Genomic DNA, 56694 nt, shown 5'->3' with positions numbered 1-56694 from the left:
GGGCTGCTCGGCGCCGGCTGCGAACGCGCTCTGCTGCGCCGCGTGCAGGCGCGCGGCCATACGAGCGAGCTGCTGCTGACCTTCGGCCTGGCCTACCTGATCGGCGAAGGCGCGAAACTGCTGTGGGGCCTTGCACCGCTGCCGGCGCCCGTGCCGGCGCTGTTCGACGGCGCGCCCGTGACCGTATTCGGCCTCGCGCTGCCGCGCTACCGGCTGTTCATGATGGGGATGTCCGCGGCGATGCTGGTCGCGCTCGGCGCGCTGCTGCGCGCGTCGCGCATCGGGCTCGTCGTGCGCGCCGCGCTCACGCACCGCGCGGCCGTCGAGGCGCTCGGCTACGACGTGCCGCGCGTGATGACGGGGCTGTTCGGCGCGGGCACCGCGCTCGCGGCGCTGGCCGGCGTGATCGGCGCGCCGCTCGCGGTGATCGAGCCCGCGCTGGCGGAAACCGTGGGATCGGTCGTGTTCGCGGTCGTCGTGATCGGCGGGCTCGGCTCGCTCGGCGGTGCGTTTGCCGCGTCGCTGGCGGTCGGTTTCGCGCAGACCTTCGCGGCCGCGAGCGACACATCGCTGCGCGACCTCGCGCAATCGGCGGGCGTCGCGCTGCCCGACAGCGTGGCCGCGGTGTCGATCGCGCAGCTTGCGCCGCTGGTGCCGTACCTGCTGCTCGTCGCCGTGCTGGTCGCGCGGCCTCGCGGGCTGTTCGGCGAGCGTGCCGATGCGTAGCCGCGCGCTCGCCGGCTTCGCGCGCTGGGCGCTGTTCGCCGCGTGCGTCGCGCTGCCCGCGTGGCTGTGGCCGCATGGCGCGGTGCTCGGCTATCTCGCGCAGACGGCCGCGCTCGTCGTGCTTGCGCTGTCGTACAACCTGCAGCTCGGCACGACCGGGCTGCTGTCGTTCGGGCACGCGGCGTTCGCGGGCCTCGGCGCGTTCGCGGCCGCGCACTGGTTCAACCGCTTCGGCGGCCCGTTGCCGCTGTTGCCGCTCGTCGGCGGCGTGGCCGGCGCGGGCTTCGGTTTCGCCGCCGGGCTGCTCGCGACGCGCCGCTCGGGCACCGCGTTCGCGATGATCACGCTCGGGCTCGGCGAATGCGTCGCGGCCGCCGCGTGGAGCGTGCCCGCGTGGTTCGGCGGCATCGGCGGCGTGCCGATCGATCGCGCGGGCGGCACGCCGTGGGGCAACTGGCATTTTGGCGCGCCGGCGCACGCGTATGCGGTGATCGCCGCGTGGTGCGTCGCGTCGGCGTGGGCGATGCACGCGCTGACGCGCACGCCGCTCGCGCGGCTCGCGAACGCGGTGCGCGACAACCCGGCGCGGGTCGCCGCGCTCGGCACCGATCCGCGCCGCGTGCGGCTCGCGATGGTCACCTGCGCGTCGTTCTTCGCGGGCATCGCCGGCACGCTGACCCTGATCGACGTCGAGATCGCGACGCCCGACAGCGTATCGATGGCGCGTTCGGCAACCGTGCTGATCGCCGCGGTGATCGGCGGCACCGGTGCATTCATCGGGCCGGCGGCCGGTGCCGCCGTGCTGACCGCGTTGAGCGTCGTCGTCGCGGGCGTGTCGCGCGCGTGGGCGCTGTATCTCGGCGTGCTGTTCGTCGTGATCGTCGTGGCCGCGCCGCGCGGGATCGCGGGCATCGCGCAAGCGCTCGCGCATGCGATGCGGCGCGGCGCGCCGGCGGCCGAGCGGTGGCGCATGCTGTGCGGCGTCGGCGCGTGCGCGTTCTGGGGCGTCGCGATCGTCTGCGCGGCCGAGCTGGGTTATGCGTGGCGCTTCGCGCAGGACGACGGCGCGGGTTTCGCGTTCGGCGCATGGGGCATCGACGCCGATACGCCGGCCGGCTGGGCCGTCGCGTGCTCGGCGGCCGGCATCGGCACGCTGCTGTGGGGCTGGCGCGCACGGCTCGTGCCGGGCCGGCAAGCCGGCAAGCGGGAGGACGGGCGATGAACGGCAACGCGATCGCGCTCCACGGCGTCGTGCAGCGCTTCGGTGCGCAGACCGTGCTCGACGGCGTCGAGCTGAGCATCGCGGCCGGCGAGCGCCATGCGCTGATCGGGCCGAACGGCGCGGGCAAGTCGACGCTGTTCGGCGTGATCGCGGGCGCGACGCGGCCGACCCGCGGGCGCGTCGTGCTGCACGGCGTCGAGCTGCACGGGCGCGGGCCGGTCGTCGCGAGCCGCCTCGGCATCGGCCGCAGTTTCCAGCAGACGAGCGCGTTCGCGCGGCTGACCGTCTTCGACAACCTGCGTTGCGCGGCGCTGCATGCGCCGGCCGAACGGCGGCGCTGGTGGAACCGGCTGCGCGAATCGGCATCGGTCGATCTCGCGGCCGCGCGCGTGCTGCACGACATCGGCCTCGATGCGCGGCGCGACACGCCGGCCGCCGAACTGAGCTATGCGGAACAGCGCGCGCTCGATCTCGGGATCGCGCTTGCGAGCGGTGCGCGCACGCTGCTGCTCGACGAGCCGACGGCCGGCATGAGCCGCGCGCAGGCGGCGCGGATGATCGCGCTGATTCGTGCGACGACGCAGGGCCGCACGGTGCTGATGATCGAGCACGACATGGATGCGGTGTTCGGCTTTGCCGAACGCATCACGGTGCTCGTGCGCGGCGCGGTGGTCGCGACCGGCGCGCCCGAGGCGATCCGCGCCGATCCGGCCGTGCGTGCCGCGTATCTCGGTGAGGGCGACGCATGACCGCGCTGCTCGATATTCGCGGCCTGCGCGCGTGGTACGGGATGCAGCCCGTGCTCGACGGCGTCGATCTCGCGCTCGCGCCGGGCGAAACGCTTGCGCTGCTCGGCCGCAACGGGTCGGGGCGCTCGACGCTCGCGAAGGCCGTGATGGGGCTCGTGCGCACGGCCGGCTCGGTGCGTATCGGCGGCACCGAATGCGTGGGCGCACGGACGTTCGAGATCGCGCGGCACGGCGTCGCTTACGTGGCCGAAAGCCGCGATGTATTTCCGCTGCTGACCGTGCGCGACAACCTGCGGCTCGGGCTGCGCGGCGCAAGCGGCGCGGCCGAACGCGCGGCGCTCGAACGGCTGTTCGAGCGCTTTCCGTTGCTGGCGGCGCGCGCGGACGTGAAAGCCGGGCGGCTGTCGGGCGGCGAGCAGCAGGTGCTCGCGCTGGTGCGTGCGCTCGCCGGCCGCCCGCGCGTGCTGATCGTCGACGAACCGGCCGAAGGGCTCGCGCCGCTCGCGGTCGAAGAAGTCGGTGCGTGCCTCGCCACGCTGCAGGCCGACGGCGTCGCGATCGTGCTGATCGAGCAGCGGCTGCGGTTCGCGCCGCGGCTCGCGCGGCGCGTCGCGGTAATGGGGCGCGGACAGATCGTCTACGACGGCGCGCTCGACGGCCTGGGCGGCGATGTCGCCAATGCGTGGCTGAGCGCCGGCTGACGGCGCCGGACCGATTGTTCGGTTATCCCCGCCAGTCAATTCGTGTCGAGCCGCTTTATCGCCGCGATGCAGCACCCTACATTGCCAGTCATGCCGGTGCGCCGCATCAGCGCGGCAACCGGCGCCCCCCATCGAAAGTCTTGGACCGAGGAATGAAATCATGAGCAAGCTGACAGGCAAGGTAGCGATCGTCACGGGCGGATCGAAGGGCATCGGCGCCGCGATCGCCAGGGCGCTGGCCGCGGAAGGCGCGTCGGTCGTCGTCAACTACGCGAGCAGCAAGGCGGGTGCCGACGCGGTCGTGAGCGCGATCGTCGAAGCCGGCGGCCGTGCGGTCGCGGTCGGCGGCGACGTGTCGAAGGCAGCCGACGCGCAGCGCATCGTCGATACGGCGATCGACACGTATGGCCGTCTCGACGTGCTCGTCAACAATTCCGGCGTGTACGAATTCGCGCCGATCGAAGCGATCACCGAAGAGCACTACCGCCGGCAGTTCGACACGAACGTATTCGGCGTGCTGCTCACGACGCAGGCGGCCGTCAAGCATCTCGGCGAAGGCGCGAGCATCATCAACATCAGCTCGGTGGTGACCAGCATCACGCCGCCCGCCAGCGCCGTCTATAGCGGCACGAAGGGCGCGGTCGACGCGATCACCGGCGTGCTCGCGCTCGAACTCGGCCCGCGCAAGATTCGCGTGAACGCGATCAACCCGGGCATGATCGTGACCGAGGGCGCGCACAGCGCGGGCATCATCGGTTCCGATCTCGAGAAGCAGGTGCGCAGCGAGACGCCGCTCGGCCGCCTCGGCGAGCCGGACGACATCGCGTCGGTCGCCGTGTTCCTCGCGTCGGACGATGCGCGCTGGATGACCGGCGAGCATCTCGTCGTGAGCGGCGGGTTGAACTGATCCTGCGGGACGGCGGATCGGCGCGGCTGCGCCGGTCGCGCCGCGGGCACGGTTACGCGGGCATCGCCAGCGCGTACCTGCCGACGTGCCACTGCAGGCTCTCGACGACGAGCGCGTGATTGTGTTCCGGGTCGAGCCCCGCGATCGTCATCGCGCCGACGATGCCGGCCCCGGCGATCCGCAAAGGCACGCCGCCGCCGTCGAGCGCATAGTCGTCGTCCGACAGACCCTGCGATTGCAGCGACCAGCCGGCGCGGCGAAAGCGCACGCCGACCGCGAGCGAACTCAGGCCGAAGTGCCGCACCGTGTTCTGCCGGCGACGGATCGCGTCGCTGTCGTCCGCGTGGCTGCCGTCGAGCGCGCAGTAGAACAGCGGCGCCTGCTCGCCGACGATGCTCACCGCGATCGGCAGCCCGCGCCGCGACGCGAGGTTGACCGCGATTTCTCCCATCCGCCGTGCGACGGCCGCATTGAAGTGCGGCAGCGCGGGATTCGACGTGTCATCGTCGAAGGCATGGGGTTCGAGGCGAAAGAGGGGCGTCACCATGGCGGCTCCGTGTCATCGCCGGCTTCGTGCGCGCGTGCCGGGCATCGCATCGTCACGGGCCGCGCGCGGGCCCGTCGTCCGTTCAGCGCTTCGGTGCCGCGTCGAGCATCCACTCGTGCGCGGGGTCGTTCCTGAACGCCCACGCGCGGCTCGGTCCGGCCATCACGTTCAGGTAGTACAGGTTGTAGCCGTGCGGCGCGACGACCGGGTGGTAGCCGCGCGGCACCATCACGACGTCGTGGTTCTCGACCGCGCACGCTTCGTCGAGGCTGCGGTCGTCCGTGTACACGCGCTGGAACGCGAAACCCTGCGGCGGATCGATCCGGTGGTAGTAGGTTTCCTCGAGCGAGGTTTCGTCGGGCGCCGCGTCGCGGTCGTGCTTGTGCGGCGGATAGCTGCTCGAATGGCTGGCCGGCGTGACGACCTCGACGACGAGCAGCCGGTCGGCCGCCGGGTTGTCGCCCATCAGGATGTCGCATACGTAGCGCGTGTTGGTGCCTTGCCCGCGTACCGAACGGCGCATCCGTTCGCCGTCGAGGCGTCGCACCGGCTTGTCGCCGCTCGCGTACGGCGCGGTGCACAGCGCGATTTCCGCATCGCGCGTCGCGACCAGCGTGACGGTCTTGCCGCCCGGCAAGTACAGCGCGTCCGGCGACACGTCCTCGAAGACGCTGTCGCGCTTGCCGAGCGCATCGTAGGTTTCGCCGTCGACGTTCGCGCGCACCGTGCCCGTGAGCACGACGACGCACAGCTCGCGCGCGCCGGTGTCGAGCGTTTCGGTGTCGCCCGCCTTCAGGCGCAGCGCGCGAAAACCGACGTGCTTCCAGCCGGCCGACTCGGGCGTGACGTTGCAGATTTCGCGGTCGGCAGAGGCCTTGACCAGCAGGGGAGAAATCGTCATGGGGTGGGGCTCCGCAATAGGGTAGGGCTCAGGCGTTCAAGCGCCTGCATGCTCACGCGCTCAACCGGTCGACGATCGCGCGCAGCGATTCGTAACCCTTCTTCGCATACGCATAGCTCGGCGCGACGGCCGGATCCTGCTCGGCCTCGACGACGAGCCAGCCTTCGTAGCCGGCGTCCTTCAGCGTGCGCAGCGTCGCGTCGTAGTCGAGCGCGCCGTCGCCCGGTACCGTGAACGTGCCGTTGATCACGCCGTTCAGGAAGCTCCAGCCGTCGTTGCGCGCCTGCGTCACGACCTGCGGCCGCACGTCCTTGCAATGCACGTGAGCCACGCGCGACACGTGCTTCCTCAGCAGCGTCACCGGGTCGGCCGCGCCGCCGAAATACGCGTGGCCCGTGTCGAACAGCAGGAACACCTTCGCCGGATCGGTCAGCGCCATCAGCCGGTCGACGTCGTCGGGCGACTCGACGTACGCGCCCATGTGGTGATGGTAGGCGAGCTTGATCCCGTATGTGTCGATGAGGTGCGCGCCGAACGCGTCGAGGCGTGCCGCGTAGCGCCGCCATGCCTCGTCGTCGACGAAGCGCGGCCGCTTCGCGACCGGCGTGTCGATGCTGCCCTGGATCGTGCCCGCGCATTCGCCGTAGACGACGACCTTCACGTCGTTGAATTGCAGCTTCGTCATGTGCGCGCGGCAGCGCTCGATTTCCGCGGCGACCGCATCCGCATCGGTCATGCCCGGCGCGACTTCCGCGAGGAAGCCCGAATACCAGCCCGACACGCACACGAGCCCGAACTCGGCGAGCTTCGCCTTCAGCTCGGGGCCCGTCTTCGGAAACTTGTTGCCGAGCTCGAAGCCCGCATAGCCGATTTCGGCGCCTTCCTTCAGCGCCGTCTCGAGCGGCGTCTCGCCGCCGAGCGACGGCAGGTCGTCGTTCATCCACGACAGGGGATTGATACCGATGCGGACGTTCCAGCTCATGAGGTGCTTCCTTGGTTCGGATGGTGTTGTGTGCGGGGCGCTTTCGCGGGCAGCGTGCGCAATCAGCGCCGCTGCCGGGTCTTCGCGTCGAGATACGCGCGGTGCGCCTCTTCGACGCCGGCGCGTTCGGACACCTGCGGTACCGCGACTTCCCACCACGCGCCGCCGTCGTCGGTCGTGCGCCGATGCGTGGTGTCGATCACGAGCACCTGGCTCTTCCTTGCCGCGCGCGCACGCTTCATTTCGCTGCGCAGCTCGCCGATGTCGCGCACGTGCACGGCTTCGGCGCCCATCGCGCGCGCATGCATCGCGAAGTCGATCGTCGAGCGCTCGCCGCCTTCCGGCACGCAGTCGTCGAGCATGTTGTTGAAGCTCGCGCCGCCGCAATTCAGTTGCAGCCGCTCGATGCAGCCGTAGCCGCGGTTGTCGAGGATCACGACGATCAGCTTGCGGCCGAGCATCACGGAAGTGGCGAGTTCGGCGTTGAGCATCATGTACGAACCGTCGCCGACGATCACGATCACTTCGCGCTCGGGACGCGCGAGCTTCGCGCCGAGGCCGCCCGCGATTTCGTAGCCCATGCACGAATACGCATAGTCCATGTGGTAGTTGCCCGGCACGCCGCTGCGCCACAGCTTGTGCAGCTCGGCCGGCAGCGTGCCGGCCGCGCACACGACGAGATCGTCGCGCGCACTGTCGCGCCCCGCGTCGGCCGCGGAATCGCGCACCGCGCCGATCACTTCCGCGTCGTACGGCAGCGTGTCTTTCGGCATGCGCGTCGTCAGCTCGGTCACGCGTGCGTTCCACGCGGCGGCCTGGTCGCGGTTCGCGGCGGTCCAGGCCGGATCGGCTTGCCAGCCGGCCAGCGCGGCCGACAACTGGCCGAGGCCCGTGCGCGCATCGGCAACCAGTTGCCGGCCGCGTTTCTTGCCCGCGTCGAACGGCTGCACGTTCAGGCTCAGCAGCGTCGCGTCGCCATAGAGCGCGTGCGAGCCGGTCGTGAAGTCCTGCAGCCGCGTGCCGACCGCGAACACCACGTCGGCCTGCGCGGCCGCGCGGTTCGCGGCGGGCGAGCCCGTCACGCCGATCGACCCGAGGTTCAGCGGATGGTCCCACGCGAGGCTGCCCTTGCCGGCCTGCGATTCGGCGACCGGCACGCCGTGCGTGTCGGCGAACGCGCGCAGCGCGTCCCACGCCTGGCTGTACAGCACGCCACCGCCGGCGACGATCAGCGGCTTTTTCGCGGCCTTCAGCACGTCGAGCGCATCGGCGAGTTCGAGCACGTCGGCCGGCGGCCGGCGCATCCGGATCACCGGCGGCGCGAAGAAATCCTCGGGCCAGTCGTACGCGAAGGTCTGCACGTCCTGCGGCAGCGCGAGACACACGGGGCCGCACTGCGCGGGATCGGTCATCACCTGGATCGCGCGCGGCAGCGCGACGAGCAGCTGCTCGGGCGACGTGATCCGGTCGAAGTAGCGCGTCACCGGCCGGAAGCAGTCGTTCGCGCTGACGTCGCCCTGTTCGAAATCCTCGACCTGCTGCAGCACGGGGTCGGGCAGCCGGGACACGAACACGTCGCCGGGCAGCAGCAGCAGCGGCAGCCGGCCGACGTGCGCGAGCGCGGCCGACGTCAGCATGTTGGTCGCGCCGGGGCCGATGCTCGATGTCGCGGCCATCATCCGCTGGCGGAAATTCGCTTTCGCGAACGCGACGGCCGCGTTGGCCATCCCTTGTTCGTTGTGCGCGCGGAACGTCGGCAGCCGGTCCTTTTCGGCGTGCAACGCTTCGCCGAGCCCGGCCACGTTGCCGTGGCCGAAGATCGCGAACACGCCGCCGCAGTACGGCAGGATTCTGGTGCGGCCGTCGGGTTGGACGACTTCGGCGCGCAGGGCGGCCAGGTAGCGCACGAGCGCCTGGCTGACGGTCAGTCTCACGGTGGGGGTCATCGTCGGTCGGTGGTGAGGAGTCGGGTCGGGCATGGCGGGCACGCGCATCAGGCCGCGGCGGCGGCGCGCGCGGCGCCCCGGCGGCCGAGCCACGCGTCCACGAGCTGTGCGAAGTTGCCGGCGACTTCGTCGATCAGCGCCTGGTCGTCGATCCGGCCGGCGAGCCAGTTCAGCGATGCATCGGCCCACAGCGTGCGCCCGACCATGAAGCCCTTGACGATCGGGTTGGTCGCCGAGCGGAAGCTGTCGACGAGGTATTGCAGCGGCTGGTTCAGCCCGAGGATCACCGCGCCGCGGCAATGACGGTCGCGCTCGGCCACCAGCGCTTCGAGCCGCGACCAGCCGTCGGCGCTCAGCGGCGCGAGCTTCCACCATTCGGGCTTTATGCCGAGGTTGTAGAAGCGCGCGATCGTGCGCAGCACCGCGTCGTCCTCGGTGCCGGCCGGCGTGACCGCGCGCGGCGGAATCATTTCCAGCAGCAGCTCGTTGCCGCTGGCCCGCGTGGCTTCCCACAATTCCAGCACGCGCTGCTCCTGCTCGACGCGCAGGTCGACGTTGTCGTCGGGATGGTAGTGGACGAGGCACTTCACGACCTGTTCGGTCGGCCAGTGCGTGAGCGACGAGCCGACCGAGCGCGTCTCGTCGAAACGCAGCGGCCGCGAGCCCGGCAGCTCGACCGGGCGGCCGACCCACCAGCCGCGCCCGGTGGCCGACGCGAGCGCGTCGCTGCCGTATGCGCCGCCGTCGATCAGCACGCCGACGTGGCCCTCGATATGACGAGTGCGCTCGACCTGTTCGACCGCGCGCACGAGCAGGCGCTTCAGCGTCTTGATCCGCGCTTCGTCCGCGCCGGCCTGCACCGCGAGTTCGTAGAACTGGCTGCGATGGTCGAACGCCATCACGCACAGGTCGTCCCATTCGCGGCGCGGTACCGTCACGCGATGCAGGTGCGCGAGCGTGCGGTCGGCGTCGACCACCGGATTGCGGCTGCCGTCGAACCAGTGCGCGAGTTCGGCCGGCGTCGGCATCGCGGCCGAGCACGCGTGGCGCGATACGACGATCGCGCCGCACGCGTTCGCGATGCGCGTCGACTCGGCCCAGTCGCGGCCGCGCAGCAGCCCCGACAGCAGGCCCGACAGGAACGCGTCGCCCGCGCCCAGCACGTTGAGCACCTCGACGCGTTCGCCGATGAAGGTCGGCGCATCGTCGATGCGCGCGGGGATCTCGCCTTCGATCACGCAGCAGCCGAGCGCGCCGCGCTTGACGACCAGCGTTGCGTTCGTGATCCCGCGCACCGCCTGCAATGAACCGGTCAGGTCGTGCGGCACGCCGCCCGCGATCAGGAATTCCTCCTCGGTGCCGACCAGCAGGTCGAATTCGCCGAGCACCTGCTGCAGCTGCCGCGTCACCTGCGCGTCCGGCACGTAGCGGTTCTCGCCCGCGCCGCGCGCGGTCAGCCCCCACAGCACGGGCCGGTAGTCGATATCGAGGATCCGCACGACGCCATGGCGGCGCGCGTAGCCGAGCGCGGTCAGCGACGCTTCGCGCGTGGCCGGCGTCGAAAGATGCGTGCCGGTGATCGCGAGCGCACGGCAGCCGGCGATGAAGTCCTCGCGGATCTCGTCGGCGCGCACGGCCATGTCCGCGCAGTTCTCGCGCACGAACAGCAGCGGGAACGTGTCGCGATCCTTCAGCCCGAGCAGCACCAGCGCGGTGAGGCGCTCGCGGTCGGTCTGCAACTGGCTCGTGTCGCAGCCTTCGCGCTCGAGCGTCTCGCGCAGGAAGCGACCCATCTGCTCGTCGCCGACGCGCGAGATCATCGCGGTCTTCAGCCCGAGCCGCGCGACGCCGAACGCGACGTTGCCCGACGAGCCGCCGAGATACATCTGGAAGCTGCGCGCGTCTTCCAGGCGGCTGCCGTACTGCTGCGCATAGAGATCCACGGCGACGCGGCCGAGGCAGGCGAGATCGATGGGGCGGTCACTCGGAAAGTTCAGCAGGCTCATATCACGTGTCACGCTCGCAGCCGGCGTTCGGCGATGCCGGCAGATTAGGGGACCGATTCCCTGGTGACGGTTCGCGACGTGCGCTGCACGACGCGAGACTGCCTGCCGCAAGGAATCGGGCTACGGACGCAGTCTAGACTTTTTGGAAATCCAGTTCCCTAGGTGAAATCACGTAGAAATAAATTTCCAAATTTTCGAGGAAGTGATCTACAGTTTCATCCGGATGCTTCAGTCCCGATCGGACCAGATCGGACTTGGCCCGGCGGCGCGCAACGTGCCGTCTTCCGCCCCCCGGAGATGAGGAGACAGAGTGATCATGAAGACCAAGCTGATGGCCGTCGCAGCCGCCGCGATCCTGGCTGCGCCGCTCGCGCACGCCGAGAAGATCGGCGTGACGATGGCGTCGTTCGACGACACGTTCCTGACCATCCTGCGCAACAGCATCGCCGATTCGGCGAAGAAGGACGGCGCGACGGTGCAGGTCGAGGACGGCGGCAACGACGTCGGCAAGCAGTTGAGCCAGGTCCAGAACATGATCGCGCAGAAGGTCGACGCGATCATCGTGAATCCGGTCGATACCGACGCGACGCCGAAGATCACGAAGATGGTGACCGCGGCGAAGATTCCGCTCATCTACGTGAACCGCAGGCCGGTCGATTTCGACAAGCTGCCGGCCGGCGTCGCGGTCGTCGCGTCCGACGAGAAGCAGTCGGGCACGCTGCAGGCGCGCCAGGTGTGCAAGCTGCTCGGCGGCAAGGGCGACATCCTCGTGCTGATGGGCGAGCTGTCCAACGAATCGGCGCGCGCCCGCACCAAGGACATCGAGGACGTGATCGCGACGAAGGATTGCTCCGGCATGAAGATCGTCGACAAGCGCGAAGGCAAGTGGAGCCGCACGCAGGGCCAGGACATCACGATGAACTGGCTGAGCTCCGGGACGAAGTACGACGCGATCATCTCCAACAACGACGAGATGGCGATCGGCGCGATCAACGCGCTGAAGGCCGCGCGCAAGTGGACGCCGAAGACGGTCGTCGCGGGCATCGACGCGACGCCGGACGGCCTCGCGTCGATGAAGAGCGGCGATCTGAAGGTGTCCGTGTACCAGAACGCGTCCGGGCAGGGCGCGCAGGCGGTTGCCGCGGCGCTCAAGCTGGCGAAGAAGCAGCCCGTCGACCGCTACGTGAACGTGCCGTTCGAGCTCGTGACGCCCGAGAACATGAATCAGTACGCCAAGCACTGACCGGTGATCCGTTGAACTGCGCGGGCCCGGCATGACCGGGTTCGCGCGCGACTTGTCGAGGAACGTCCATGTTTACAGCCAGGATCGCGCACCCGATGGCCGGCGGCGACGCGCCGGCCGCTTCGTCGGGATCGGCCGGCTCGTCCGGTCCCGCCGGGGCACCGGCTTCTTCCGCGGCCGATTGCGTGCTCGAGGTGCGCGGCGTCGGCAAGTCGTTTCCGGGCGTCGTCGCGCTCGACGGCGTGCAGTTCCGCGTGCGTCGCGGCACGGTCCATGCGCTGATGGGCGAGAACGGTGCGGGCAAGTCGACGCTGATGAAGATCATCGCGGGCGTCTACACGCCCGACCAGGGCGAGATCCTGATCAACGGCGAACCCGTCGTGCTGAACGGCCCGCTCGATGCGCTCGACCGCGGGATCGCGATGATCCACCAGGAACTCAACCTGATGCCGTACATGACGGTCGCGGAGAACATCTGGATCCGCCGCGAACCGAAGAACCGCTTCGGCCTGATCGATCATGCGGAGCTGCGCCGCCGCACGGCCGCGCTGTTCGAGCGGCTGTCGATCGACATCGATCCGGAAACCGACGTGCGCATGCTGACGGTCGCGAGCCGCCAGATGGTCGAGATCGCGAAGGCCGTGTCGTTCGACTCGGACGTGCTGATCATGGACGAGCCGACGTCGGCGCTGACCGACAAGGAAGTCACGCACCTGTTCCGGATCATTCGCCAGCTGCGCGAGCAGGGCAAGGGCATCGTCTACATCACGCACAAGATGAACGAGCTGTTCGAGATCGCCGACGAGTTCTCGGTGTTCCGCGACGGCAAGTACATCGGCACGCATGCGTCGAGCGACGTCACGCGCGACGACATCATCCGCATGATGGTCGGGCGCGAGATCACGCAGATGTTCCCGAAGGAGGAGGTGCCGATCGGCGACGTCGTGCTGTCGGTGAAGAACCTCGGCGTCGACGGCGTGTTCCGCGACGTGAGCTTCGAGCTGCGCGCGGGCGAGATCCTCGGCGTCGCGGGCCTCGTCGGCTCGGGGCGTTCGAACGTCGCGGAGGCGCTGTTCGGCGTCGTGCCGGCCACGTCCGGCGAGATCCGGATCGACGGCAAGCCGGTGCGGATCGCCACGCCCGCGCAGGCGATGAAGCGCGGGATGGCGTTCCTCACCGAGGACCGCAAGGACACCGGCTGCTTCCTGAATCTCGACCTGCTCGCGAACATGGAAGCCGCGGTGCTCAGCAACCGCTACGTGAAGTTCAACTTCGTGCAGCAGGCGCAGTTGAAGCGCGACTGCGAGGCAATGAGCCGGATGCTGCGCGTGAAGTCGCCCGGGCTGCACGAGGAGATCCAGAACCTGTCGGGCGGCAACCAGCAGAAGGTGCTGATCGGCCGCTGGCTGCTCACGCAGCCGCGCATCCTGATCCTCGACGAACCGACGCGCGGCATCGACGTCGGCGCGAAGGCCGAGATTCACCGGCTCGTCAGCGCGCTCGCCGGCAAGGGCGTCGCGGTGCTGATGATCTCGTCGGAGATGCCGGAAGTGCTGGGAATGAGCGATCGCGTGATGGTGATGCACGAAGGGCGCATGACCGGCATCCTCGATCGCAAGGACGCCGACCAGGTCCGCATCATGGAGCTCGCGTCGCGCTGAGCCGAAACAAGATTGGAGACAAAGAAATGGGCAACCTGAACCCGGTCGCGGACGCGCAGACCATGACACTCAAGTCGCGGCACACGAAGTGGCCGCCCGAACTGAGCATCTTCCTCGTGCTGGTCGGCATCAGCCTGTTCTTCGAGATCGTCGGCTGGATCGTCGTCGGCCAGAGCTTCCTGTTCAACGCCGAGCGGCTCGAGATCATCGTGCTGCAGATGGCCGTGATCGGCATCATCGCGGTCGGCGTGAACCTCGTGATCATCACCAGCGGGATCGACCTGTCGTCGGGGTCGGTCGTCGCGGCGGCCGCCGTCGTATCGGCCAGTCTTGCGCAGGTGTCCGACTTCCCGCGCGCGGTGTTTCCGCACCTGACCGACCTGCCGATCATCTGGCCCGTGCTGGCCGGCGTGTGCGTCGGGCTGCTGGTCGGCCTGCTGAACGGCACGCTGATCGCGATGACGGGCATTCCGCCGTTCATCGCGACGCTCGGCACGATGGTGGCCGCGCGCGGGTTCGCGAAGTGGTTCACCAACGGGATGCCGGTGTCGATGCTGACCGATCCGTTCGCGGCCATCGGCGCGGGCGCCAACCCGGTGATCATCTTTCTCGTGATCGCCGCGATCTTCCACATCGTGCTGCGCTATACGCGCTTCGGCAAGTACACCTACGCGATCGGCGCGAACCGTCATGCGGCGGTCGTGTCGGGCATCAACGTCACGCGTCACCTGATCTTCGTCTATGCGATCGCGGGCCTCCTGAGCGGGATCGCCGGCACCGTGACGGCCGCGCGCGCGATCTCGGGGCAGTCGGGCATGGGCGTGATGTACGAGCTCGACGCGATCGCGGCCGTCGTGATCGGCGGCACGTCGCTGTCGGGCGGCCTCGGCCGCGTGACCGGCACCGTGATCGGCGTGCTGATCCTCGGCGTGATGACGTCGGGCTTCACGTTCATCCGCATCGACGCGTATTACCAGGAGATGGTGAAGGGCGCGATCATCGTCGCGGCCGTGATCGCCGACCAGTACCGCAACAAGAAGACGCGTCGCTGACCGCACGCGCCCCACCGGATGCCGCATTCACGAAGGAAGACTGATGAAGATCGCGCTGGATCCCTACATGATTCGCCACCTGCCGCTCGACCGGCTGCCGCACGCGGTGGCCGAGCTCGGCTACGACCAGATCGAGCTGTCGCCGCGCAGCGACTTTCTCGACTGGTGGGTGATGCCGCGCGCGACGCGCGAGCGCATGGCCGCGTTCCGCCAGGCGCTGCGCGCGAGCGGTGTCGGCCTCGCGTCGCTGCAGCCGATGTACCGGTGGGCGAGCCCGTTCGAGGACGAGCGGCAATGGGCCGTGCGCTGCTGGAAGAAGGCGATCGAGGTCGCACTCGAGATGGAGTGCGCACTGATGGTGTCGGAGTTCGGGCGCGGCGCGTCGCCCGAGCGCTCGGTCGGCGAGCGGCCGGGCGCGAACCCGAAGGAGCTGTGCGAGGCCGCGTGGTTCCGGTCGATGGACGAGCTGCTGCCGATCCTCGAGCGCGAACGCATCGTGCTGTCGGTCGAGCCGCATCCGGAGGACTGGATCGAGCAGTTGCAGCCGGCGATCGATATCGTGACGAACCTCGGCTCGCCGTCGCTGAAGCTGTCGTACATCGCGCCGCACACGTTCTACTACGGCGACGACATGGCCGCGATGATCGCGCAGGCCGCGCCGCTGCTCGCGCACGTGCGCGTGGCCGACACCTTCGACCACCGCAAGAGCAGCCAGCTGCGCTACATCGTGAACCCGCCCGGCTCGAACCAGATTCGTGTGCACCAGCATCTCGACATCGGGCAGGGCGAGATCGACTGGGATCTGTTCTTCGGCGCGCTCGGCGCCGCGGGCTTCGACGGCGTGATGTCGTCGTGCGTGTTCGCGTGGGAGGACCGCGCGGAAGCCTCGTCGCGCTACATGCGCGACACGATCCGGCGCTACGTCGATCGCCATTGCGATCGCACCGCGCGCTGACCGATTGCTGACCGGCGCGGCACGGGCCGCGCCGCTGAGAAACGAACGACTGGAGATACCGGATGACCTTGCAAATCGGCGTGATCGGCTGCGGCGCGATCGGCCAGGACCATATTCGCAGGCTGACTCGCACGCTGTCCGGCGCGCGCGTCGTGGCCGTCAACGACATCGATCCGCAGCAGGCGCGCGACGCGGTGTCGAAGTATGGGCTCGATGCCGAGATCTACGGCGACGGCCACGAAGTGGTCGCGGCCGCCGACGTGCAGGCCGTGCTCGTCACGTCGTGGGGGCCGACGCACGAAGCGTTCGTGCTCGACGCGATCGCGCACGGCAAGCCCGTGTTCTGCGAGAAGCCGCTCGCCGTCACGGCCGACGGCTGCATGCGGATCGTCGAAGCCGAGGTCGCGCACGGCAAGCGGCTTGTGCAGGTCGGCTTCATGCGGCCGTACGACGAAGGCTATCGCGCACTGAAGCGCGTGATCGACAGCGGCGAGATCGGCGCGCCGCTGATGCTGCATTGCGCGCACCGCAACCAGTCGGTCGGCGAGCGCTACACGACCGACATGGCGATCACCGACACGCTGATCCACGAGCTCGACGTGCTGCGCTGGCTGCTCGGCGAGGACTACGCGAGCGCGCAGGTCGTCTATCCGAAGAAGACGCGCCATGCGAGCGCGCATCTCGCCGATCCGCAGATCGTGCTGCTGGAAACCGCGAGCGGCGTGCGCATCGACGTCGAGATCTTCGTGAACTGCCAGTACGGCTACGACATCCAGTGCGAGGTGGTCGGCGAGCAGGGCATCGCGAAGCTGCCCGATCCGCCGGCGGTGGGGCTCAAGCATGCGGCGCGGCAGGCGGTCGAGATCATGACCGACTGGAAGGAGCGTTTCATCGCGTCGTACGACGTCGAGCTGCAGGCGTTCATCGACGGCGTGCGGCAGGGGGCGCTCACCGGGCCGTCCGCATGGGACGGCTACGCGGCGGCGGTCGCGGCCGACGCGTGCGTGCGGGCGCAACAGAGCGGTGCGGTCGAACCGATCGCGATGGCCGACCGTCCCGCGTTCTATCGCGACTGACCCGCGGCGCGCGCCGCTTACCTGCCGGACTGACCGACATGACGATGAAGATTGGATGCGCACCGTGTTGCTGGGGCGTCGACGACGTGAAGAACCCGCACCTGCCGCCGTGGCGGCAGGTGCTCGCCGAGGCCGCGCAGGCCGGCTATTCCGGCATCGAGCTCGGGCCGTACGGCTACATCCCGCTCGAACTCGACGTGGTGAGTGCCGAGCTCGAGCGGCAGCGCCTGAGCATTACCGCGGGCACGATCTTCGACGATCTCGTGTCGCCGGAGAACCTGCCGAACCTGCTGCGCCAGACGCGCGAAATCTGCGCGCTGATCACGCGGCTGCCCAAGCTGCCGACGCAGGACGGCCAGCGCTACGCGGCGCCGTACCTGGTCGTGATGGACTGGGGGCACGAAGAGCGCGACTACGCGGCCGGCCATGCCGATCGCGCGCCGCGGCTGTCCGGCGAACGCTGGGCACGCATGGTCGACCATATCCGGCAGATCGCGACGATCGCGCGCGACGAGTTCGGCGTGCGTGCGGTGATCCATCCGCATGCGGGCGGCTATATCGAGTTCGCGGACGAGATCGACCGGATCGTCGCCGACATTGCGGCCGACACGGCCGGCCTGTGTCTCGACACGGGCCACCTGCATTACTCGGGCATGGACCCGGAGGCCTGGCTGCGCCGCCATGCGGCGCGTCTCGACTACGTGCACTTCAAGGATATCGATGCGGCCGTATACGACGCGGTGATGGGCGAGCACATCGCGTTCTTCGCCGCGTGCGCGCGCGGCGTGATGTGCCCGATCGGCACCGGCGTGCTCGACTACCGGTCGATCCGGCACGCGCTCGACGATATCGGCTACGCGGGCTATATCACGATCGAGCAGGAGCGCGACCCGCGCAATGCCGGCACGAGCCTGCGCGACGTCGCCGCGAGCCGCGCGTTTCTCGCGTCGGCCGGCTTTGCATGAACCCCTGAACACGGACCAGGAACACCACCATCATGATTGACGGACAGATTCTGCTTGGACATTCGATTCGCTGGGGCATGGTCGGCGGCGGGCTCGGCAGCCAGATCGGCTACAGCCACCGGTCGGCCGCATTGCGCGACGGCAGCTTCCAGCTGGTCGCCGGCGCGTTCGACCTCGATCCCGAACGCGGCCGCCAGTTCGGCGTGAAGCTTGGCGTCGCGGCGCAGCGCTGCTATCCCGACTACGCGACGATGTTCGACGCCGAGGCACGCCGCCCGGACGGCATTCGCGCGGTGTCGATCGCGACGCCGAACAACACGCACTTCGAGATCTGCCGCGCCGCGCTGAACGCGGGGCTGCACGTGATCTGCGAGAAGCCGCTGTGCTTCACGACCGAGGAGGCCGAGGCGCTGCAGCGCCTGTCGGTCGAGAAGAACCGGATCGTCGGCGTCGCGTACGGCTATTCGGGACACCAGATGATCGAGCAGGCGCGCGAGATGATCGCGCGCGGCGACCTCGGCGAGGTCCGCATCGTGCAGATGCAGTTCGCGCATGGCTTCCATAGCGAAGGCGTCGAGGCCGCGAGCGCGGCCGCGCGCTGGCGCGTCGACCCGAAATTCGCAGGCCCGAGCTATGTGCTCGGCGATATCGGCACGCATCCGCTGTACCTCTCCGAGGTGATGGCGCCCGAGCTGAAGATCCGGCGGCTGATGTGTTCGCGGCAGAGCTTCGTGAAGAGCCGCGCACCGCTCGAGGACAACGCGTTCACGATCATGGAATACGACACGGGCGCGATCGGCTACGTGTGGTCGAGCGCGGTGAACGCGGGCTCGATGCACAGCCAGAAGGTGCGCGTGATCGGATCGAAGGCGAGCGTCGAATGGTGGGACGAGCATCCGAACCAGTTGCGCTACGAAGTGCAGGGGCAACCCGCGCAAGTGCTCGATCGCGGGATGGGCTATCTGCATCCGCACGCATTGCGCGAAGATCGCATCGGCGCCGGGCATCCGGAAGGGCTGTTCGAGGCCTGGTCGAATCTCTATGCGCGCTTCGCGCTCGCGATGGATGCGGCCGATCGCGGCGACGCCGCGGCGCTGAAGGACATCCGCTTTCCGGATGTCCACGCGGGCGTCGAGGGTGTCCGCTGGGTCGAGAACTGCGTGCGTTCCGCCGATGCGGGCGGCGTATGGGTCGACTACCGCTGAGCCGCGCATGGCGGGCCGGCCGTGCCCGCCGCGTGCCCGCCGTGTGCCGTTGCGCAGCGGCAGCGGCCTCGGTAGACACCCTGATCTTTACGACGCCGCGAGAGCGTTGGACAATCGCTTCCAGTGTTGCCGTGGAGCGTGTGCAAGTGATGATCGAGCGCGTGGGAGCGAAACGTGCGGCGCGGGTCGTGCCGCAAACGTGATTAAATTCGCCCTTCATGCATGTATCCAGGTGAGTCCCGGGCCGCGTCCGTCAGCATCGCGCGCGCATCGGGGCCGTCAACTTCGCGCTATCCGATGAGTTCATCCGAGAAACCTCCCGCCACCGTCGAGCAGTTCCTGCAGCATCTGACGCAGGAGTACGACGGCCTCAGCAATCGCCTGAAGGTGATTGCGCGCCACGTGGAAACGCATCGGGACCAGCTTGGCCTGGAAGGCATCCAGTCGCTCGCGGAGGCGTGCGGCGTCCAGCCTTCCGCCGTCGTGCGCTTCGCGAAGCATTTCGGCTTCTCCGGCTTCTCCGAGATGCAGCGGCTGTTTCGCGAAGGGCTCGCGCAGCAGATCGCGCCGGGGCGCGCGTACAACCTGCGGCTGCGCGACGTGATCGAATCGGGTTCGTCGAGCCTGCAGCCCGAGCAGATTGCCGACGAATTCATCAAGGGCAGCATTGCCGGGATGCAGCAGTTGCGGCAGACGCTCGACCCGCAGGCGCTCGCGCAGGCCGTCGACCTGCTCGCCGATACGCAGGCGATCTGGATCGCGGGCTCGCGGCGCGCGTTTCCGATCGCCGTATACCTCGACTATGCGCTGCAGCATACCGACAAGCGCATCGGGCTGTTCAGCGCGCTCGGCAGCATGCATCTCGGGCAGATCCGGTCGGTGCGCCAGGGCGACGTGATGATCGTGATCTCGTTCATGCCGTATGCGGACGAGACCGTGCAGGTCGCGCAGCAGGCCGTGCAGCGCGGCGCGCGCCTGATCGCGATCACCGACAGCCGGATGAGCCCGCTTGCGCGCGAGGCCGAGGTTACGCTGATGGTGCAGGACAGCGCGACGTTCGGCTTTCGCGCGCTGACGGCCACGATGGGCCTCGCGCAGAGCCTGTTCGTCGCGCTCGCGTACCGGCTCGAGCTGTCGTACCTGCCGACCGCCGACGGCGCGCACGGCACGAAAGCCGGCTGACGCGTTCTGCCGGTGTACCGCCGGCGACATCGATCGGCGGGCGGCACACCGGCCGGCTTACTTCGAGGTCGGCATCGCGAATTCGGCGCCCTTGCCGATGCTCGACGACCAGCGCTGCATCACCGACTTCTGGCGCGTGTAGAAGCGCACGCCTTCCTCGCCGTACGCGTGCATGTCGCCGAACAGGCTCTTCTTCCAGCCGCCGAAGCCATGCCACGCCATCGGCACCGGAATCGGCACGTTGATGCCGACCATCCCGACCTGGATGCGTTGCGCGAATTCGCGCGCGATGCCGCCGTCGCTCGTGAAGCACGCGACGCCGTTGCCGAACTCGTGCGCGTTGATCAGGTCGACCGCTGCGCCGAAATCCTTCACGCGCACGCAGCCGAGCACCGGCCCGAAGATTTCTTCCTTGTAGATGCGCATCTCGGGCGTCACATGGTCGAACAGCGTGCCGCCGGTGAAGAAGCCTGCCTCGCGGCCCGGCACGCGCAGCCCGCGGCCGTCGACCACCAGTTGCGCGCCTTCGCTCACGCCTTGCTCGATATAGCCTTCGATGCGCTTCAGCGCTTCGCCGGTGACGATCGGGCCCATCTCGACTTCCGGCGACATGCCGTCGCCGATCACCAGCTTGCGCGCGCGCTCGGCGACCGCCGGCACGATCCGGTCGGCCACGTCGCCGACCAGCACCGCGATGCTGATCGCCATGCAGCGTTCGCCCGCCGAGCCATACGCGGCGCCGATCAGCGCATCGACAGCCTGCTCGATGTTCGCATCGGGCATCACGACCAGATGGTTCTTCGCGCCGCCGAGCGCCTGCACGCGCTTGCCCGACTGCACCGCGCGCTGCTGCACGTAGGCCGCGATCGGCGTCGAGCCGACGAAGCTGACGGCCTGCACGTCGGGATGGTCGAGCAGCGCGTCGACCGCGCCCTTGTCGCCCTGCACGACGTTGAACACGCCGGCCGGCAGCCCGGCCTGCGTGAGCAGGTCGGCGATGAACAGCGCGGCCGACGGGTCGCGCTCGCTCGGCTTCAGCACGAACGTGTTGCCCGTCGCGATCGCGACCGGGAACATCCAGCACGGCACCATGCACGGGAAGTTGAACGGCGTGATGCCCGCGACGACGCCGAGCGGCTGGCGCATCGTCCAGTTGTCGATGCCGGTGCTGACCTGGTCGGTGAAGTCGCCCTTCAGGAGCTGCGGTACGCCGCACGCGAATTCGATGATGTCGATGCCGCGCGCGACTTCGCCCTGCGCGTCGGAGAACACCTTGCCGTGCTCGGCCGTGATGATCGCCGCGAGCGTGTCGCGATGCTCGTTCATCAGTTGCAGGAAGCGGTGCAGCACGCGTGCGCGGCGGATCGGCGGCGTCGCGGCCCAGGCCGGGAACGCGGCGTGGGCCGATGCGACGGCATGCTGCACCTCGCTGGCGTCGGCGAGTGCCACGCGGCGCGCGGCGCGGCCGAGCGCGGGATTCAGGACGTCCTGGAAGCGGCCGCTGCGGCCGGCAACGGGCGCGCCGTCGACATAGTGGCCGATGTCGGCATCGGAGGTATATGCGGGAACCGGATTCATCGTGTCTCCTGGGGGATCGGGTACGGGTGGACGGAACCTAGTCTAGGCAAACCCGCAGGGCGGGAGAAGGCCGCGCAGCTTGATTCACTGTTCAGAATTCTGAATAATCGATGAATGAATCAGCAAAATGTCCAGGCGCTCTGGCCGCATATCCATTCGCTGACGGTACTGGCCGCGGCCGGCAGTTTCACGGCCGCCGCGCAGCGGCTCGGCATCAGCAAGGCCGCGATGAGCCAGCGCATCGCCGATCTCGAAAAGGCGGCCGGCGTGCCGCTCGTGCGCCGCACGACGCGCAGTGTGCGGCTCACCGACGCGGGCCAGACGCTCGTCGACAGCACGCGCGACGCGTTCGAGTCGATCGGGCAGCACTTCGCGCGCGTGAAGGATCTGGCCGGGGAGCCGCGCGGCCTGCTGCGCGTGACGGTGCCGGTCGCGCTCGGGCGCCAGCAGGTCGTGCCGCACCTGCCCGATTTCCTGCGGCAGCATCCGGGCGTGCAGATCGAGCTCGACCTGTCGGACCGGCTGCATTCTCTGACGCAGGAAGGCTTCGACCTCGCGATCCGTCATACGACTACCGCGCCGCAGACCCACGTCGCGTGGAAGTTGTGCGACACGCGCTCGCTGCTCGTCGCGAGCCGCGACTACCTCGATGCGCGCGGCGCGCCGCGGCACCCGAGCGAACTCGTCGACCACAGCTGCCTGTGCTACCTGCGCGACAACGAATCGGCCGCGTGGAGCTTCGAGCCGGACGGCCGGCGGCGCCAGCGCGTGAGCGTGCCGGTGCGCGGCAGTTTCGCGGCGAACAACAGCGAGGCGATGCGCGAGGCCGCGCTCGGCGGGCTCGGCATCGCGCTGCTGCCGGATTTCAGCGCGCGGCGCGATCTCGATGCCGGCCGGCTCGTCGCGCTGCTCGACGGCTGGCGGCCGTCGGGCGCGTTCGGCGAGCACATCTTCGCGATCCGCCCGTACAGCCCGGTCGTGCCGAGCGCGGTGCGCGCGCTCGTGCGGCACCTGCGCGAACGGCTCGCGGGCGGCTTCTCCGGCGCATGACGCCGGTGCCGGCTGGCGCCGGGCCGTGGGCCGCCCGGGCGGGCGCGGCGGCACTGCGGTAAAATCGCAGCTTCCTCCCGCGCCTCGTGTGGCGCGTCATTCGAAGGTCGACCGCCGATGCAGATTCACAAGGAAGTGGACGCGCGCGGGCTCAATTGCCCGTTGCCGATCCTGCGTGCCAAGAAAGCGCTTGCCGATATGGAAAGCGGGCAGATCCTCAAGGTGCTCGCGACCGATCCGGGCTCGCAGCGCGATTTCGCCGCGTTCGCGAAGCAGACGGGCAACGAGATCGTCGAATCGACGACGCAGGACAAGACCTTCGTGTTCCTGATGCGCCGCCGCTAACGGCCCGCATCGCGGGTCCCGCCGTGTCCGGCTCCGGCCGGCCGCGCCTGTCTGACAATTCTTAAACCTCGATTCGTGAGCGGCTGCGTATACTGACCCGGCCGGTCGTCCGCTCCCAGCGGAGGTGCCGGCCACGGTACGTCGTACGGCGGCGGGGGCCATGCCTGACGCTACCGTCGTACAACGGGGAGAGGACATGTCCTTCAGACCAGGGACCATTCGAAGTCCGGCCGGAGCGGAATGCATCGCGTCCGTGCACGCATCGGGATTGAGCCGTATCGAGCTCGACCCGCAACAGGATCGCCACGCACGTGCCGCGCTCGAGGCCTATGCGGATTCGGCCGCGGCCGAGATGCCGTGGCTGGCCGAGTGGCTCGACGAACGGCTGCGCGATGCCGCGCAGCACGACGGCTCGGGCCTGACCTACTGCGGTGCGACGATCGAGCGCGTGTTCGATCTGGCGCAGGCGTGGGCGGCGGCCCAGCCCGACTATGCGGCCAGCGCGTGGGACCGCGTGCGCGGCCAGCTGCAGCGGATGCTTGCGCAACCGGCGCTGTCGGAGCCGCGGTCGCCGCACATGGCCGCTGACGATTTCACCGAGCCGGTGGCCGGTATCGCGGGCGCCGATTAGGCGTCCGATTGCGCAACAGAAAGGATTATTCGAAGAAAGGACGATAGTCCGCGCAATTTCTTGGCGAATTTCATACTACTATGATGAAATCGCCGGTTCGTCCGTGCCCCGTTTTTGAGATATTTAACCGGGGTCGCCGGTTTGCGCAGGTGGCGCGAGCGGCGAACGACGGCTCGCCGGCCGATATCCGGGCGCCGCGCGCAGTCTGCGCGGCCGGGGGCAGGCGCGGGAGCTGAATGGACGAATCGCTTTCGATTTGCGGGGTGCTATGAGAATTGCTGTACTGGATGACGATCCGGCCCAGACGGATTTCGTCAGTCAAACGCTGACGGCCGTCGGCCATACGTGCTATGCGTTCAAGGAAGGCAAGGCTCTGAAGAAGCGTCTGCAGCGCGAGACGTTCGATCTGCTGGTGCTCGACTGGAACGTGCCCGACATGTCCGGCGAGGAAGTGCTCAAGTGGGTGCGTGCCAACCAGACCGAGCACAGCCTGCCGATCATCTTCATGACGAGCCGCGACGACGAGGCGGGGATCACGCAGATCCTCAACGCCGGCGCCGACGACTACGTGGTCAAGCCCGTGTCGGGCCCGATCCTGCGCGCGCGCATCGGCTCGCTGCTGCGCCGCGCGTATCCGGTCAACGCCGAGGCGACCGTACGCGAATTCGATCAATTCCGTTTCGACGTGAACCTGAAGCAGGCGTACGTCGGCGACAAGGCCGTGAGCCTCACGCAAAAGGAATTCGAGCTCGCGCTGCTGCTGTTCCAGCATCTCGACCGGCCGCTGTCGCGCGCGCACATTCTCGATCTCGTGTGGAAGCAGGCGACCGACATCCCGTCGCGCACGATGGATACGCACATCTCGATGCTGCGTACCAAGCTCGGCCTGCGGCCTGAAAACGGTTATCGCCTCGCGCCGATCTACGGTTACGGCTACCGGCTCGAACGGGTCGGCCAGGGGGAACCGGAGTGACCGCGCGCATCAAGCAGCGTACGGCGAGCCTGCGCACGGCCGCGCTGCGCGCGGCCTGCGCGGTTGCATTTGCGCTTGCCGCGCAGCATGCGGCTGCGCAGCCGCCCGTTGCCGCGGGCAAGATGGTCGTCTACCGCACGCAGGCGGGCGACACGCTGTCCGACGTCGCCGCGCGCTACCTGCAGGGCGCGGACGACTGGCAACTGCTCCAGCAGATCAACGGCGTGCCCGCGCCGAAGCACCTGCAGCCCGGCGTCGCGCTGAAGCTGCCGGTCGCGCGCCTGCGCAAGGAAAAGCTGACCGCGCGCGTCATCGCGGTGCAGGGCACGGCCGAACGCGCGTCCGGCGGCACTTACGCGCCGCTTGCGAACGATGCGACGCTCGCCGAGGGCGACCGCTTGCGCACGGGCCCGAACGGCTTCGTGACGCTCGAACTCGCCGACGGCACGCACATGAGCCTGCCGCCCGACAGCCAGCTCGACCTGAAGTCGCTGCGCCGCACCGTGCTGACCGGCACGCTCGATCGCGAGTTCGAACTCACGCGCGGCTCGGTCGACAGCGAAGTCACCCATCTGAAGAAACGCGAGGACCGCTTCCAGATCCGCTCGCCGTCGGTTGTGGCCGGCGTGCGCGGCACGCGCTTTCGCGTGAACTACGACGCGGCCGGCAATGCGTCGACGCGCGTCGAAGTGCTCGACGGCACTGTCGGCGTCGCGGGCGACCGGCAGCCGGCCGACCCGACGCTCGTGCATGCGAACTTCGGCAGCGTCGCGACGTCGTCCGGCGCGGTCGGTGCGCCCGTCGAACTGCTGCCCGCACCGGCGCTCGCGCATGCCGACAAGGTGCAGGACGAGCCCGACGTCGCGTTCGACGTCGCGCCGCTCGCACAGGCGCATGCATACCGCCTGCAGCTCGCGCACGACGCGGGGCTGTTCGACCTGTTCCGCGAAACGCGCACCGATTCGCCGCGCGCGGTCTTCCACGACGTGCCGAACGGAAACTACTTCGTGCGAATCGCCGCGATCGATGCCAACGGCCTCGAGGGGCTGCCGCGCACCTATGCGTTCGAGCGCCGCGTGATGGGGCTCGACGCGAGCGCGTCGCCCGGCGCGGGCGGCTACGAGTTCCGGTGGTCGCCGAACGGTTCGGGCCAGGATGCGCGCTACCGGTTCGTGCTGTCGCGCTCGAAGGACCTGAGCGCGCCGGTCGTCGACCAGGTCGGCCTGCAAGCGCGCCAGATCACCGTCGCGCACCTGCCGCCGGGCGACTATTTCTGGGCCGTGACCGTCGAGGAATTCGAAGGCGGCAAGTTCTACGAGAAGACCAGTCCGGTCAGCGCGTTCACGCTGTCGCGCTGACCCGCGGCGCATGAAACCCGACTCCGTTTCCCCGCGGCGGCACCTCGGCCGCCGCTTCCTGATCGAGTGGCTCGCGATCGGCTGCCTCGGGATCGCGGTGATCCTCGTGTGCGCGCTCGGCCGCCTGTCATCGAGCGTCGACGGGCTGATCTACGACCGCCTGCTGATGCTGCGCAGCCTGCCGCTGTCGCCCGACGTGGTCGTCGTCGACATCGACAACCAGAGCGTGTCGGCGCTCGGCCGCTGGCCGTGGCCGCGCGACGTGCATGCACGGCTGCTCGACACGCTGGCGCGCGCGCAGCCGGCCGCCGTCGTCTACGACGTGCTGTTCACCGAACCGTCGCCGGAGGATCGCGCGTTCGCGGACGCGATGAGCCACGTGCCGACCTTCCTGCCCGTGCTGCTGAGCCCCGAGCAGGCGGACGGCACGCGTGCCGTCGATCCGCCGGTGGCCGCGCTCGCCGCGCGTGCGATGGGGCTCGGCCACATCAACCTCGAAGTCGATCGCGACGGCATCGTGCGCAGCGTCGCGCTGTTCGAAAGCGACGGCCGCGTGCGCTGGCCGCAACTGATGGTGCCCGTGTACCGCGCGATCCAGGGCGGCCAATTGCATCCGGTCGGCGGCGTGCCCGGCGCGAACGCGCACGACCTGTCGCGCGATGCGGCCGACGAGGGCCGCTACCTGATCCCGTTCAGCCGCAACACGCCTGCCTATCCGACGCTGTCGTTCGACGACGTGCTCGAAGGGCGCGTGAAGCCCGACGCGCTGCGCGGCAAGATCGTCGTCGTCGGCGTGACGGCGTCGGGGCTCTACGACCGCTTCGCGACGCCCGTGTCCGGCGAGTTCGGCCCGCTCGCCGGCGTGTATATCCATGCCAACGTGCTCGACATGCTGGCAACCGGCAGCGCGATCTCGCCCGCGTCGCGCGCGGGGTTGTTCGCCGCGTCGCTGCTGCCGCTCGCCGTGCTGCTGGGCGGCTTCCTGATGCTGTCGCCGTGGCGCGCGCTGCTGCTGACGCTGAGCCTTGCCGCGCTTGCCGTCGTCGCAAGCCTGGCGTTGCTGTTCGAGGCGCGCGTCTGGCTGTCGCCGGCGCCGGCGATCTTCGGGCTGGTCGCCGTCTACCCGATCTGGAACTGGCGGCGCCTGGAAATGACGATGTCGTACCTGCGCCGCGAGCTGCAGCGGCTCGCCGACGAGCCGCACCTGCTGCCCGAGGCGCCGCGCACGCGCAGCGTCGGCGGCGACGTGCTCGAGCGGCAGATGGCGTTGATGGCGCAAGCCGCGCAGCGCGTACAGGACATGAAGCGCTTCGTATGGGACAGCCTCGACAGCATGCCCGAACCGATCTTCGTGACCGACCTGGCCGGCACCGTGCTGATCGCGAACCATGCGGCGAAGCGCTACGGGTCGCGGCTCGCGCTGCCGCTGCCGGAAGGGCGGCCGCTGCGCACCGCGCTCGGCGAACTGACGTTCATGAAGACCGTCGACGGCAACCCCGAACACGATGCGGCGATCCGCGAGCACTGGCCGGCCGCGCTCGACCCGACGCTCGAGGCCGAGCACGACGCGATGGCGCGCGGCATCGAGGTGCGCGATCGCGACGGGCTCGACCATCTGTTACGCTACGCGGCCTGTACGAACGCGCAGGGCCGCGTGACGGGCTGGATTGCCGGCCTCGTCGACGTGACCGAGCTGCACGCGGCCGAGCGGCACCGCGAGGAAGCGCTGCACCTGCTGTCGCACGACATGCGCTCGCCGCAGTCGTCGATCCTCGCGCTCGTCGAGATCGAGCGCGACCGCGTCGAGACCGACGCGATGCGCGGGCTGCTCGCGCGGATCGAGCGCTATGCGCACCGCGCGCTGTCGCTCGCCGACGAATTCGTGCAGTTGGCGCGCGCGGAGTCGCAGGTGTACCAGTTCGAGGTGACGAGCCTCGTCGACGTGCTGATCGATGCGAGCGACGAGGTGTGGCCGCAGGCTCAGGCGAAGCACATCCGCGTCGACACCGGCGTCGGCACCGACATATGCTGGGTGCGCGCGGACCGCTCGCTGATCACGCGTGCATTCGTGAACCTGTTGAACAATGCGGTCAAATACAGTCCGTCCAACACGGTGATCACGTGTACGCTGACGGTCGAGCACGCGTCGAAACGGATGTTCTGTACGATTCGCGATCAGGGGTACGGCATCGCGCCGGAAGATCAGCGGCATCTGTTCGAGCGTTTCAAGCGATTCCATGTCGGCGAGCGGCCCGAGATTTCGGGTTCCGGGCTCGGCATGGCATTCGTGAAGACGGTCGTCACGCGCCATGGGGGCAGCGTGTCGGTCGACAGCGAAGTCGGTGTCGGCACCGCGGTGACGGTTTCGCTGCCCGCGATCGACGAGCCGTCCGCCTGACAGGGCCGGGCGCGACGGCAGGTATTGGGGGAAAGCCATGAGAAAGGAATGGGCGGCGGCCGCGCTGGCGGCATCGCTGTTGACGGGTTGCGCCGGCGTGACGAGCGGCGTGAGTGCGGTCGGGCAGCCGAACGCGTTTGCATCCGATGCGCACGGCTACGATTTCGTGCGGACGGCCGCACAGGCCGACGACGCCGAATACGGGCAGATCGAGACGCTCGTGCGCGACGAACTCGCGCACCGCGGCTTCGACGCGCAGCCGCTTGCGGCCGCGCGCTACCGGCTGTCGATCGCGTATGCGACGCAGCCGGCGTCGGTCGCGGCGAGCGCCGACCACTGCGGCGCCGCGAGCAGCGCATGCGTGACGGTCGACGGCCCGGCGCCGTTCGCGCTGCCGTTCATGGGCAGCGTGTATCGCCACGTGCTGACGCTGCGTTTCGTCGATGCGAAATCGGGTGCCGACGTCTATCGCGTATCGGCCGCGCTGCGCGATCGCGACCCCGGCACGCAGCAGGCCGCGCCGGCGCTCGTGAAGAGCGCGCTCGCGAAGCTGCCGTTCGGTGACGGCGGCGGCTGGCTCGTCAAGACGAAAAAAGACGACGCGGGCGGAATGCCGGGCGTCGTCTCGATAAAGCCGGCCGAAGCGCGCTGAGCGGCGGCCGGTGAGGTGAGGGCGGGCCCGCCGGGGCGAGCCCTTGCCGCGTTCAGGCGGCCGGTTGTGCGCCGTCGCGCGTGCGCAGGTACGCTTCGAAGTCCGCGCCGACTTCCGGGTGGCGCAGCGCGAATTCGACCGTCGCCTTCAGGTAGCCGAGCTTGCTGCCGCAGTCGTAGCGCGTGCCCTGGTACTTGTAGGCCAGCACCTGTTCATCGGCGAGCAGTGCTTGGATCGCGTCGGTGAGCTGCAGTTCGCCGCCCGCGCCGGGCTTCAGCGCACGCAGGTGTTCGAAGATCCGCGGCTTCAGGATATAGCGGCCCACGACGCCGAGGTTCGACGGCGCGACTTCCGGCGCCGGCTTCTCGATGATCGCCGACATCTTGACGATCGACTCTTCCCACTCCTTGCCGTCGACGATCCCGTACGATTTCGTCTCCGACGGCGGGATCTCTTCGACGCCGATCACCGAGCTGTGATAGTGGTCGAACACGTCGACCATCTGCTTCATCACGGGCGGATTGCCGTCGAGCAGGTCGTCGGCGAGGATCACCGCGAACGGATTGTCGGCCACGAGCTTTTCCGCGCACAGCACCGCATGGCCGAGGCCGAGCGCTTCCGGCTGGCGCACGTAGAAGCAGTCGACATGGCTCGGCTTGATGCTGCGCACGAGTTCGAGCAGCTTTTCCTTGCCGCGCGCCTCGAGTTCGGCCTCGACTTCGTACGACTTGTCGAAGTGATCCTCGATCGCGCGCTTGCTGCGCCCGGTGACGAAGATCATCTCGGTAATGCCGGCGGCGATCGCTTCCTCGACTGCGTACTGGATCAGCGGCTTGTCGACGACCGGCAGCATTTCCTTCGGGCTCGCCTTCGTTGCCGGGAGGAACCGCGTGCCGAGGCCGGCAACGGGGAATACCGCCTTGGTGACTTTCAACATGATCGAACCTTTATTCCTGTAATCGACTTGTCAGACGAGGTATGTTCACGTCCCCATTATAGTGAACGCAAACGGCCTTACCGATTGTTACGCAGGCAACCGGTCGAGCTGCGCACGCAGTTTCTCGAGCGTGCTCTGGAATTCGGCGACGCGCTTTTGCTCCTGTTCGACCACGGCCGGCGGCGCTTTCGCGACGAAGGCCTCGTTGCCGAGCTTCGCGTTGCACTTCACGATCTCGCCCGACAGGCGCGCGATTTCCTTCGACAGGCGCTCGCGCTCGGCCGCGACGTCGATTTCCACCTTCAGCACCAGCTTGTTCGGGCCGACGATCGCGATCGGCGCACCGTGCGCTTCCTTGTCGAGCGCCGCTTCGTCCGCGAGGATCTGCACTTCCGACAGGCGCGCGAGGGCCTGGACGTACGGCGCGAACGAGCGCAGGCGCTCGGCATCGCCGGCCGCGAGCAGCGGCACCTTCGTCGCCGGCGACAGGTTCATCTCGCCGCGCAGGTTGCGGCACGCGTCGACGATCGCCTTCAGGTCGGCCGCCCACTGTTCGGACGCCTCGTCGATCTTCTTCAACTCGGCGAGCGGATACGCCTGCGTCATCAGCGACGCTTCGCCCTCGGCCTTGCCCTGCGGATAACGGCCCGCGAGCGGCGCGACCTTCTGCCAGAGCGCTTCGGTGATGAACGGGATGACCGGGTGCGCGAGCCGCAGCACTGTTTCCAGCACGCGCAGCAGCGTGCGGCGGGTCGCGCGTTGCTGTTCCGGCGTGCCGTTCTGGATCTGCACCTTCGCGAGTTCGAGATACCAGTCGCAGTATTCGTCCCACACGAACTTGTAGATGCTGGTCGCGACGTTGTCGAAGCGGTAATCGGCGAAACCCTTCGCGATGTCGGCTTCGACGCGCTGCAGCAGCGACACGATCCAGCGGTCGGCCGCCGAGAAGTCGAGGTAGCCGCCGGGGCCGCAATCGCCCGCGCCGCACACTTCCGGCTTGTCGAGCCCGCAGTCGTGGCCTTCGCAGTTCATCAGCACGAAGCGCGTCGCGTTCCACAGCTTGTTGCAGAAGTTGCGGTAGCCTTCGCAGCGCGCGAGGTCGAAGTTCACGTTGCGGCCGAGCGTCGCCATTGACGCCATCGTGAAACGCAGCGCGTCGGTGCCGAACGCGGGGATGCCGTCCGGGAATTCCTTGCGCGTCTTCTTCTCGATCGTCGCGGCCTGCTTCGGATTCATCAGGCCCGTCGTGCGTTTCGCGACCAGCGCTTCGAGGTCGATGCCGTCGACGATGTCGATCGGGTCGAGCGTGTTGCCCTTGCTCTTCGACATCTTCTGGCCTTCCGCGTCGCGCACGAGGCCATGCATGTAGACGGTGTGGAACGGCACCTTGCCGGTGAAGTGCGTGGTCATCATCACCATCCGGGCGACCCAGAAGAAGATGATGTCGAAGCCCGTGACGAGCACCGACGACGGCAGGAAATGCTTCAGTTCGGGCGTTTCGTTCGGCCAGCCGAGCGACGAGAACGGCACGAGCGCCGACGAGAACCACGTGTCTAGCACGTCCTCGTCGCGCTTCAGCGCACCCGTGTAGCCCTTGGCGGCGGCCTGTGCGCGCGCGTCTTCCTCGCTGCGCGCGACGAACACCTCGCCGTTCTCGCCGTACCACGCCGGAATCTGGTGGCCCCACCACAGCTGGCGCGAGATGCACCAGTCCTGGATGTTCTCGAGCCACTGGTAGTAGGTGGTCGTCCAGTTCTCCGGGACGAACTTGATCTGGCCGTCGCGCACGACGTCGAGCGACACCTCGGTGATCGACTTGCCCGGGTGGAACGTGCCTTCCGGCGCCGGCTTCGTCATCGCGACGAACCACTGGTCGGTCAGCAGCGGCTCGATCACGACGCCCGTGCGGTCGCCGCGCGGCACCATCAGCTTGTGCGGCTTGACCGAGTCGAGGAAGCCTTCTGCGTCGAGGTCGGCGACGATCGCCTTGCGCGCGTCGAAGCGGTCGAGACCGCGATACTGCTCGGGGCCGTTGTCGTTGATCTTCGCGTCGAGCGTCAGGATCTCGATCGGCGCGAGCTGGTGGCGCAGGCCGACCTGGTAGTCGTTGAAGTCGTGCGCGGGCGTGACCTTCACGACGCCCGTGCCGAACTCGCGGTCGACGTAGTCGTCGGCGATCACCGGGATCTCGCGGCCGGTCAGCGGCAGCGTCACGAGCTTGCCGATCAGGTGCGCGTAGCGCTCGTCTTCCGGATGGACCATCAGCGCGACGTCGCCGAGCATCGTTTCCGGGCGTGTGGTCGCGACCGTCAGCGAGCCCGAACCGTCGACGAGCGGGTAGCGGATGTGCCACAGGTGGCCGTTTTCCTCTTCGCTCACGACCTCGAGATCCGACACCGCGGTGAGCAGTACCGGATCCCAGTTGACGAGGCGCTTGCCGCGGTAGATCAGGCCCTGTTCATGGAGCGTGACGAACACGTCGCGCACGGCGGCCGACATCTTGTCGTCCATCGTGAAGTATTCGCGCGACCAGTCGGTCGACGCGCCGAGCCGGCGCACCTGGTCCGTGATCGTCGAACCGGACTTCTGCTTCCATTCCCACACGCGCTCGACGAACTTCTCGCGGCCGAGGTCGTGGCGCGACACGCCCTGCGCGTCGAGCTGGCGCTCGACGACGATCTGGGTGGCGATCCCCGCGTGGTCGGTGCCGGGCACCCACAGCGTGTTCTCGCCGAGCATCCGGTGGTAGCGGGCGAGGCCGTCCATGATCGTCTGGTTGAACGCGTGGCCCATGTGCAGCGTGCCCGTCACGTTCGGCGGCGGCAGCTGGATCGCGAAATCGGGTCGGGTTGCGTCGAACGCCGGGGTGGCATAGGCGCGTTTTTCCCACTCCGGCCCCCATTGGGATTCGATGTTGTGGGGTTCGAAACTCTTCGCAAGCGTGCTGTCGCTCATAGAAAATCTGCCAAAAAATGCGTGTGAACTGGATGCGGAATCTGACAATTATAGATGCATCGATATTGATGGTCAGTCACTGATATCGGCGCATCGATATTTGCCAGCTATTACGGACCTCACCCGGCACACGCTGCTGCCATCGCAGCAGGTTTGCTCGATCACGGATGGCAAGCGTCGCGACCGACTTATAATGTCGGGTCCGCATTTTTCTCGCCCGTCCGCCGCCGCTCCATGCCCGATCTGCTCGCCAATCTGAACCCCGAACAACACGCCGCCGTCACGTTGCCGAACGAACCGGCGCTGATCCTTGCAGGGGCGGGCAGCGGCAAGACCCGCGTGCTGATCACGCGCATCGCGTGGCTGATCCAGCAGGGCTACGCGTCGCCGCCCACCGTGCTTGCCGTCACCTTCACGAACAAGGCCGCGCGCGAGATGATGGCGCGCCTGTCGGCGATGATGCCGATCGACACGCGCGGGATGTGGATCGGCACGTTCCACGGCCTGTGCAACCGGATGCTGCGCACGCACTGGCGCGACGCCGGCCTGCCGCAGACCTTCCAGATCCTCGACACGGCCGACCAGCTGTCCGCGATCAAGCGGATGATGAAGGCGGCGAACGTCGATGACGAGAAATATCCGCCGAAGAACGTCCAGTACTTCATCAACAACGCGAAGGAACAGGGGCTGCGTCCCGACAAGGTCGACGCGACCGACAACTTCAACCGCAAGTTCGTCGAGCTGTACCAGGCGTACGACCAGCAGTGCCAGCGCGAGGGCGTCGTCGATTTTCCCGAGCTGCTGCTGCGCTGCTACGAACTGCTCGCGTACAACGCGCCGCTGCGCGCGCACTACCAGGCGCGCTTCAAGCACATCCTCGTCGACGAGTTCCAGGACACCAACAAGCTGCAGTACGCGTGGCTCAAGATGCTCGCGGGCGGCCAGAACGCGATCTTCGCGGTCGGCGACGACGACCAGTCGATCTACGCGTTCCGCGGCGCGAACGTCGGCAACATGCGCGACTTCGAAGACGAATTCCGCGTGCGCAACCTGATCAAGCTCGAGCAGAACTACCGGTCGCACGGCAACATCCTCGATGCGGCGAACCAGCTGATCTCGAACAATGCGCACCGCCTCGGCAAGAACCTGCGCACCGACGCGGGCCACGGCGAGCCCGTGCGCGTGTACGAGGCGAGCACCGATTCCCAGGAAGCCGGCTGGATCGTCGAGGAGATCCGCTCGCTGATCAACACCGGGATGGCGCGCAGCGAAGTGGCCGTCCTGTACCGCAGCAACGCGCAGTCGCGCTCGATCGAGCACACGCTGATGTCGTCGGGCATCCCGTACCGCGTGTACGGCGGCCTGCGCTTCTTCGAGCGGCAGGAAGTGAAGCACGCGCTCGCGTACCTGCGCCTGATCGACAACCCGAACGACGATACGGCGTTCGTGCGGGTCGTGAATTTCCCGACCCGCGGGATCGGCGCGCGCTCGATCGAGCAGCTGGCCGACGCCGCGCGGCTGTACGGCTGCTCGATGGCCGCCGCGATTCCGTACGTGACGGGCAAGGCCGGCACGAGCCTCGGCGGGTTCGCGAACCTGGTCGCGAAGATGCGCGCCGAAACCCAGCAGATGAACCTGCCCGACACCGTCGAGCACGTCGTGCGCGCGAGCGGCCTCGCCGATTTCTACCAGGGCGAGCGCGAAGGGCAGGACCGCCTCGAGAACTTGCAGGAACTCGTGAACGCGGCCACCGCGTTCATCGCCGAGGAAGGCTACGGGCTCGACACGCCGGCCCGCTCGATCCCGCTGCGCGCGGGCGCGATCGCGGCGCCCGGGCTCGGTGCGCCGACAGACGATCCGGCGGTCGACGTGCTCGACCCGGAATCGCCCGCCGACCCGGCACAGAACCCCGACACGATGACGCCGCTCGCGGGCTTCCTGTCGCATGCGTCGCTGGAGGCCGGCGACAACCAGGCGCAGGCCGGCCAGGACGCCGTGCAACTGATGACGGTGCACGCGGCGAAGGGGCTCGAATTCTCGGCCGTGTTCATCACGGGCCTCGAGGAAGGGCTGTTCCCGCACGAGAACAGCGTGCTCGAATCGGACGGTCTCGAGGAAGAGCGCCGGCTGATGTATGTCGCGATCACGCGCGCGAAGGAGCGGCTCTACCTGTCGTTCGCGCAGAGCCGGATGCTGCACGGCCAGACGCGCTACAACGTGCGTTCGCGCTTCTTCGACGAGCTGCCGGAGCACGTGCTGAAGTGGTTGACGCCGAAGGTCGAGGCCGGTTCGCGCTGGGGCGGGCGTTCGGACAACGCCGGGTACGGGCGCGACTGGTTCGCGCGGCCGGGCGGCGGCAGTCGCGAGCAGATCGTCGACGCGGCCGTGACCGCGCCGCTGCCCGCGTTCGCGGACAAGCAGCGCGCCGCCGGCGCCGGCTTCCGGGTCGGCCAGCAGGTGTTCCATACCAAGTTCGGCGAAGGCACGGTCACCGCGCTCGAGGGCAACGGCGCCGATGCGAAGGCGCAGGTGAAGTTCAAGCGGCACGGCGAGAAGTGGCTCGCGCTCGCGGTCGCGAAACTGCAGACGGTGGAATGATGAGCATCGACCTGGTTGTGACGCCTGCGGCACGCCCGCTCGGCATTCTGGCTGCGCTGCCCGAGGAACTCGGCGACCTGATCGCCGCGATGCGCGCCGACGGCGCGATGAAGACGGTCACGCTCGGCCGCCGCGACTATCACGTCGGCACCGTGCACGGCGCGGCCTGCGTCGTGACGCTCGCGCGGGTCGGCAAGGTCGCGGCCGCGGCGACGGTCAGCGCGCTGATCCACGTGTTCGGCGTGGCGGGCGTCGTGTTCACCGGCGTCGCGGGCGGCGTGTCGCGCACGGTGCGTGTCGGCGACGTCGTCGTGGCCGACATGCTGCTGCAGCACGATCTCGACGCGTCGCCGCTCTTTCCGCGCTACGAGGTGCCGCTGCTCGGCATCACGCGTTTCGCGACCGACGCGGCACTGACGGCGCGTCTGCGGGCCGCATGCACGCTGTTCGTCGCGGAAGAGGGCGCGCGGTTCGCCGAGCGCTTCGGGCTGGCCGGCGCGACGCTGCACGCCGGGCTCATCATCAGCGGCGACCGCTTCGTGTCGAGCGAGCGCGAGGTCTTCGCGCTGCGCGACGCGCTGCCGGACGCACTCGCGGTCGAAATGGAAGGCGCCGCGATCGCGCAGGTGTGCGCGGAGCATGACGTGCCGTTCGCGCTCGTGCGCACGATTTCCGATACGGCCGACGATCACGCCACGCAGTCGTTCTCGCACTTCCTGTCGGCGATCGCGAGCAGCTATTCGTCCGGCATCCTCAAGCGTTTCCTGACGCTGCATGCGACGACGGCGGCCTGAAGCCGCTGTCGTTTTCTCCGTTCAAGCCGGTCGACCGGCCGCGGCGCGCGCGCCGCGGCCGGCTTGTCACGCCTTCTTGCGCCGGCTGCTTTCGAGGTTCGGCAGGAACACCGTCAGCACGCCGATCAGCGGCAGGAACGAGCACACCTTGTAGACGAACGGGATGCTCGTCGCGTCGGCGAGCTGGCCGAGCACGGCCGCGCCGACGCCGCCGAGGCCGAACGCGAAACCGAAGAACAGGCCCGCGACCATCCCGACCTTGCCGGGCATCAGCTCCGTCGCGTAGACGAGGATCGCGGCGAACGCCGACGCCAGCACGATACCGATGATCACGGTCAGCACGCTCGTCCAGAACAGGTTCGCGTACGGCAACAGCAGCGTGAACGGCGCAACGCCGAGGATCGATGCCCAGATCACGTACTTGCGGCCGATCCGGTCGCCGACGGGCCCGCCGATCAGCGTGCCGGCCGCCACGGCCGCGAGGAACACGAACAGGTGGATCTGCGCGGCCTGCACCGACAGGTGGAACTTGTCGATCAGGTAGAACGTGAAATAGCTGTTGATGCTTGCGAGGTAGAAGTACTTCGAGAACACGAGCAGCACCAGCACGCCGATCGCGCCCATCACGCGGCCGCGCGACAGCGTCGGGTGGCCGGCCGCCGCGGCCTTCTTCTTCATCGACGGGTGCTTCTTGTACCAGTGGCCGATCTGCGTGAGCACGATCATCGCGACGAGCGCGGCCGCCGAGAACCACGCGATGCTGTGCTGGCCGTGCGGAATGATCACGAGCGCGGCGAGCAGCGGCCCGAGCGCGGAGCCCGCATTGCCGCCCACCTGGAACACCGACTGAGCGAGCCCGTGCTGGCCGCCCGATGCCATCCGCGCGACGCGCGACGATTCAGGATGGAACACCGACGAACCGCAGCCGACGAGCGCCGCGGCCACCAGCAGCATCTGGAAATTCGGCGCGACCGACATCAGCAGCAGCCCCGCGAGCGTGAAGCCCATGCCGATCGGCAGCGAATACGGCTTCGGACGCTTGTCGGTATAGAGGCCGATGAGCGGCTGCAGCAGCGACGCGGTGATCTGGTAGGTGAGCGTGATCAGGCCGATCTGCGCGAACGACAGCGCGAACTGGCTCTTGAGCATCGGATAGATCGCGAGGATCAACGACTGGATCATGTCGTTGAGCATGTGCGAGAAACTGATCGCGCCCAGCACCGGGTAGACGGTGCGGGGCACGGGTGGCGCGGACGGCTGGGCGGCGGCGGCGCCGGCGGATCCGGTGTCGAGGCTGGTTTCCATGTGAGCTGAGCGAGTTGAGGTGGCGGGCGCGCTCTGATGGGGATCGGCGCGTTTTGAATCGTTGCTGCGTCAAAGAAGTGTAATGTGGCGTATCGAGAATGTCAGGCCAAGTTTTATCGCGAATCGGACATTGATCCGACAGATCGGCCGGCCCCTGCTTTTTTGAACGGGTATAACGCTGGCGGCGCGTCTGCTCGTCCACAAGGCGGAGCGCGGGGCGTGTTTTACCGGACTCAAGAAACGGCGGTGGCGGCCGTAGAACGACTCAATGACGACAGGCGCGCCGCGCCCGGCACCGGCTATCCGCCGTGCGGGCGCAGGACGCGCGGCATGACCTGCCATCGCGGGATTGCCGGAGCGCCGGCCGCCGGAACCGACCTTTCCGGCAGCGTGATCAATACGGGGATATATCGATGAAAGCAGCATCATTGCATCCGCAGCCAGGTGCGGCAGCCGCCGCACCCGGCGTTGCCGCCCGTCGCGCCGCACGGCGCCCGCGCGCGTCGCGTCGCGAGCGCCGGCCGTGGACCGTCAAGGCGACGTTGCGCGCCGCATTCGCGATCCTGCTGGCCGGCACGCTGGCGATCGGCATGTTTTCGCTGTGGCAGATCAGCCGGCTGAACGCGTCGATCTCGTCGGTCTACGAGCAGGGTCACGTCGCGAGCCGCGCGGCCGAGGAGGTCCGGGCCGAGGTGCTGCGTGCGAGCCGTGCCCAGAAGATGCTGCTGACCGCGACCACCGCGAAGGAGCGCGACGAACTGGGCGCCGACGTCGGCGCGGGGCTCGCGTCGATCGGCCAGGCGCTCGGCACGCTGCAGCGCTACGCGGATCCGGCCGACGCGGACGATTCGGCCCGATTGCGCGCCTTCTCGACGGTGGTGGGCACGTGGAGCGCGCATCTGCGCGATTTCGTCGCGCTCGTGCGCGCGCAGCCGCTCGACCTGTCGCAGATGAACTGGCAGGTCGGCACGCAGGACGTGTCGCTTCTGGTCGAAACCGGCAAGCTCGAGAAACTCGTCGCCGAACTCGTGAAAACGCGCGGCGCGAAGTCGAAGGCGACGCTCGATGCGTCCGCCACCATTTTCTCGTCGTCGTTCGCGATGATCGCGGCGATGACGGCTGCGCTGATCGTTCTCGCGATCGCGATCGCCGAGCGCGTCGTGCGCCGTCTCGCGTCGCAGCTCGGCGGCGAGCCCGCGCACGCGAAGGCGATCGCCGCGGACATCGCGCGCGGCGACCTGACGCGACCGATCGTGCTCGGCCAGCACGACCGCGACAGCATGGTGCGCGCGCTGGCCGAGATGCAGACGGGGCTCGCGGCGACCGTCGGCGAGATCGCCGTCAGCGCCGAGGCCATCGCGGCCGCGTCCGGCGAGATCTCCACCGGCAATCTCGACCTGTCGCGGCGCACCGAGCAGCAGGCCGTCGCGCTCGAGCGCACCGCGGCCAGCATGGAGCAGCTCACGTCGACCGTGCGGCAGAACGCCGAGAATGCGCGGCAGGCGAGCGCGCTCGCGGCCAATGCGTCGGCCGTCGCGGAGACGGGCGGTGAAGTCGTCGGGCGCGTGGTCGCGACGATGAGCGAGATCGACGACAGCGCGAAAAACATTCGCGACATCATCGGTACGATCGAGGGGATCGCGTTCCAGACCAACATTCTCGCGTTGAACGCGGCGGTCGAGGCCGCGCGTGCCGGCGAGCAGGGGCGCGGCTTCTCGGTGGTCGCGGGCGAGGTACGCCTGCTCGCGCAGCGCGCGGCAACGGCGGCGAAGGAGATCCGCGGGCTGATCGGCGCGTCGGTCGAGCGCGTCGCGAACGGCGCGGCGCTCGCGCACGATGCGGGCCGCACGATGGGCGACGTCGTGCGCGCGGTCAAGCGCGTGACCGACATCATCGGCGAGATTTCCGCGGCCTCGGACGAGCAGAGCGCCGGGATCGACGAGATCGGCCGCGCGGTCACGCAGATGGACGCCGGCACGCAGCAGAACGCGGCCCTCGTCGAGCAGGCCGCTGCCGCGGCGAACGCGCTCGACGAGCAGGCGCAGGCATTGAAGTCGCTGGTCGGGCGCTTTCGCATCGCGGCCTGAGCGCGCTGCGCGGCCCGGAGATTACGACTTCTTCTGCTTGTCGGGATCGATGATGACCGTGCAGGTCGTGCCCGCCGACAGCACCACGTCGGCCGGCACTTCGTCGATCCGGATGCGCACCGGCACGCGCTGCGCGAGGCGCACCCAGTTGAAGGTCGGGTTCACGTCCGCGACGAGGTCGCGGCTTTGCGGGTTGTCGCGATCGTAGATGCCGCGCGAGATGCTTTCGACGTGGCCCTTCATCACGCCGCCGCTCATCAGCCGCATTTCGGCCGGCGCGCCGATCTTCACGCGCGGCAGCTTGGTTTCCTCGAAGTAGCCGTAGACCCAGAACGAGTGGCTGTCGACGATCGCGAGCTTCGCCTGGCCGGCCACCGCGTAGTTGCCCTTGAACGTCTGCAGGTTCGTGATGTAGCCGTCGACCGGCGCGACGACGCGCGTGCGCTCGAGATTGAGCTTCGCGGCGTCGAGCGCGGCGATCGCCTGCTGGTACTGCGCATCGGCGCTCGACGCGCTGTGCGCCGCGTTTTCACGGTTTTCCTTCGACACGACGAGCGCGTCGAGATCCGCGCGGCGGGCCGCGTCGTCACGGCGCATCTGCAGTTCCGCGCGGCGGGCGGCGACGGCCGCCTGCGCCTGCTCGACCGCGATCTGGTAGTGCGACGGGTCGATCTGCATGATCAGGTCGCCCTTTTTCACGAGCTGGTTGTCATGCACGGGCAGCTCGACGATCGCGCCCGACACGTCCGGCGCGACGTTGACGATCTCGGCGCGCACGCGCCCGTCGCGCGTCCACGGATCGTCCATGTAGTGCACCCACAGCGAGCGCCCGATCAGGATCGCGACGAGAAGGATGACGGCGGTCGCGACGAAGCCGAAGAGTTTTCTGAGAATCATGATGGTTCGGAATCAACGGTAAACGGCAAGACTCAGTCCGCCGCAAATGCAGACGAGAAGGCAGGCCCGGAACAGCGACGGGTGCCAGACGAGACGGTAGAGGCCCGTGTAGGCGAGCAGGCGGTCGACGGCCCAGGTCGCGAGCGCGCCCAGGACGAACATCAGCACCACCGTCGGCATGTAGGCATCGAGAATGGCGATTTCACGCGGCATCATGACGAGGCTCCTGGTTGGGGGCGCGCGGGGCGGTTGCGGTTGAGCGGCTCGAGCGGCGATTCCGGATCGAGCAGCGCGGTGCGCACGAAATGCAGATGGCTCAGGATGCGCTGCAGCCGGTGGCGCTCGTCGCGCGACGGCTCGAACGCGTCGAGCGTCTGCCGGGTCGCGTCGATTGCCGCATTGGTCGCGGCGAGCGTCGCATCGAAGCGCTCGGGGCTCGGCTTCGAGAACAGCGTCGACAGCGCGGCGCGCATCGTCTCGATCGCGCGACGCCACGGCATCGCCGGCGCATAGCGCGGGTCGGACGGCAGCGTCGCCAGCTCGTGACGCAGGTCGATCGCCGCGTTGCCGGCTTCGAGCACCGCGAACATCCAGCGCAGCGCGTCGCGCTGCACGTCGGGCTGGTCGGCCGACAGCGTGTGCGCCTGGTACATCAGGTCGCGCGCACCGCTCTCGAAGCGCGTGCGCAAGCCGGCGAGCCGCGCGTGGCAGGCCGCGACGGCCTGGTGGCGCAGGTCGGCGAACAGCCGCTTCTTGAGCCACGGTGCGGTCGGCGGGAACAGCACCGCGAACGCGATCGCCGATACCAGCATCGACAGCACGAGCGCGAGCGCGTCGTTCATGAAGCTCGTGGGATCGTAGTGCGTGATGCTGTCGGGGCCGGCGAGGAAGCAGAAGAAAATCAGGTAGCCCATCCCGTAGCCGGCGAGCTTCGGCTTCAACGTCATGAAGATGCCGATCGCGAGCAGCGGCGCGAGCGCGACGCACAGCAGCGGGAAGCCGTCGATGTGCGGGTAGATGCCGAACGTCAGCAGGAAGCCCGTACAGACGGCGAGCGCCGTTCCCATGCCCATCTGCGCGGACATCGCGGTCGGGCGCGGCGTCGACGACGCGAGCGCGCAGGTGGCGGCCGCCGTCAGCGTGAGCGTCACGCCGCTCGGCCACGCGGTCTCGATCCAGAACCAGCCGAGCACGAGGATCACGGTCGCGGTGCGAATCGCCGCGATCACCATGGCCGTCATGTTGGTGCGCGGCTCGTAGCGCTCGATCCAGCGTTCGCGCTCGTGCGTCGCGGTCGACAGCGACGCGTAGGTCGCCGCGTACTCGTGCAGGTCGGTGATGAAGCGGTACAGCAGCTCGGCGGCCGTATCGAAATCGAGCAGCGGAAAGTCCGGCTGCGTCTCGAGGGCCGCGCGCGTCGCGCGGATGCGGCGCGGCAGCGCGTCGCGCCACGCGAGCAGTTGCTCGGCCGCATGCCCCGCGTCGATCGACGTGCGCACGGGTTCGCCGGCGGGCGTCAGCAGCAGCGGCGCGATCTCGCGGAAGTACGGCTCGATCGCGTCGATCGCGGCCTGCGCGCCGGCCGCATGCAGCCGGTTCATCAACTGGTGCAGCGCATGGAAGCGGCTCGACGCGCTCATGAATTCGCTGTTCAGCCGCGCGAGGCGGCCGCTGCGCATCCGCGTGTCCGGATCCTCGAACACGGCCATGCTGCGCGCGGCCTCGAACCCGACCACGTCGGCGACGAAGCGCGTATGGATGGTTTCGATATGCGCGCGGTCGAGCTGGCCCGACAGCGCCGACGCGACATAGTCGACGAAGCTGCCGAAGCGCTTGCGCACCGTCGTGCGCATCTGCTCGCCCGTGTACTGCGGAAATACGAGCGCGCTGACCACCCCGGCCGACACGATCCCGACCATGATCTCGGCCACGCGCGTCATTGCGCTCATGAACGCGCCGTCCGGGTGCTGCGAAGCCGGCAGCCCGATCAGCGCGGTCGTGTAGCCGGCCAGCAGGAAGCCGTAGCTGCGGAAGTTGCGGTTGCGCGCGGCGCCGGCCGTGCACAGCGCGATCCACAGCGCGACCGCCAGCAGGAACAGCTGCGGCTGCTGCGGGAACAGCCCGACGAACGTGAGCGTCGCGATCAGCCCGAAGATCGTGCCGGCGACGCGGTAGAAGCTCTTCGCGAGCACCGCGCCGCTTTGCGGCTGCATCACGATGAACACCGTGGTCATGGCCGTTTTCGGCGCGGGCAGGTCGAGCCGCATCGACACGCCGGTCGCGATGAACGCGGCGAGCAGCGCCTTGAACAGGTAGAGCCACGCGGCGCCGTCGGTACGGGCCCAGTCGCCGAACGCGGCGTACCAGGCCGCGAGCGGACCGCCGGCAGGCGTGGAAGCGGGGGAGGAGGCTGACATGGCGGTTGCTCCGCGTTACCGTGCGGCCGGCACGCCGGCTGCACCGGCGGTCGCGACTTGCGCGGGCCGGGCGGCGGCCGCCACGGGCTTCGCGCCCGACGCGGCGGCCGGCGCGACTGCGCCCGCGGCGGGTTCGTCGTCGGACGGATGGCCGCCCCGAACGTCCTTGCCCGTCTCGACGCCGCCGCCGAGCGCGGCCATCAGTTGCGCGTGCGCAGCGAGGCGTTCCGCATCGATGCGGGCGGCCGTTTCCTGCGCGCGCAGCAACTGCTGTTGCGCGACCAGCACGTTCACGTAGTCGGTCAGCCCGCGGCGGAAGCCTTCACGCGACAGCTGGTAGCTGCGGTCGTTGGCGGCCACCGAGCGTGCGGCGTCCTTCTTCTGCGTATCGAGCGAGCGGATCCGCACGACCTGGTCGGCGATGTCCTTGAGCGCACCGACGATCGTCTGGTTGTAGCGCTCGACCGCTTGATCGTAGCCGGCATTCGCCGCGCCGAGCTGCGCGCGCAGGCGGCCGCCTTCGAAGATCGGCAGCGACAGCGCGGGACCGGCCGTCCAGCCGCCGTTCATCGCGCGCAGGAAGTCGGTGAACGGCGCGGTCACGCCGAAGCCGCCGACCGTCGCGAGCAGGTCGATGTTCGGGTAGAACGACGCCTTCGCGACATCGATGCCGCGCGCCTGCGCGTCGACCGTCCAGCGTGCCGCGACCACATCGGGGCGGCGGCCGAGCAGGTCGGCCGGCATCGCCGACGGCAGGCCGGCCGGCGCGTCGAGCACGAGCTGCGGCCGCTTGATCGCGTCGCCGGCGCCCGGGCCCTTGCCGGCCAGCGCGGCGAGCTGGTGCCGCGCGAGCTGGATCGCTTCTTCATAGCTGTCGATCTGGCGCTCGTAATCGGGCAGCGTCGATTCCGCCTGGCTCACTTCGAGCTGCGTGCCGAGGCCGGCCTGCAGCCGCTTGCGCGCGAGATCGGCGAGCGAGCGCTGGCGTTCGAACGTTTCGTGCGCGAGGTCCAGCAGCGCGTAGTTCATCGACATGCCGACATACGCGCGCACGACGTTGACTTCGAGCTCGAGCTTGGCCGCCCGCGCGTCGGCGGCGGTCGCATGCGCGGTGTCGAGCGCGCGCTCGGTCGCGTTCTTGTCCTTGCCCCACAGGTCGAGGTGGTACGACAGGCCGAGCGTGCCGGTGTTGTTCCAGGTATCGGCGTTCGCGAGCGGGCCCGGGCCGTAGTACACGTTGTCGGGCCAGTGCTCGCGCATCAGCGACAGGTTGCCGTTGATCTGCGGCAGTTCGGCCGAGCGGGCCACGCGCGCCATCGCCTGCGCTTCGCGCACGCGTGCCTCGGCGGCCGCGAGCGTCGGGTTGCCGGCCTGGGCGGCGGCGATCCACGTGTCGAGCTGCGGATCGCGGTAGGCGCGCCACCAGTCGGCCGCGGGCCAGCCCGCGTCGCGGTCGGCCGCGCGGATGGCGGCGCCGGCGTCGAGCGTGTTCGCGTCGATCCGGGCCGACTGCGGCTTGTTGTCGCCCATGCTCGCGCATCCGGCCATTATTAATGAGACTGCAAGAACCGCCAGTGCGAGCGTCCCTTTTGTTGCCGGAGACTGCACGATTTTCTCCCTTTCGGATATAGATGAGCCGGATGCGATTATATTTTTCAGTGATTCCTGAATAAATGGACAAGGGTGCAAGTCATTTTTACGAATCCTGAGATAATATTTGTCGGCCTCTGTGCAACAATCCGTCCGGATTCAAACGGGTAATGGGATGGATACGTTACAAAACATGCGGGTATTCGTCCGCGTGGTCGACGCGGGAAGCTTTACCGCGGCTGCCCAGCAGATGAATTCGACCACCGCCTACACGTCGCGCGCGGTCTCGGATCTCGAGGCGCACCTGCGCACGCGTCTCCTGAACCGCACGACGCGCCGGATCGCGCTGACCGAAGCCGGCGAGCGCTACCTGCAACGCTGCGAGCAGATCCTCGCGTATGTCGACCAGGCCGAAGCCGAGGCGGGCGACGCGCACGCGCGCCCGTCGGGCAAGCTGAAGGTCCATTGCTTCACGAGCCTCGGCCAGCACTACCTGGTGCCGGCCATCGCGCGCTACCGCGCGCGCTACCCGGACGTGCACGTCGAGCTGACGCTCGCGCAGCGGATGCCCGACCTGCTCGACGAGGGGTATGACGTCGCTGTCGTTGTCGGCCGCGACCTGCCCGATTCGGGGCTCGTGTCGCAGCGGCTCGGCGAGAGCTACAGCGTGGTGTGCGCGTCGCGCGGTTATGTCGAGGCCCATGGCGTGCCGCAACGGCCGGCGGATCTCGCACAGCACGTCTGTCTCGGGATGATCGGGCCGGGCTTCCAGTTCGAAGAATGGGCGCTGGCGGGGCCGAACGGCGACGAGGTCGTCCCGATCACGGCGCCGCCGTTTCGCGTGAACGTCGCCGAGGCGCTCGCGGTGGCCGTGCGGGAGGGGATGGGGGTCGGCGGGCTGCCGCTCTATTCGGCGATCGGCTGGCTGCGCAGCGGACACATCGTGCGCGTGATGCCCGAGTACCGGTCGCACGTGATGAACATCTACGCGCTGTATCCGTCGCGCCAGTACCTCGACGCGAAAATCCGCACCTGGGTCGATTTCCTGCGCGACGAACTGCCGGCCACGCTCGCGGCCGACGAAGCCGCGCTCGAGCAGTACACGCGTGCGACATGACGGCGCGGTTGACCGCGATCTGACGAGATTTGTCCTTCACGCTACATTTTTTTACGAACGCGTGTCGGACAGTTTGATACTGTGGAAGTTATCGAGATACGCACCCCCGGAGTAGCAATGGATACGCACCTGATGATCGGCCTTGGAGTCCTGCTGGGCGCGATCGCTGCCGCCGCGGCAACCCGCGATCTGCTGCGCGTGATGAAGGCGAAGGCGCGGATGAAGCCGGTTCCGGTGCGCGTGCCGCGCCGCCCCGGCCGCTGATCCGGCGGTCACGCCCCCGGGTCGGGTCGGAAATGGCCGCGCGACGCGGCCGGGCGGGCCGGCGTTCAGCCGAGCTCGACGACCTTGTCCCACGCGAACGCGGTATTTTCCAGTTCGCCGGTGCGCCGGTGGATGTAGCCGCGCGGGTTGCACACCACGCGTGTGCCGCCGTCCGCAACATAATCGAATGACGTATGCGTGTGGCCGTGGAGCCACAGATCCACCGGCGGGCGCACCAGTTCCGCCATGTCCGTGACGAACCCCGCCGACGCGAGATCTTCCGCATAGCGCTCCGCCAGCGAGCGCCGGTGCGGCGCATGATGGGTGACGACGATCGTCCGGCCCGCGAACGGCACCGCGAGCTGCGCTTCCAGCCACGCGCGGCTTTGCCGATGCAGCGCGATGGCGTCGGCCGGCGAGAAATCCCGTTCCGGCGCAACCGGCGCCGCATGCAGCGCCGCGTCGTGCGGCCAGGTCACCTGGATCAATCCCTTGAAATCGAGCATCACGCGCTTCCCGGCCTCGATTGCGCTGGCGATGCTGGCTTCGTCGGCGCCGAACAGCGAAAAATCGGCCCAGAGCGTCGTGCCGAGCACGCGGAAGCGCTGTTCGGGATCGACGTACACGCCGTTGTTCAGGTAATGCACGTTGTCGAGCGCTTGCGCCGCGTCGCGCATCGCCGTCTCCAGCGCACCGAATTCCCCGTCGTAGTACTCGTGGTTGCCCGGCACATAGATCACCGCCACCGCGGGGTCGAACGTTTCGGCGGCCCAGCGCAAGCCTTCCGCGTGATTGTGGATGTCGCCGGCCAGCACGACGAGATCCGCGTCGGCGTGCGCGATCACGTCGGGCTGGTTGCTTTCGAGATGCAGGTCGGACAGGATGCGGACTTTCACGGGCTTCGCTCCGGAGTGGGCGGCTTCAGCGCAGGACCTTGCCGGGATTCATCAGGCCGCGCGGGTCCAGCGCGGTCTTCAGCGTGCGCATCAGCGTCGTTTCGACCGGCGACTTGTAGCGCTGCGCGTCGTCGATCTTCAACTGGCCGATGCCGTGCTCCGCGCTGATCGTGCCGTGATGGCGGTGCACGTTGTCGTAGACGATCCGGTTGATCGGCGCCTGGAACGCGGCCAGGAACGCCTTCGGGTCGCCGCCTTCGGGCATCTGCACGTTGTAGTGGAGGTTGCCGTCGCCGAGGTGGCCGAACGTGACCATCCGTGCGCCCGGCGCGGCCTGCTGGATCGCCGCGTCGGTCTCGTCGATGAAACGCGCGACCGACGAAATCGGCACCGCGATGTCATGCTTGATGTTGAGCCCCTCGTCGGCCTGCGCGAGCGGGATGTGCTCGCGCAGGTCCCAGAACGCGCGCGACTGCGCGAGATTCTCCGCGACCACCGCGTCGACCACGAGCCCGGCCTCGAACGCTTCTTCCATCAGTTTCTCGAACAGCGCGCGCGCATGCGCTTCGCTTTCGTTGTCGGACAGTTCGAGCAGCACCGTTTGCGAATGCGTTTGGGCGAACGGGTAGCGCAGTTGCGGGTAGTGCTTGCCGACGAGCTGCATGCAGAAATCCGACATCAGCTCGAAGCCGGTCAGGAGCGGCCCGGCCGCGCGCTGCGCGAGCGCGAGGAAATCGAGCGCCGCGTGCGGCGATTCGAGCGCGGCGAGCGCCGTGACCTGCGCGGCCGGCAGCGGATGCAGCTTCATCACGGCCGCGGTGATGATCCCGAGCGTACCTTCCGCGCCGATGAACAGGTCGCGCAGATCGTAGCCCGTGTTGTCCTTGCGCAGCCCGCGCAGGCCGTCCCAGATCTCGCCCTGCGGCGTCACGACCTCGAGCCCGAGACACAGCTCGCGCGCGTTGCCGTAGCGCAGCACCGCGGTGCCGCCCGCATTGGTCGACAGGTTGCCGCCGATCGTGCAGCTGCCTTCCGCCGCGAGGCTTAGCGCGAACAGCCGGCCGCCGTCGCGGGCGCGCGCCTGCACGTCGGCGAGGATCACGCCGGCTTCGACGGTGATCGTGTTGTTGTGCGGATCGAGCGCGCGCACGCGGTTCAGGCGCGCGACGCTCAGGACGGCCTGGCTGCCGCTCGCGTCGGGCGTGGCGCCGCCGGCGAGACCCGTGTTGCCGCCTTGCGGCACGAGCGCGATGCCGTGCGCGTTGGCCAGCTTCACGAGCGCGGCGACTTCGGCCGTGTTCGCGGGCTTCAGCACCGCGCACGCGGCACCCTTGTAACGGCGGCGCCAGTCGGTCAGGAACGGTTCGGTATCGTGCGGGGCGGTCAGCACATGGTCGGCGCCGATCGCGTCGCGGCACGCGGAAACGAAAGCTTCGGAGGACATCATCACCTTGTCGCGTAAGGGTCAGGACGCGGCGCGCGGCTTTTTCGCCGCGCGCTTGAACGGCGCGACGTACGCCAGCGCCGCCACGAAGAAGCCGACGGCGAGCGCGGTCTCGCACCAGCCGAGCGTCGCGGACAGCCCGCGATCGGACATGCCGCGCACGACGCCTTCGGCGAGATAGACGAGGATCAGCATGCTCGCCCACTGCATCGTATAGATGTTACGCCGCCAGACGCCGGGCAGCGCGAGTGCGAGCGGCACGGCCTTGAGCATCAGCGCGGAGCCGCCCGGGCGCAGCGGCGCGAGCCACAGCTCCCACGCGAGCGACAGCGCGATCAGCGCGACCAGGCACGCGGCGGCGGCCAGCGCGTAGCGCGGCCGGGCCGCTGTGACGGGGCGGGCGGGGGCGCTCATGCGGTCTCGGCGGCCTGGGCGCTGGAAAGGGCGGCCGCGGCGCGCGCGAGCCGCACGCCGAGCGCGGCCGCGAGCGCCTTTTCGTCCGCCGACAGCCCGGCGGTTGCGGAGCGATCGTGCTGCGAGACGTGCGACGCGCCGTACGGCGTGCCGCCGGTGCGCGTCGTGCTGAGTGCGGATTCGGTGTACGGGATCCCGACGATCATCATCCCGTGATGGAGCAGCGGCAGCATCATCGACAGCAGCGTCGATTCCTGGCCGCCGTGCAGGCTGCCCGTCGACGTGAACACGCTCGCCGGCTTGCCGGTCAGTGCGCCCGACAGCCATTGCGGCGTCGTGCCGTCGAGGAAATACTTGAGCGATGCGGCCATGTTGCCGAAGCGGGTCGGCGAGCCGAGCGCGAGGCCCGCGCATTCCTCGAGGTCGCGCAGTTCCGCGTACGGCGGGCCGTCGGCGGGGATATCGGGGGCGGTGGCTTCGCAGACGGTCGATACGGGCGGCACGGTGCGAATGCGTGCCTGCATGCCCGGCACGCTGTCGATGCCGTTCGCGATCGCGAGCGCGAGATCGCGCGTGGCGCCGTGACGGCTGTAATAGAGGACGAGAATGTCTTTCATGGGCTACGGAGCCGCGTGCGGCCGCGCGCGTGCCCGGTGCAGTCGGCCCCTGCTGGAATCGAGCGGCTATTATAGGGGCTGAAGCCGTCGCGCAGCGCGGCGGCGGCGCGCCGTCGGGCGCGCGGCATCAAGAAGGAGAAGCCGTTTGCCGAAGTTGAGCGTCGATCTCGACACCATCAAGCGCCTCGCGCAGTTCGCGGCCCGGCGCAGCGCCGAGGATCGCATCCCGCAAGTGGCGGGCAGCCTGACGTTCACGACGATGCTGGCGCTCGTGCCGCTCGTGACGGTCGCGTTTGCGCTGTTCACCGCGTTCCCGATGTTCGCGTCGTTCCAGATCTCGCTGCAGGGGTTCCTCGCGGATCACCTGATGCCCGCGCAGTTCAACATCCAGATCTTCAAGTACCTGAACCAGTTCGCGTCGAAGGCCAAGGGGCTGACGACGGCCGGCCTGATCGTGCTCGTCGTCACGTCGGTGATGACGATGATGACGATCGAATCGGCCTTCAACCTGATCTGGCGGGTGCGCAAGCCGCGGCCGTTCGCGCAGCGCGTGCTCGCGTACTGGGCGCTGATCACGCTCGGCCCGCTGCTGTTCGGCGTGAGCCTGTCGATCTCGTCGTACCTGTTCACGCAGTCGCTCGCGTTCACCGGCGCGGGGCCGTCCACGTCGATCGTCGAGTGGCTGCTCGCACTCGTGTCGCTGCCGCTGACGGTGCTCGCGTTTACGCTGCTGTACGTGTACCTGCCGAACTGCACGGTCGCATGGCGCGACGCGGTGATCGGCGGGCTGTTCGCGGCCGTCGCGTTCGAGCTCGCGAAGCGCGGCTTCGGCTACTACGTGCGGCGCATTCCGACCTATACGGCGGTCTACGGCGCGTTCGCGGCGCTGCCCGTGTTCCTGCTGTGGGTGTACCTGAGCTGGTTCATTGCGCTGCTCGGCGCGATGGTGGCCTCGGCGCTGCCGGCGATCCGCGTCGGCCAGTTCCACCGTATCCACTATCCGGGCAGCGACCTGCTCGACGCGCTGGAAATGCTGGCGCGGCTGGCCGAAGCGCGCGCGGGGGGCAAGCGCGGCTACACGGCGATGCGGCTCGCGACCATGTTGCGCTGCGACATGGAAACCGCGCAGCGCTTGCTGACGACGATGGAGGAGCGGGAATGGATTGCGAGGCTGGACGGCGGCGGCGAGACCACGCCGCGCTACATCCTGCTGGCGAACCCGGAGCAGCTGACGCTCGCGCAACTGTTCGACGTGCTGGTGATCGATTTCACGGAGCTGTCCTACCAGTTGCAGCGGCGCCGCAGCCATGTCGACGGCGCTGCGCTGCTCGAGGTGCTGTCGAGCGACTGCTTCGATGTGTCGCTTGCGTCGCTGATCGCCGCGCACCGGCTCGCGGGCGGGCAGCCGGCGGGTATCCCCGGGCAGGCGCCGGACGGCGTGCCCGATCCGCACGCGCGGCCGCCGCGGCCAGCGTGAGGGCGGGGCCCGGCGGCTATAGCGGAATCTTGCCGGTGCAGATGTCCTTGAACATCACCCAGTCGCCCATCAGGCTGTAGATCGGGTGCCGGAACGTGGCCGGGCGGTTCTTCTCGAAGAAGAAGTGTCCGACCCACGCGAACCCGTAGCCGCAGACGACAGCCGCCGGCAGCCACAACCAGTGGCCCGTCGCGATCGCCATCGCGACGCAGCCGATCACGCCGAGCGAGCCGATGAAGTGCAGCCGCCGCGACGTCAGGTTCTGGTGTTCGTTCAGGTAATACGGGTAGAAATCAGCGAAGCTGGCGAATTGCTCCGAGTGCGTATGCGCCATGGCCGTCTCCTCGGGCCGCTGTCGATACGGTCATTGTGCGGCGGGCGGCCGGCGTCCGCAAGCGGGGGCTGCCCGCCGCACCGGGCCGAGCTTTCCTTTTGACAGGCTTTCCGATAGGATCGAAAGAGGTTTTGCATTCAAGCATGAGGGGACTACGATGCGCGTCAGCGATATTCTGAAAGTGAAGGGCAACACGCTGTTTACGGTGACGCCCGATAAGCCGCTGCGCGAAGCGGTCGATACGATGGCCGAGCACGACATCGGTTCGCTCGTCGTGATGGAGTACGGCGATCTCGTCGGGATGCTGACGTTCCGCGAGATCATCCTGCGCCTGCACGTGAACGGCGGCGCGATCGGCGACGTGCAGATTCGCAAGGTGATGGACGAGCCGCTCACGTGCACGCCGGAAACGGACGTCAACGAAGTGCGCCGGATGATGCTCGAGCGCCATGCACGCTACATGCCCGTGCTCGACAAGAAGGTGCTGATGGGCGTCATTTCGTTCTATGACGTCGCGAAGACGGTCGTCGAGGCGCAGAGCTTCGAGAACCGGATGCTGAAGGCGTATATTCGCGACTGGCCGGAATCGGAAGCCGAAGCGCACAAGCCGTGAACCACGCCGCGCCCGGCACGTTGATGCGTGGGCGCCGCCATCCGGCACGCGGCGGTGCAGGCTTGTCCTGCGCCGCCGTTTTTTCAACGACAACACAAGGCCCGCGCAGCTTCGCCAAGACGACGCGCGCGTATTCCGAATGAGCGATCACACGCAAGCCACTTCCGGGCGGCGCGACGAACGGCGCGCCCACGCGTCGCAGTTCGACCTGCTGCGCGAGCGCCGTTTCGCACCGTTCTTCACGACCCAGTTCCTCGGCGCGCTGAACGACAACGTCTTCAAGATCGGCTTCACGTCGCTCGTCACCTATCACACCGCGCGGTTCTCCGGCGTCGATGCGAAGACGGCCGCGTTCCTGATTTCCGCGATCTTCATCCTGCCGTTCGTGCTGTTCTCGGCGACGTCCGGCCAGATCGCCGACAAATACGACAAGGCGACCCTCACGCGCTTCGTGAAGACTTTCGAGATCGCGCTGATGCTGGTCGGCGCGGCCGGCTTCGTCACGCACAGCGCGCCCCTGCTGTATCTGTGCACGTTCATGATGGGGATGCACTCGACGCTGTTCGGGCCCGTCAAGTATTCATACCTGCCGCAGCATCTCGCCGAGCATGAGCTGGTCGGCGGCAACGGCCTCGTCGAGATGGGCACGTTCATCGCGATCCTGATCGGCACGATCATCGGCGGCGCGGCCGCGGGCATCGAAGGTAGCGGCGAGCGCGTGCTCGCGGTGAGCGTCGTCGTCATCGCACTCGCGGGGCGGCTCGTCGCGCAGCGCGTCCCGTCCACGCCGGCGCCGCAGCCGGATCTCGTGATCAACTGGAATCCGGTCAGCGAGACCTGGCGCAATCTCGGGCTCGCGCGCCAGAACCGCACGGTGTTCCTGAGCCTGCTCGGCATCTCGTGGCTGTGGTTCGTCGGCGCGACCTTCCTCACGTCGTTCTTCAATTTCGCGAAGGACGTGCTGTCCGCGAGCCCCGACGTCGTCACGATCCTGCTCGCGACGTTCTCGGTCGGCATCGGCCTCGGCTCGCTGCTGTGCGAGCGGCTGTCGCAGCGGCGCGTCGAGATCGGCCTCGTGCCGCTCGGCTCGATCGGCATCAGCGTGTTCGCGATCGAGTTGTATTTCGCGAGTCATGCGTTGCCGTCGCCCGGCCATCTGCTGTCGGTCGGCGAATTCCTGGCCGGCGCGCGTCACTGGCGCATCCTGGCCGACCTGTTCCTGCTGGCGATGTTTGGCGGCTTCTACAGCGTGCCGCTGTACGCGCTGATCCAGAGCCGCAGCGCGCCGACGCACCGCGCGCGGATCATCGCCGCGAACAACATCCTGAACGCGTTGTTCATGATCCTGTCGGCCGTGATGGCGATGGGGCTGACCAGGGCCGGCGTCGATATCCCCGGCCTGTTCCTCGTCACCGCGCTGCTGAACGTCGTCGTCGCCGCGTATATCTACCTGCTCGTGCCCGAGTTCCTGCTGCGCTTCGTCGCGTGGGTGCTCGTGCATACCTTCTACCGGATTCGCCTCGTGCACGCGGAGCGGATCCCGGCGGAAGGGGCGGCCGTGCTCGTGTGCAACCATGTCAGCTACGTCGATGCACTCGTGCTGGCCGCCGCGAGCCCGCGCCCGATCCGTTTCGTGATGGATCACCGGATCTTCAAGACGCGCTTCGCGAGCTGGGTGTTCCGGCATGCGAAGGCGATCCCGATCGCGCCGCGTCACGAGGATCCCGCGATGCTCACGCGCGCGTACGACTTGTGCGAGGCCGCGCTGAAGGACGGCGAACTCGTGTGCATCTTCCCCGAGGGCAAGCTGACGAAGACGGGCGACATCAATACGTTCCACCACGGCATCACCGAGATCCTGGGCCGCACGCCGGCGCCCGTGATTCCAATGGCGCTGCGCGGGCTGTGGGGCAGCTATTTCTCACGGCATTCCGATGCGCGGATGCCGCGGCCCATCAAGCGCGGCGTGATGAGCCGGCTGACGCTGGCGGTGGGCGAGCCGATCGCGGCGTCGGTCGCGACCCCCGAGTCGCTGCAGGCCGCGGTGATCGAACTGCGCGGCGCGCGGAAGTAGGCAGGGCATGCCGTAGGCGGGCCGCGCCGTACGATGGTTCCGGCCCCGGACGGGCCGGCTCCCGCGAGGCAAGCCGGCTTTCGTCAGCGTGACGGCTGGCTTGCATGTTCCACGGCGCGCAGTTCGGGCGTGCCGCGTTCTGCCGGCGACATGCCGCGCAGGTCCCGCGCCGGCGGGACGACTGGCATAATATGGGCTTGTCCATATTTCATGACTCGCAAAATATGGGCCCGTCTGTATTCCGGCAGGCCCGTACTTGCTTGCTCATTCCTTTTTCGGCGGTTCCATCATGTCCGGCAATACCCTCGGCACGCTTTTCACTGTCACGACTTTCGGCGAATCGCACGGTCCCGCGATCGGCTGCGTGATCGACGGCTGCCCGCCGGGGATGGGGCTGACCGAAGCCGACATCCAGTTCGAGCTGGATCGCCGCAAGCCCGGCACGTCGCGGCACGTGACGCAACGGCAGGAGGCCGACGAGGTCGAGATCCTGTCGGGCGTGTTCGAAGGCATGACGACCGGCACGCCGATCGCGCTGCTGATCCGCAACACCGACCAGCGCAGCAAGGACTACGGCAACATCGTCGAGACGTTCCGCCCCGGTCACGCCGATTACACCTACTGGCAGAAATACGGTATCCGCGATTACCGCGGCGGCGGCCGCTCGTCCGCGCGCCTCACCGCGCCGATCGTCGGCGCGGGTGCGGTCGCGAAGAAGTGGCTGCGCGAGCGCTTCGGCGTCGAGGTGCGCGGCTACATGAGCGGCCTCGGCGAGATCGACGTGCCGTTCGTCGACTGGTCGCACGTGCGCGAGAATCCGTTCTTCTCGCCGAACGCGGCGGTCGTTCCGGAGCTCGAGGCGTACATGGATGCGCTGCGCAAGGATGGCGATTCGATCGGCGCGCGCATCGACGTCGTCGCGTCGGGCGTGCCGGTTGGCTGGGGCGAGCCCGTGTTCGACCGTCTCGATGCGGACATCGCGAAAGCGATGATGAGCATCAACGCGGTGAAGGGCGTCGAGATCGGCGCGGGCTTCGACAGCGTTGCGCAGCGCGGCTCGGTGCATGGCGACGAGCTGACGCCGGGCGGCTTCGTCGGCAACCATGCGGGTGGCGTGCTCGGCGGGATTTCGACGGGGCAGGACATCACCGTGTCGATTGCGATCAAGCCGACGTCGAGCATCCGCACGCCGCGCCGTTCGATCACGAAGGCGGGCGAACAGGCGACGGTAGAAACGTTCGGCCGCCACGATCCGTGCGTCGGCATTCGTGCGACGCCGATCGCCGAGTCGATGCTCGCACTGGTGCTGATCGACCATGCGCTGCGCCATCGCGCTCAGTGCGGCGATGTCGAAACGCCGACGCCGAAGATTGCCGGCAGCGCGACCTGACGCAAGCGGGCGGGGCGCCGCGCGCCTCGTCTCGAACGTCGAGCGATGAATGCAAACGGGGCGCTGCATGATGCAGCGCCCCGTTTCGTTTGCAGCGGTTTGCCATGCCCCGCTGAAAAAACGCGCCGCTCGCGGCGGCGCGTTCCGGCAGGTTACATGTTCGGGTAGTTCGGCCCGCCGCCGCCTTCCGGCGTAACCCACACGATGTTCTGCGTCGGGTCCTTGATGTCGCAGGTCTTGCAGTGCACGCAGTTCTGCGCGTTGATCACCAGCCGGTCGCTGCCGTCGTCGTTCTTCACGAATTCATACACCGCCGCCGGGCAGAACCGCCCCTCCGGCCCCGCGTACGTGCGCAGGTTCACGTTTACCGGCACGTTCGCATCCTTCAGCGTCAGGTGCGCCGGCTGGTTCTCCTCGTGGTTCGTGTTCGACACGAACACCGACGACAGCCGGTCGAACGTCAGCTTGCCGTCCGGCTTCGGGTACACGATCGGCTCGCACTGCGACGCCGGCTTCAGCATCTCGTGGTCCGCATGCTTGTGATGCAGCGTCCACGGCACGTTGCCGCCCATCACCTTCTGCTCGAGCCCGACCATCAGCGTGCCCAGGTACAGCCCCTTGGCCATCCACTGCTTGAAGTTGCGCGCGCGGTACAGCTCCGTGTACAGCCACGATTGCTTGAACGCGTCCGGATAGGCGTTGAGCTCGTCGCTCTGGCGGCCCGCCTGCACCGCGTCGAACGCGGCGTCCGCGGCCAGCATGCCGGTCTTGATTGCCGCGTGGCTGCCCTTGATCCGCGACGCGTTCAGGAAGCCCGCGTCGTCGCCGATCAGCGCGCCGCCCGGGAACACCGTCTTCGGCAGCGACAGCAGCCCGCCCGCAGTGATCGCGCGCGCGCCGTACGACACGCGCTTGCCGCCTTCGAGGAACGCGCGGATCGACGGGTGCGTCTTGTAGCGCTGGAATTCCTCGAACGGCGACAGGTACGGGTTCGTGTAGCCGAGGCCCACCACGAAGCCGACCATCACCTGGTTGTTGTCCATGTGATACAGGAACGAGCCGCCGTAGGTATCCGACTTCAGCGGCCAGCCGGCCGTGTGGATCACCAGGCCCGGCTTGTGCTTGGCCGGATCGATTTCCCACAGTTCCTTGATGCCGATCCCGTACGCCTGCGGATCCGCGTTCGCGTCGAGCTTGAATTTCGAGATCAGCTGGCGGCCCAGATGGCCGCGGCAGCCTTCGGCGAACAGCGTGTATTTCGCGTGCAGCTCCATGCCGAGCTGGAAGTTCTCGGTCGGCTCGCCGTCCTTGCCCACGCCCATGTTGCCGGTCGCGACGCCCTTCACGGAGCCGTCGTCGTTGTACAGGATCTCGGCGGCCGGGAAGCCCGGGAAGATCTCGACGCCCAAGGCTTCCGCCTGCGTGCCCAGCCAGCGCGTGACGTTGCCCAGCGAGATCACGTA

General features: G+C 68.4%; 48 protein-coding genes (1 of these 48 only partly in view). 29 read left to right on the top strand and 19 right to left on the bottom strand.

Features of this window, described 5'->3' with window-relative positions; all coding sequences use genetic code 11:
* The 5 genes from BFF94_RS33190 to BFF94_RS33170 all read left to right on the top strand — a co-directional run.
* On the top strand, positions 1-726 hold the 3' portion of the coding sequence (locus BFF94_RS33190; RefSeq protein ID WP_219140293.1) for a branched-chain amino acid ABC transporter permease. The gene continues 210 nt to the left of window position 1, outside the view; the window shows 726 of its 936 coding nt (coding positions 211-936); its start codon lies off the left edge, out of view; its stop codon occupies positions 724-726.
* Complete coding sequence (locus BFF94_RS33185) at positions 719-1948, top strand: branched-chain amino acid ABC transporter permease (protein WP_219140292.1); 1230 nt, start codon at positions 719-721, stop codon at positions 1946-1948. The genes BFF94_RS33190 and BFF94_RS33185 overlap by 8 nt, the downstream gene beginning before the upstream one ends.
* Positions 1945-2697: an ABC transporter ATP-binding protein gene (locus BFF94_RS33180; RefSeq protein WP_219140291.1), complete on the top strand. Its 753-nt coding sequence runs from the start codon at positions 1945-1947 to the stop codon at positions 2695-2697. Before BFF94_RS33185 ends, BFF94_RS33180 begins: the two co-directional genes overlap by 4 nt.
* Positions 2694-3398, top strand: a complete 705-nt coding sequence (locus BFF94_RS33175) for an ABC transporter ATP-binding protein (RefSeq protein WP_219140290.1) — start codon at positions 2694-2696, stop codon at positions 3396-3398. The genes BFF94_RS33180 and BFF94_RS33175 overlap by 4 nt, the downstream gene beginning before the upstream one ends.
* 160 nt (positions 3399-3558) lie before the next feature.
* Positions 3559-4305, top strand: coding sequence for an SDR family NAD(P)-dependent oxidoreductase (locus BFF94_RS33170; RefSeq protein ID WP_128849371.1), 747 nt, complete (start codon positions 3559-3561; stop codon positions 4303-4305).
* A 52-nt stretch (positions 4306-4357) separates the two neighbouring features.
* On the opposite strand, the gene BFF94_RS33165 is transcribed toward BFF94_RS33170, so the two are convergent.
* The 5 genes from BFF94_RS33165 to BFF94_RS33145 form a co-directional block, all read right to left on the bottom strand.
* The gene (locus BFF94_RS33165; RefSeq protein WP_128849369.1) at positions 4358-4852 is read right to left on the bottom strand and encodes a heme-degrading domain-containing protein; all 495 of its coding nucleotides are present in this window, start codon (positions 4850-4852) and stop codon (positions 4358-4360) included.
* 82 nt (positions 4853-4934) lie between these two features.
* Positions 4935-5753, bottom strand: a complete 819-nt coding sequence (gene iolB / locus BFF94_RS33160) for a 5-deoxy-glucuronate isomerase (protein WP_128849366.1) — start codon at positions 5751-5753, stop codon at positions 4935-4937.
* A 52-nt stretch (positions 5754-5805) separates the two neighbouring features.
* Positions 5806-6735: a myo-inosose-2 dehydratase gene (iolE, locus tag BFF94_RS33155; RefSeq protein WP_128849363.1), complete on the bottom strand. Its 930-nt coding sequence runs from the start codon at positions 6733-6735 to the stop codon at positions 5806-5808.
* Between the two features lie 62 nt (positions 6736-6797).
* Positions 6798-8681: a 3D-(3,5/4)-trihydroxycyclohexane-1,2-dione acylhydrolase (decyclizing) gene (gene iolD / locus BFF94_RS33150; protein WP_128849361.1), complete on the bottom strand. Its 1884-nt coding sequence runs from the start codon at positions 8679-8681 to the stop codon at positions 6798-6800.
* Between the two features lie 47 nt (positions 8682-8728).
* The gene (locus tag BFF94_RS33145) at positions 8729-10687 is read right to left on the bottom strand and encodes a bifunctional 5-dehydro-2-deoxygluconokinase/5-dehydro-2-deoxyphosphogluconate aldolase (protein ID WP_219140289.1); all 1959 of its coding nucleotides are present in this window, start codon (positions 10685-10687) and stop codon (positions 8729-8731) included.
* Positions 10688-11003: 316 nt separating this feature from the next.
* On the opposite strand from BFF94_RS33145, the gene BFF94_RS33140 reads away from it, so the two are divergent.
* The 8 genes from BFF94_RS33140 (at position 11004) to BFF94_RS33105 (ending at position 20026) form a co-directional block, all read left to right on the top strand.
* Positions 11004-11930: a sugar ABC transporter substrate-binding protein gene (locus BFF94_RS33140; protein ID WP_128849358.1), complete on the top strand. Its 927-nt coding sequence runs from the start codon at positions 11004-11006 to the stop codon at positions 11928-11930.
* A 68-nt stretch (positions 11931-11998) separates the two neighbouring features.
* Positions 11999-13591 carry a sugar ABC transporter ATP-binding protein gene (locus BFF94_RS33135; protein ID WP_128849355.1) on the top strand — a complete coding sequence of 531 codons (1593 nt, stop codon included), beginning with the start codon at positions 11999-12001 and terminating at the stop codon, positions 13589-13591.
* 26 nt (positions 13592-13617) lie between these two features.
* Positions 13618-14643: an ABC transporter permease gene (locus BFF94_RS33130; protein ID WP_128849353.1), complete on the top strand. Its 1026-nt coding sequence runs from the start codon at positions 13618-13620 to the stop codon at positions 14641-14643.
* A gap of 43 nt (positions 14644-14686) precedes the next feature.
* Positions 14687-15598 (top strand): sugar phosphate isomerase/epimerase family protein, encoded by a 912-nt coding sequence (locus BFF94_RS33125; protein WP_128849350.1) that lies wholly within the window; start codon positions 14687-14689, stop codon positions 15596-15598.
* Positions 15599-15660: 62 nt separating this feature from the next.
* Positions 15661-16674, top strand: coding sequence for a bifunctional inositol 2-dehydrogenase/D-chiro-inositol 1-dehydrogenase (iolG, locus tag BFF94_RS33120; protein WP_128849347.1), 1014 nt, complete (start codon positions 15661-15663; stop codon positions 16672-16674).
* Positions 16675-16712: 38 nt separating this feature from the next.
* On the top strand, positions 16713-17639 hold the full coding sequence (locus BFF94_RS33115) for a TIM barrel protein (protein ID WP_128849344.1): 927 nt from the start codon (positions 16713-16715) through the stop codon (positions 17637-17639).
* A 32-nt stretch (positions 17640-17671) separates the two neighbouring features.
* On the top strand, positions 17672-18844 hold the full coding sequence (locus BFF94_RS33110) for a Gfo/Idh/MocA family protein (RefSeq protein WP_128849341.1): 1173 nt from the start codon (positions 17672-17674) through the stop codon (positions 18842-18844).
* A gap of 297 nt (positions 18845-19141) precedes the next feature.
* Positions 19142-20026: a MurR/RpiR family transcriptional regulator gene (locus tag BFF94_RS33105; protein ID WP_128849338.1), complete on the top strand. Its 885-nt coding sequence runs from the start codon at positions 19142-19144 to the stop codon at positions 20024-20026.
* Between the two features lie 57 nt (positions 20027-20083).
* On the opposite strand, the gene BFF94_RS33100 is transcribed toward BFF94_RS33105, so the two are convergent.
* Positions 20084-21604: a CoA-acylating methylmalonate-semialdehyde dehydrogenase gene (locus tag BFF94_RS33100; RefSeq protein WP_128849334.1), complete on the bottom strand. Its 1521-nt coding sequence runs from the start codon at positions 21602-21604 to the stop codon at positions 20084-20086.
* A gap of 114 nt (positions 21605-21718) precedes the next feature.
* Here BFF94_RS33100 and BFF94_RS33095 point away from each other — a divergent pair, with 114 nt between their 5' ends.
* The 7 genes from BFF94_RS33095 to BFF94_RS33065 all read left to right on the top strand — a co-directional run bounded on the left by BFF94_RS33095 (position 21719) and on the right by BFF94_RS33065 (position 29011).
* Entirely contained in the window at positions 21719-22654 is a 936-nt protein-coding gene (locus tag BFF94_RS33095; RefSeq protein ID WP_219140288.1) for a LysR family transcriptional regulator, read from the top strand.
* A gap of 117 nt (positions 22655-22771) precedes the next feature.
* Positions 22772-22999, top strand: a complete 228-nt coding sequence (locus BFF94_RS33090) for a sulfurtransferase TusA family protein (RefSeq protein WP_006402122.1) — start codon at positions 22772-22774, stop codon at positions 22997-22999.
* Positions 23000-23195: 196 nt separating this feature from the next.
* Entirely contained in the window at positions 23196-23630 is a 435-nt protein-coding gene (locus BFF94_RS33085) for a peptidase (protein WP_128849331.1), read from the top strand.
* Between the two features lie 268 nt (positions 23631-23898).
* Positions 23899-24603 (top strand): response regulator transcription factor, encoded by a 705-nt coding sequence (locus BFF94_RS33080; RefSeq protein ID WP_006490421.1) that lies wholly within the window; start codon positions 23899-23901, stop codon positions 24601-24603.
* A complete protein-coding gene (locus BFF94_RS33075) occupies positions 24600-25961 on the top strand; it encodes a FecR family protein (RefSeq protein WP_128849328.1) in 1362 nt (453 codons plus the stop codon). Before BFF94_RS33080 ends, BFF94_RS33075 begins: the two co-directional genes overlap by 4 nt.
* Before the next feature lie 10 nt (positions 25962-25971).
* The gene (locus tag BFF94_RS33070; protein WP_128849326.1) at positions 25972-28359 is read left to right on the top strand and encodes a CHASE2 domain-containing protein; all 2388 of its coding nucleotides are present in this window, start codon (positions 25972-25974) and stop codon (positions 28357-28359) included.
* A 37-nt stretch (positions 28360-28396) separates the two neighbouring features.
* Entirely contained in the window at positions 28397-29011 is a 615-nt protein-coding gene (locus BFF94_RS33065) for a DUF4136 domain-containing protein (RefSeq protein ID WP_219140287.1), read from the top strand.
* 52 nt (positions 29012-29063) lie between these two features.
* On the opposite strand, the gene galU is transcribed toward BFF94_RS33065, so the two are convergent.
* Both galU and BFF94_RS33055 read right to left on the bottom strand, forming a co-directional pair.
* Positions 29064-29948: a UTP--glucose-1-phosphate uridylyltransferase GalU gene (gene galU, locus BFF94_RS33060; protein WP_128843729.1), complete on the bottom strand. Its 885-nt coding sequence runs from the start codon at positions 29946-29948 to the stop codon at positions 29064-29066.
* Between the two features lie 87 nt (positions 29949-30035).
* Positions 30036-32903, bottom strand: coding sequence for a valine--tRNA ligase (locus BFF94_RS33055; protein ID WP_128843730.1), 2868 nt, complete (start codon positions 32901-32903; stop codon positions 30036-30038).
* Positions 32904-33137: 234 nt separating this feature from the next.
* On the opposite strand from BFF94_RS33055, the gene BFF94_RS33050 reads away from it, so the two are divergent.
* Positions 33138-35501 carry a UvrD-helicase domain-containing protein gene (locus tag BFF94_RS33050; protein ID WP_219140286.1) on the top strand — a complete coding sequence of 788 codons (2364 nt, stop codon included), beginning with the start codon at positions 33138-33140 and terminating at the stop codon, positions 35499-35501.
* Positions 35498-36295 (top strand): 5'-methylthioadenosine/adenosylhomocysteine nucleosidase, encoded by a 798-nt coding sequence (locus BFF94_RS33045; RefSeq protein ID WP_128843731.1) that lies wholly within the window; start codon positions 35498-35500, stop codon positions 36293-36295. The genes BFF94_RS33050 and BFF94_RS33045 overlap by 4 nt, the downstream gene beginning before the upstream one ends.
* 66 nt (positions 36296-36361) lie before the next feature.
* On the opposite strand, the gene BFF94_RS33040 is transcribed toward BFF94_RS33045, so the two are convergent.
* Positions 36362-37600 (bottom strand): MFS transporter, encoded by a 1239-nt coding sequence (locus BFF94_RS33040; protein WP_128843732.1) that lies wholly within the window; start codon positions 37598-37600, stop codon positions 36362-36364.
* A 413-nt stretch (positions 37601-38013) separates the two neighbouring features.
* On the opposite strand from BFF94_RS33040, the gene BFF94_RS33035 reads away from it, so the two are divergent.
* Positions 38014-39687 (top strand): methyl-accepting chemotaxis protein, encoded by a 1674-nt coding sequence (locus tag BFF94_RS33035; protein WP_219140285.1) that lies wholly within the window; start codon positions 38014-38016, stop codon positions 39685-39687.
* 21 nt (positions 39688-39708) lie between these two features.
* On the opposite strand, the gene BFF94_RS33030 is transcribed toward BFF94_RS33035, so the two are convergent.
* The 4 genes from BFF94_RS33030 to BFF94_RS33015 are packed head-to-tail and all read right to left on the bottom strand — an operon-like array spanning position 39709 to position 44609.
* Positions 39709-40584 (bottom strand): efflux RND transporter periplasmic adaptor subunit, encoded by an 876-nt coding sequence (locus BFF94_RS33030; RefSeq protein WP_014897260.1) that lies wholly within the window; start codon positions 40582-40584, stop codon positions 39709-39711.
* A gap of 12 nt (positions 40585-40596) precedes the next feature.
* Positions 40597-40800: a DUF1656 domain-containing protein gene (locus BFF94_RS33025; protein ID WP_011351756.1), complete on the bottom strand. Its 204-nt coding sequence runs from the start codon at positions 40798-40800 to the stop codon at positions 40597-40599.
* Entirely contained in the window at positions 40797-43001 is a 2205-nt protein-coding gene (locus BFF94_RS33020; protein WP_128846779.1) for an FUSC family protein, read from the bottom strand. Before BFF94_RS33020 ends, BFF94_RS33025 begins: the two co-directional genes overlap by 4 nt.
* Before the next feature lie 15 nt (positions 43002-43016).
* A complete protein-coding gene (locus BFF94_RS33015; RefSeq protein WP_219140284.1) occupies positions 43017-44609 on the bottom strand; it encodes an efflux transporter outer membrane subunit in 1593 nt (530 codons plus the stop codon).
* Between the two features lie 157 nt (positions 44610-44766).
* Here BFF94_RS33015 and BFF94_RS33010 point away from each other — a divergent pair, with 157 nt between their 5' ends.
* Together BFF94_RS33010 and BFF94_RS33005 are read left to right on the top strand one after the other, a co-directional pair.
* Positions 44767-45708 (top strand): LysR family transcriptional regulator, encoded by a 942-nt coding sequence (locus tag BFF94_RS33010; RefSeq protein WP_128847360.1) that lies wholly within the window; start codon positions 44767-44769, stop codon positions 45706-45708.
* A 117-nt stretch (positions 45709-45825) separates the two neighbouring features.
* The gene (locus BFF94_RS33005; protein WP_164497758.1) at positions 45826-45972 is read left to right on the top strand and encodes a hypothetical protein; all 147 of its coding nucleotides are present in this window, start codon (positions 45826-45828) and stop codon (positions 45970-45972) included.
* Positions 45973-46037: 65 nt separating this feature from the next.
* Here BFF94_RS33005 and BFF94_RS33000 read toward each other — a convergent pair whose 3' ends face one another.
* Genes BFF94_RS33000 through wrbA form a run of 4 tightly spaced genes read right to left on the bottom strand, consistent with a single transcriptional unit; the run spans position 46038 to position 49343 of the window.
* A complete protein-coding gene (locus tag BFF94_RS33000) occupies positions 46038-46868 on the bottom strand; it encodes a metallophosphoesterase (RefSeq protein ID WP_128847363.1) in 831 nt (276 codons plus the stop codon).
* 25 nt (positions 46869-46893) lie between these two features.
* Positions 46894-48315: an FAD-binding oxidoreductase gene (locus BFF94_RS32995; protein ID WP_128847366.1), complete on the bottom strand. Its 1422-nt coding sequence runs from the start codon at positions 48313-48315 to the stop codon at positions 46894-46896.
* A gap of 18 nt (positions 48316-48333) precedes the next feature.
* The gene (locus BFF94_RS32990) at positions 48334-48726 is read right to left on the bottom strand and encodes a DUF2069 domain-containing protein (RefSeq protein WP_128847369.1); all 393 of its coding nucleotides are present in this window, start codon (positions 48724-48726) and stop codon (positions 48334-48336) included.
* Positions 48723-49343, bottom strand: a complete 621-nt coding sequence (wrbA, locus tag BFF94_RS32985; protein WP_219140283.1) for an NAD(P)H:quinone oxidoreductase — start codon at positions 49341-49343, stop codon at positions 48723-48725. Before wrbA ends, BFF94_RS32990 begins: the two co-directional genes overlap by 4 nt.
* Positions 49344-49488: 145 nt before the next feature.
* Between wrbA and BFF94_RS32980 the strand changes: the two genes are divergently transcribed.
* Complete coding sequence (locus BFF94_RS32980) at positions 49489-50820, top strand: YihY family inner membrane protein (protein WP_219140282.1); 1332 nt, start codon at positions 49489-49491, stop codon at positions 50818-50820.
* A 16-nt stretch (positions 50821-50836) separates the two neighbouring features.
* On the opposite strand, the gene BFF94_RS32975 is transcribed toward BFF94_RS32980, so the two are convergent.
* Complete coding sequence (locus tag BFF94_RS32975; RefSeq protein WP_047900495.1) at positions 50837-51154, bottom strand: Mpo1-like protein; 318 nt, start codon at positions 51152-51154, stop codon at positions 50837-50839.
* Positions 51155-51311: 157 nt separating this feature from the next.
* On the opposite strand from BFF94_RS32975, the gene BFF94_RS32970 reads away from it, so the two are divergent.
* The 3 genes from BFF94_RS32970 (at position 51312) to aroC (ending at position 55231) form a co-directional block, all read left to right on the top strand.
* Complete coding sequence (locus BFF94_RS32970; RefSeq protein ID WP_128845355.1) at positions 51312-51767, top strand: CBS domain-containing protein; 456 nt, start codon at positions 51312-51314, stop codon at positions 51765-51767.
* Between the two features lie 139 nt (positions 51768-51906).
* On the top strand, positions 51907-53841 hold the full coding sequence (locus tag BFF94_RS32965) for an MFS transporter (protein WP_128845353.1): 1935 nt from the start codon (positions 51907-51909) through the stop codon (positions 53839-53841).
* Between the two features lie 289 nt (positions 53842-54130).
* On the top strand, positions 54131-55231 hold the full coding sequence (gene aroC / locus BFF94_RS32960) for a chorismate synthase (RefSeq protein ID WP_128845351.1): 1101 nt from the start codon (positions 54131-54133) through the stop codon (positions 55229-55231).
* A 152-nt stretch (positions 55232-55383) separates the two neighbouring features.
* Here aroC and BFF94_RS32955 read toward each other — a convergent pair.
* Positions 55384-56694 (bottom strand): electron transfer flavoprotein-ubiquinone oxidoreductase (locus BFF94_RS32955; RefSeq protein ID WP_219140281.1); only part of this gene is annotated, 1311 nt, incomplete at its 5' end.

Origin of the sequence: Burkholderia catarinensis, assembly GCF_001883705.2 — a bacterium.
Classification (GTDB): domain Bacteria; phylum Pseudomonadota; class Gammaproteobacteria; order Burkholderiales; family Burkholderiaceae; genus Burkholderia; species Burkholderia catarinensis.
The sequence above is the reverse complement of the archived record's forward strand: the minus strand, read 5'-3'. Positions and strand labels throughout refer to the sequence as shown.

Excerpts from the sequence above, each read along its gene's own strand:
- BFF94_RS33185 (WP_219140292.1), top strand. The coding sequence starts at position 719 with ATGCGTAGCCGCGCGCTCGCCGGCTTCGCGCGCTGGGCGCTGTTCGCC.
- BFF94_RS33180 (WP_219140291.1), top strand. The coding sequence starts at position 1,945 with ATGAACGGCAACGCGATCGCGCTCCACGGCGTCGTGCAGCGCTTCGGT.
- BFF94_RS33175 (WP_219140290.1), top strand. The coding sequence starts at position 2,694 with ATGACCGCGCTGCTCGATATTCGCGGCCTGCGCGCGTGGTACGGGATG.
- BFF94_RS33170 (WP_128849371.1), top strand. The coding sequence starts at position 3,559 with ATGAGCAAGCTGACAGGCAAGGTAGCGATCGTCACGGGCGGATCGAAG.
- BFF94_RS33165 (WP_128849369.1), bottom strand. The coding sequence starts at position 4,852 with ATGGTGACGCCCCTCTTTCGCCTCGAACCCCATGCCTTCGACGATGAC.
- iolB (WP_128849366.1), bottom strand. The coding sequence starts at position 5,753 with ATGACGATTTCTCCCCTGCTGGTCAAGGCCTCTGCCGACCGCGAAATC.
- iolE (WP_128849363.1), bottom strand. The coding sequence starts at position 6,735 with ATGAGCTGGAACGTCCGCATCGGTATCAATCCCCTGTCGTGGATGAAC.
- iolD (WP_128849361.1), bottom strand. The coding sequence starts at position 8,681 with ATGACCCCCACCGTGAGACTGACCGTCAGCCAGGCGCTCGTGCGCTAC.
- BFF94_RS33145 (WP_219140289.1), bottom strand. The coding sequence starts at position 10,687 with ATGAGCCTGCTGAACTTTCCGAGTGACCGCCCCATCGATCTCGCCTGC.
- BFF94_RS33140 (WP_128849358.1), top strand. The coding sequence starts at position 11,004 with ATGAAGACCAAGCTGATGGCCGTCGCAGCCGCCGCGATCCTGGCTGCG.
- BFF94_RS33135 (WP_128849355.1), top strand. The coding sequence starts at position 11,999 with ATGTTTACAGCCAGGATCGCGCACCCGATGGCCGGCGGCGACGCGCCG.
- BFF94_RS33130 (WP_128849353.1), top strand. The coding sequence starts at position 13,618 with ATGGGCAACCTGAACCCGGTCGCGGACGCGCAGACCATGACACTCAAG.
- BFF94_RS33125 (WP_128849350.1), top strand. The coding sequence starts at position 14,687 with ATGAAGATCGCGCTGGATCCCTACATGATTCGCCACCTGCCGCTCGAC.
- iolG (WP_128849347.1), top strand. The coding sequence starts at position 15,661 with ATGACCTTGCAAATCGGCGTGATCGGCTGCGGCGCGATCGGCCAGGAC.
- BFF94_RS33115 (WP_128849344.1), top strand. The coding sequence starts at position 16,713 with ATGACGATGAAGATTGGATGCGCACCGTGTTGCTGGGGCGTCGACGAC.
- BFF94_RS33110 (WP_128849341.1), top strand. The coding sequence starts at position 17,672 with ATGATTGACGGACAGATTCTGCTTGGACATTCGATTCGCTGGGGCATG.
- BFF94_RS33105 (WP_128849338.1), top strand. The coding sequence starts at position 19,142 with ATGAGTTCATCCGAGAAACCTCCCGCCACCGTCGAGCAGTTCCTGCAG.
- BFF94_RS33100 (WP_128849334.1), bottom strand. The coding sequence starts at position 21,604 with ATGAATCCGGTTCCCGCATATACCTCCGATGCCGACATCGGCCACTAT.
- BFF94_RS33095 (WP_219140288.1), top strand. The coding sequence starts at position 21,719 with ATGAATCAGCAAAATGTCCAGGCGCTCTGGCCGCATATCCATTCGCTG.
- BFF94_RS33090 (WP_006402122.1), top strand. The coding sequence starts at position 22,772 with ATGCAGATTCACAAGGAAGTGGACGCGCGCGGGCTCAATTGCCCGTTG.
- BFF94_RS33085 (WP_128849331.1), top strand. The coding sequence starts at position 23,196 with ATGTCCTTCAGACCAGGGACCATTCGAAGTCCGGCCGGAGCGGAATGC.
- BFF94_RS33080 (WP_006490421.1), top strand. The coding sequence starts at position 23,899 with ATGAGAATTGCTGTACTGGATGACGATCCGGCCCAGACGGATTTCGTC.
- BFF94_RS33070 (WP_128849326.1), top strand. The coding sequence starts at position 25,972 with ATGAAACCCGACTCCGTTTCCCCGCGGCGGCACCTCGGCCGCCGCTTC.
- BFF94_RS33065 (WP_219140287.1), top strand. The coding sequence starts at position 28,397 with ATGAGAAAGGAATGGGCGGCGGCCGCGCTGGCGGCATCGCTGTTGACG.
- galU (WP_128843729.1), bottom strand. The coding sequence starts at position 29,948 with ATGTTGAAAGTCACCAAGGCGGTATTCCCCGTTGCCGGCCTCGGCACG.
- BFF94_RS33055 (WP_128843730.1), bottom strand. The coding sequence starts at position 32,903 with ATGAGCGACAGCACGCTTGCGAAGAGTTTCGAACCCCACAACATCGAA.
- BFF94_RS33050 (WP_219140286.1), top strand. The coding sequence starts at position 33,138 with ATGCCCGATCTGCTCGCCAATCTGAACCCCGAACAACACGCCGCCGTC.
- BFF94_RS33045 (WP_128843731.1), top strand. The coding sequence starts at position 35,498 with ATGATGAGCATCGACCTGGTTGTGACGCCTGCGGCACGCCCGCTCGGC.
- BFF94_RS33040 (WP_128843732.1), bottom strand. The coding sequence starts at position 37,600 with ATGGAAACCAGCCTCGACACCGGATCCGCCGGCGCCGCCGCCGCCCAG.
- BFF94_RS33035 (WP_219140285.1), top strand. The coding sequence starts at position 38,014 with ATGAAAGCAGCATCATTGCATCCGCAGCCAGGTGCGGCAGCCGCCGCA.
- BFF94_RS33030 (WP_014897260.1), bottom strand. The coding sequence starts at position 40,584 with ATGATTCTCAGAAAACTCTTCGGCTTCGTCGCGACCGCCGTCATCCTT.
- BFF94_RS33025 (WP_011351756.1), bottom strand. The coding sequence starts at position 40,800 with ATGATGCCGCGTGAAATCGCCATTCTCGATGCCTACATGCCGACGGTG.
- BFF94_RS33020 (WP_128846779.1), bottom strand. The coding sequence starts at position 43,001 with ATGTCAGCCTCCTCCCCCGCTTCCACGCCTGCCGGCGGTCCGCTCGCG.
- BFF94_RS33010 (WP_128847360.1), top strand. The coding sequence starts at position 44,767 with ATGGATACGTTACAAAACATGCGGGTATTCGTCCGCGTGGTCGACGCG.
- BFF94_RS33005 (WP_164497758.1), top strand. The coding sequence starts at position 45,826 with ATGGATACGCACCTGATGATCGGCCTTGGAGTCCTGCTGGGCGCGATC.
- BFF94_RS32995 (WP_128847366.1), bottom strand. The coding sequence starts at position 48,315 with ATGATGTCCTCCGAAGCTTTCGTTTCCGCGTGCCGCGACGCGATCGGC.
- BFF94_RS32990 (WP_128847369.1), bottom strand. The coding sequence starts at position 48,726 with ATGAGCGCCCCCGCCCGCCCCGTCACAGCGGCCCGGCCGCGCTACGCG.
- wrbA (WP_219140283.1), bottom strand. The coding sequence starts at position 49,343 with ATGAAAGACATTCTCGTCCTCTATTACAGCCGTCACGGCGCCACGCGC.
- BFF94_RS32975 (WP_047900495.1), bottom strand. The coding sequence starts at position 51,154 with ATGGCGCATACGCACTCGGAGCAATTCGCCAGCTTCGCTGATTTCTAC.
- BFF94_RS32970 (WP_128845355.1), top strand. The coding sequence starts at position 51,312 with ATGCGCGTCAGCGATATTCTGAAAGTGAAGGGCAACACGCTGTTTACG.
- BFF94_RS32965 (WP_128845353.1), top strand. The coding sequence starts at position 51,907 with ATGAGCGATCACACGCAAGCCACTTCCGGGCGGCGCGACGAACGGCGC.
- aroC (WP_128845351.1), top strand. The coding sequence starts at position 54,131 with ATGTCCGGCAATACCCTCGGCACGCTTTTCACTGTCACGACTTTCGGC.